The organism is Acinetobacter sp. FY731 (genome assembly GCF_059515905.1).
In genome coordinates this window covers 1-43076 of sequence record NZ_JCAKNB010000012.1, presented here as the reverse complement: position 1 = coordinate 43076, position 43076 = coordinate 1, and the positions used below count along the sequence as shown (strand labels likewise).

The 43076-nt window shown below is 38.2% G+C and carries 42 protein-coding genes, 2 tRNA genes and 3 rRNA genes; 23 read left to right on the top strand and 24 right to left on the bottom strand.

All coding sequences use genetic code 11. The annotated features are described in order from the left end of the window. Positions 1-122: 122 nt before the first annotated feature. The 5 genes from AC5YC8_RS12585 (at position 123) to rrf (ending at position 5471) form a co-directional block, all read left to right on the top strand. Positions 123-1660, top strand: a 16S ribosomal RNA gene (locus tag AC5YC8_RS12585). Between the two features lie 61 nt (positions 1661-1721). Then, positions 1722-1798: transfer RNA gene (locus AC5YC8_RS12580), tRNA-Ile, on the top strand. 60 nt (positions 1799-1858) lie between these two features. Then, a tRNA-Ala gene (locus AC5YC8_RS12575) sits at positions 1859-1934 on the top strand. Between the two features lie 336 nt (positions 1935-2270). Further along, positions 2271-5161, top strand: a 23S ribosomal RNA gene (locus AC5YC8_RS12570). Between the two features lie 195 nt (positions 5162-5356). Then, positions 5357-5471: ribosomal RNA gene (gene rrf / locus AC5YC8_RS12565) — 5S ribosomal RNA — on the top strand. The 16S, 23S and 5S rRNA genes sit together here with 2 tRNA genes alongside, the layout of an rRNA operon. A 75-nt stretch (positions 5472-5546) precedes the next feature. Here rrf and AC5YC8_RS12560 read toward each other — a convergent pair. The 9 genes from AC5YC8_RS12560 to rplM form a co-directional block, all read right to left on the bottom strand. Continuing rightward, positions 5547-5957 (bottom strand): roadblock/LC7 domain-containing protein, encoded by a 411-nt coding sequence (locus AC5YC8_RS12560; RefSeq protein ID WP_496119873.1) that lies wholly within the window; start codon positions 5955-5957, stop codon positions 5547-5549. A 13-nt stretch (positions 5958-5970) separates the two neighbouring features. Beyond that, positions 5971-6513 (bottom strand): GTP-binding protein, encoded by a 543-nt coding sequence (locus tag AC5YC8_RS12555; RefSeq protein ID WP_496164750.1) that lies wholly within the window; start codon positions 6511-6513, stop codon positions 5971-5973. A gap of 14 nt (positions 6514-6527) precedes the next feature. Then, a complete protein-coding gene (locus AC5YC8_RS12550; protein ID WP_496164749.1) occupies positions 6528-7202 on the bottom strand; it encodes a hypothetical protein in 675 nt (224 codons plus the stop codon). A 171-nt stretch (positions 7203-7373) separates the two neighbouring features. Further along, entirely contained in the window at positions 7374-7733 is a 360-nt protein-coding gene (locus AC5YC8_RS12545) for a roadblock/LC7 domain-containing protein (RefSeq protein ID WP_496119867.1), read from the bottom strand. A 325-nt stretch (positions 7734-8058) separates the two neighbouring features. Next, positions 8059-8706: a hypothetical protein gene (locus tag AC5YC8_RS12540; RefSeq protein ID WP_496164748.1), complete on the bottom strand. Its 648-nt coding sequence runs from the start codon at positions 8704-8706 to the stop codon at positions 8059-8061. Positions 8707-8721: 15 nt separating this feature from the next. Then, a complete protein-coding gene (locus AC5YC8_RS12535) occupies positions 8722-9144 on the bottom strand; it encodes a ClpXP protease specificity-enhancing factor (RefSeq protein WP_496164747.1) in 423 nt (140 codons plus the stop codon). An 8-nt stretch (positions 9145-9152) separates the two neighbouring features. Next, positions 9153-9806: a glutathione S-transferase N-terminal domain-containing protein gene (locus tag AC5YC8_RS12530; RefSeq protein ID WP_496164746.1), complete on the bottom strand. Its 654-nt coding sequence runs from the start codon at positions 9804-9806 to the stop codon at positions 9153-9155. A 170-nt stretch (positions 9807-9976) separates the two neighbouring features. Beyond that, complete coding sequence (rpsI, locus tag AC5YC8_RS12525; RefSeq protein ID WP_106986570.1) at positions 9977-10363, bottom strand: 30S ribosomal protein S9; 387 nt, start codon at positions 10361-10363, stop codon at positions 9977-9979. A 12-nt stretch (positions 10364-10375) separates the two neighbouring features. Then, positions 10376-10804: a 50S ribosomal protein L13 gene (rplM, locus tag AC5YC8_RS12520; RefSeq protein WP_067763379.1), complete on the bottom strand. Its 429-nt coding sequence runs from the start codon at positions 10802-10804 to the stop codon at positions 10376-10378. A 309-nt stretch (positions 10805-11113) separates the two neighbouring features. Here rplM and pdxA point away from each other — a divergent pair, with 309 nt between their 5' ends. The 4 genes from pdxA to AC5YC8_RS12500 all read left to right on the top strand — a co-directional run bounded on the left by pdxA (position 11114) and on the right by AC5YC8_RS12500 (position 14705). Next, on the top strand, positions 11114-12082 hold the full coding sequence (gene pdxA, locus AC5YC8_RS12515; RefSeq protein WP_496164745.1) for a 4-hydroxythreonine-4-phosphate dehydrogenase PdxA: 969 nt from the start codon (positions 11114-11116) through the stop codon (positions 12080-12082). Between the two features lie 34 nt (positions 12083-12116). Then, positions 12117-12932 carry a 16S rRNA (adenine(1518)-N(6)/adenine(1519)-N(6))-dimethyltransferase RsmA gene (gene rsmA, locus AC5YC8_RS12510; RefSeq protein WP_496119858.1) on the top strand — a complete coding sequence of 272 codons (816 nt, stop codon included), beginning with the start codon at positions 12117-12119 and terminating at the stop codon, positions 12930-12932. Continuing rightward, positions 12933-13781, top strand: a complete 849-nt coding sequence (locus tag AC5YC8_RS12505) for a symmetrical bis(5'-nucleosyl)-tetraphosphatase (protein ID WP_496164744.1) — start codon at positions 12933-12935, stop codon at positions 13779-13781. Between the two features lie 84 nt (positions 13782-13865). After that, complete coding sequence (locus AC5YC8_RS12500; protein WP_496164743.1) at positions 13866-14705, top strand: hypothetical protein; 840 nt, start codon at positions 13866-13868, stop codon at positions 14703-14705. A gap of 45 nt (positions 14706-14750) precedes the next feature. Here AC5YC8_RS12500 and AC5YC8_RS12495 read toward each other — a convergent pair whose 3' ends face one another. The 6 genes from AC5YC8_RS12495 to AC5YC8_RS12470 form a co-directional block, all read right to left on the bottom strand. Then, positions 14751-15197: a DUF2147 domain-containing protein gene (locus AC5YC8_RS12495; protein WP_496164742.1), complete on the bottom strand. Its 447-nt coding sequence runs from the start codon at positions 15195-15197 to the stop codon at positions 14751-14753. Between the two features lie 183 nt (positions 15198-15380). Further along, positions 15381-15827 (bottom strand): DUF2147 domain-containing protein, encoded by a 447-nt coding sequence (locus tag AC5YC8_RS12490; RefSeq protein WP_496119850.1) that lies wholly within the window; start codon positions 15825-15827, stop codon positions 15381-15383. Between the two features lie 85 nt (positions 15828-15912). Further along, positions 15913-16587, bottom strand: coding sequence for an LrgB family protein (locus AC5YC8_RS12485; protein ID WP_496119848.1), 675 nt, complete (start codon positions 16585-16587; stop codon positions 15913-15915). Positions 16588-16597: 10 nt separating this feature from the next. Then, complete coding sequence (locus tag AC5YC8_RS12480; protein ID WP_496119846.1) at positions 16598-16969, bottom strand: hypothetical protein; 372 nt, start codon at positions 16967-16969, stop codon at positions 16598-16600. 34 nt (positions 16970-17003) lie between these two features. Then, on the bottom strand, positions 17004-18344 hold the full coding sequence (gene hflX, locus AC5YC8_RS12475; RefSeq protein WP_496164741.1) for a ribosome rescue GTPase HflX: 1341 nt from the start codon (positions 18342-18344) through the stop codon (positions 17004-17006). A gap of 70 nt (positions 18345-18414) precedes the next feature. Beyond that, on the bottom strand, positions 18415-18549 hold the full coding sequence (locus AC5YC8_RS12470; RefSeq protein ID WP_496119842.1) for a hypothetical protein: 135 nt from the start codon (positions 18547-18549) through the stop codon (positions 18415-18417). Between the two features lie 206 nt (positions 18550-18755). On the opposite strand from AC5YC8_RS12470, the gene AC5YC8_RS12465 reads away from it, so the two are divergent. Further along, positions 18756-19541: a lysophospholipid acyltransferase family protein gene (locus AC5YC8_RS12465; protein WP_496164740.1), complete on the top strand. Its 786-nt coding sequence runs from the start codon at positions 18756-18758 to the stop codon at positions 19539-19541. On the opposite strand, the gene AC5YC8_RS12460 is transcribed toward AC5YC8_RS12465, so the two are convergent. Further along, on the bottom strand, positions 19542-21152 hold the full coding sequence (locus AC5YC8_RS12460; RefSeq protein ID WP_496119838.1) for a phospholipase D family protein: 1611 nt from the start codon (positions 21150-21152) through the stop codon (positions 19542-19544). Between the two features lie 126 nt (positions 21153-21278). Between AC5YC8_RS12460 and AC5YC8_RS12455 the strand changes: the two genes are divergently transcribed. Continuing rightward, positions 21279-22289: a metallophosphoesterase gene (locus AC5YC8_RS12455; RefSeq protein WP_496119836.1), complete on the top strand. Its 1011-nt coding sequence runs from the start codon at positions 21279-21281 to the stop codon at positions 22287-22289. Positions 22290-22348: 59 nt separating this feature from the next. On the opposite strand, the gene AC5YC8_RS12450 is transcribed toward AC5YC8_RS12455, so the two are convergent. After that, positions 22349-23659, bottom strand: coding sequence for an MFS transporter (locus AC5YC8_RS12450; protein WP_496119834.1), 1311 nt, complete (start codon positions 23657-23659; stop codon positions 22349-22351). 142 nt (positions 23660-23801) lie between these two features. Continuing rightward, positions 23802-24443: a PAQR family membrane homeostasis protein TrhA gene (trhA, locus tag AC5YC8_RS12445; RefSeq protein ID WP_496164739.1), complete on the bottom strand. Its 642-nt coding sequence runs from the start codon at positions 24441-24443 to the stop codon at positions 23802-23804. A 104-nt stretch (positions 24444-24547) separates the two neighbouring features. On the opposite strand from trhA, the gene AC5YC8_RS12440 reads away from it, so the two are divergent. Both AC5YC8_RS12440 and AC5YC8_RS12435 read left to right on the top strand, forming a co-directional pair. Next, positions 24548-25765, top strand: coding sequence for a class I SAM-dependent methyltransferase (locus AC5YC8_RS12440; protein ID WP_496164738.1), 1218 nt, complete (start codon positions 24548-24550; stop codon positions 25763-25765). Positions 25766-25774: 9 nt separating this feature from the next. Further along, positions 25775-26206 (top strand): GNAT family N-acetyltransferase, encoded by a 432-nt coding sequence (locus AC5YC8_RS12435; protein WP_496164737.1) that lies wholly within the window; start codon positions 25775-25777, stop codon positions 26204-26206. A 60-nt stretch (positions 26207-26266) separates the two neighbouring features. Here AC5YC8_RS12435 and AC5YC8_RS12430 read toward each other — a convergent pair whose 3' ends face one another. The 3 genes from AC5YC8_RS12430 to AC5YC8_RS12420 all read right to left on the bottom strand — a co-directional run bounded on the left by AC5YC8_RS12430 (position 26267) and on the right by AC5YC8_RS12420 (position 29144). Continuing rightward, the gene (locus AC5YC8_RS12430; RefSeq protein ID WP_496164736.1) at positions 26267-26581 is read right to left on the bottom strand and encodes a hypothetical protein; all 315 of its coding nucleotides are present in this window, start codon (positions 26579-26581) and stop codon (positions 26267-26269) included. 302 nt (positions 26582-26883) lie between these two features. Continuing rightward, entirely contained in the window at positions 26884-27927 is a 1044-nt protein-coding gene (locus AC5YC8_RS12425) for an AraC family transcriptional regulator (RefSeq protein ID WP_496119828.1), read from the bottom strand. Positions 27928-28376: 449 nt separating this feature from the next. Continuing rightward, entirely contained in the window at positions 28377-29144 is a 768-nt protein-coding gene (locus AC5YC8_RS12420; protein ID WP_496164735.1) for a hydroxymethylpyrimidine/phosphomethylpyrimidine kinase, read from the bottom strand. A gap of 113 nt (positions 29145-29257) precedes the next feature. Here AC5YC8_RS12420 and AC5YC8_RS12415 point away from each other — a divergent pair, with 113 nt between their 5' ends. Then, positions 29258-29914, top strand: coding sequence for an HAD-IA family hydrolase (locus AC5YC8_RS12415; RefSeq protein WP_496164734.1), 657 nt, complete (start codon positions 29258-29260; stop codon positions 29912-29914). Positions 29915-29930: 16 nt separating this feature from the next. Here the strand turns inward: AC5YC8_RS12415 and AC5YC8_RS12410 are convergent, their stop codons facing one another. Continuing rightward, complete coding sequence (locus tag AC5YC8_RS12410; RefSeq protein ID WP_496119823.1) at positions 29931-30395, bottom strand: Lrp/AsnC ligand binding domain-containing protein; 465 nt, start codon at positions 30393-30395, stop codon at positions 29931-29933. A gap of 139 nt (positions 30396-30534) precedes the next feature. Between AC5YC8_RS12410 and AC5YC8_RS12405 the strand changes: the two genes are divergently transcribed. The 4 genes from AC5YC8_RS12405 to AC5YC8_RS12390 all read left to right on the top strand — a co-directional run bounded on the left by AC5YC8_RS12405 (position 30535) and on the right by AC5YC8_RS12390 (position 34893). After that, positions 30535-31791 carry a D-amino acid dehydrogenase gene (locus AC5YC8_RS12405; RefSeq protein ID WP_496164733.1) on the top strand — a complete coding sequence of 419 codons (1257 nt, stop codon included), beginning with the start codon at positions 30535-30537 and terminating at the stop codon, positions 31789-31791. A gap of 37 nt (positions 31792-31828) precedes the next feature. Continuing rightward, the gene (gene alr, locus AC5YC8_RS12400) at positions 31829-32941 is read left to right on the top strand and encodes an alanine racemase (protein ID WP_496164732.1); all 1113 of its coding nucleotides are present in this window, start codon (positions 31829-31831) and stop codon (positions 32939-32941) included. A 12-nt stretch (positions 32942-32953) separates the two neighbouring features. Continuing rightward, positions 32954-33313, top strand: a complete 360-nt coding sequence (locus AC5YC8_RS12395; protein WP_496119818.1) for a RidA family protein — start codon at positions 32954-32956, stop codon at positions 33311-33313. 158 nt (positions 33314-33471) lie between these two features. Next, positions 33472-34893, top strand: coding sequence for an amino acid permease (locus AC5YC8_RS12390; protein WP_496164731.1), 1422 nt, complete (start codon positions 33472-33474; stop codon positions 34891-34893). Between the two features lie 81 nt (positions 34894-34974). Here the strand turns inward: AC5YC8_RS12390 and hemJ are convergent, their stop codons facing one another. Continuing rightward, positions 34975-35427, bottom strand: a complete 453-nt coding sequence (gene hemJ / locus AC5YC8_RS12385; RefSeq protein ID WP_496164730.1) for a protoporphyrinogen oxidase HemJ — start codon at positions 35425-35427, stop codon at positions 34975-34977. A gap of 19 nt (positions 35428-35446) precedes the next feature. Further along, complete coding sequence (locus AC5YC8_RS12380; RefSeq protein ID WP_496119814.1) at positions 35447-36676, bottom strand: beta-ketoacyl synthase N-terminal-like domain-containing protein; 1230 nt, start codon at positions 36674-36676, stop codon at positions 35447-35449. Positions 36677-36954: 278 nt separating this feature from the next. On the opposite strand from AC5YC8_RS12380, the gene AC5YC8_RS12375 reads away from it, so the two are divergent. The 5 genes from AC5YC8_RS12375 (at position 36955) to tuf (ending at position 43071) form a co-directional block, all read left to right on the top strand. Beyond that, a complete protein-coding gene (locus AC5YC8_RS12375) occupies positions 36955-38337 on the top strand; it encodes an EcsC family protein (protein WP_496164729.1) in 1383 nt (460 codons plus the stop codon). 158 nt (positions 38338-38495) lie between these two features. Beyond that, the gene (gene rpsL, locus AC5YC8_RS12370) at positions 38496-38870 is read left to right on the top strand and encodes a 30S ribosomal protein S12 (RefSeq protein ID WP_495348580.1); all 375 of its coding nucleotides are present in this window, start codon (positions 38496-38498) and stop codon (positions 38868-38870) included. Between the two features lie 178 nt (positions 38871-39048). Next, positions 39049-39519, top strand: a complete 471-nt coding sequence (gene rpsG, locus AC5YC8_RS12365) for a 30S ribosomal protein S7 (RefSeq protein ID WP_005179845.1) — start codon at positions 39049-39051, stop codon at positions 39517-39519. Between the two features lie 130 nt (positions 39520-39649). Then, a complete protein-coding gene (fusA, locus tag AC5YC8_RS12360) occupies positions 39650-41788 on the top strand; it encodes an elongation factor G (protein ID WP_496119809.1) in 2139 nt (712 codons plus the stop codon). Between the two features lie 92 nt (positions 41789-41880). Continuing rightward, positions 41881-43071, top strand: coding sequence for an elongation factor Tu (tuf, locus tag AC5YC8_RS12355; RefSeq protein WP_496118052.1), 1191 nt, complete (start codon positions 41881-41883; stop codon positions 43069-43071). The last annotated feature ends 5 nt before the right edge of the window (positions 43072-43076 follow it).

Genomic DNA, 43076 nt, shown 5'->3' with positions numbered 1-43076 from the left:
TTGATCAATCGAAATTATTTTCATTGATTTAATGGTAGAAATTACTCGAAGTTTATTTGAGAAATATTTGTCAGAAAATTGATGAGCCAAGATTGGTACCCTTTAAAGGTACTACTGATTTTAAACTGAAGAGTTTGATCATGGCTCAGATTGAACGCTGGCGGCAGGCTTAACACATGCAAGTCGAGCGGGAATAGGTAGCTTGCTACTGATTTCTAGCGGCGGACGGGTGAGTAATGCTTAGGAATCTGCCTATTAGTGGGGGACAACAGTTGGAAACGGCTGCTAATACCGCATACGCCCTACGGGGGAAAGCAGGGGATCTTCGGACCTTGCGCTAATAGATGAGCCTAAGTCAGATTAGCTAGTTGGTGGGGTAAAGGCCTACCAAGGCGACGATCTGTAGCGGGTCTGAGAGGATGATCCGCCACACTGGGACTGAGACACGGCCCAGACTCCTACGGGAGGCAGCAGTGGGGAATATTGGACAATGGGGGGAACCCTGATCCAGCCATGCCGCGTGTGTGAAGAAGGCCTTTTGGTTGTAAAGCACTTTAAGCGAGGAGGAGGAGCTCTAGATTAATACTCTAGATGCTTGGACGTTACTCGCAGAATAAGCACCGGCTAACTCTGTGCCAGCAGCCGCGGTAATACAGAGGGTGCGAGCGTTAATCGGATTTACTGGGCGTAAAGCGTACGTAGGCGGCTTTTTAAGTCGGATGTGAAATCCCTGAGCTTAACTTAGGAATTGCATTCGATACTGGGAAGCTAGAGTATGGGAGAGGATGGTAGAATTCCAGGTGTAGCGGTGAAATGCGTAGAGATCTGGAGGAATACCGATGGCGAAGGCAGCCATCTGGCCTAATACTGACGCTGAGGTACGAAAGCATGGGGAGCAAACAGGATTAGATACCCTGGTAGTCCATGCCGTAAACGATGTCTACTAGCCGTTGGGGCCTTTGAGGCTTTAGTGGCGCAGCTAACGCGATAAGTAGACCGCCTGGGGAGTACGGTCGCAAGACTAAAACTCAAATGAATTGACGGGGGCCCGCACAAGCGGTGGAGCATGTGGTTTAATTCGATGCAACGCGAAGAACCTTACCTGGTCTTGACATAGTAAGAACTTTCCAGAGATGGATTGGTGCCTTCGGGAGCTTACATACAGGTGCTGCATGGCTGTCGTCAGCTCGTGTCGTGAGATGTTGGGTTAAGTCCCGCAACGAGCGCAACCCTTTTCCTTATTTGCCAGCACTTCGGGTGGGAACTTTAAGGATACTGCCAGTGACAAACTGGAGGAAGGCGGGGACGACGTCAAGTCATCATGGCCCTTACGACCAGGGCTACACACGTGCTACAATGGTCGGTACAAAGGGTTGCTACCTCGCGAGAGGATGCTAATCTCAAAAAGCCGATCGTAGTCCGGATCGCAGTCTGCAACTCGACTGCGTGAAGTCGGAATCGCTAGTAATCGCGGATCAGAATGCCGCGGTGAATACGTTCCCGGGCCTTGTACACACCGCCCGTCACACCATGGGAGTTTGTTGCACCAGAAGTAGGTAGTCTAACCGCAAGGAGGACGCTTACCACGGTGTGGCCGACGACTGGGGTGAAGTCGTAACAAGGTAGCCGTAGGGGAACCTGCGGCTGGATCACCTCCTTAACGAAAGATTGACGATTGGTAAGAATCCACAACAAGTTGTTCTTCATGAAGATGTATCTGAGGGTCTGTAGCTCAGTTGGTTAGAGCACACGCTTGATAAGCGTGGGGTCACAAGTTCAAGTCTTGTCAGACCCACCAAATCTGATTACCTAAGCAATTAGTACAGAACACAGAGACATCGAATCTATATGATAAGCTGGGGACTTAGCTTAGTTGGTAGAGCGCCTGCTTTGCACGCAGGAGGTCAGGAGTTCGACTCTCCTAGTCTCCACCATACATTAAGATAAGTTGCTAGATTATAGAATTTAGTAAAAGAGATCGAAGATCTTGTTTATTAAGTTCTGTGATTTATCACAGCGTCTAGACCTGACGAAGGCTAGATTAATCATTAACAGAATATATTTGAGTTGAAATAATTTGTTCATGCTCATTCAATCGAAAGAAAGAATGAGTACTAGCGAAATTAACTGAATCAAGCGTTTTGGTATATGAATCTAATTGAAGCTGTACGGTGCTTAAATGCACAAGACGCCAACTGTATGAGCAAGTCGTAAGACAAGCTCTGTTGCTAACCTAACTTGTAAGGGTTAACGACTGTTTGGGGTTGTATAGTCAAGTAATTAAGTGCATGTGGTGGATGCCTTGGCAGTCAGAGGCGATGAAAGACGTAATAGCCTGCGATAAGCTCCGGGGAGGCGGCAAATATCCTGTGATCCGGAGATTTCTGAATGGGGAAACCCACTTACCATAAGGTAGGTATCATAAACTGAATACATAGGTTTATGAGGCGAACGAGGGGAAGTGAAACATCTCAGTACCCTTAGGAAAAGAAATCAATTGAGATTCCCTCAGTAGCGGCGAGCGAACGGGGAACAGCCCATTAAGTCATATAAGTTCTAGTGGAATGCTCTGGGAAGTGCAACCATAGTGGGTGATAGTCCTGTACACGAAAGGGCTTATATGATGATGTCGAGTAGGGCGAGGCACGTGAAACCTTGTCTGAATATGGGGGGACCATCCTCCAAGGCTAAATACTCCTGACTGACCGATAGTGAACCAGTACCGTGAGGGAAAGGCGAAAAGAACCCCTGTGAGGGGAGTGAAATAGATCCTGAAACCGCATGCATACAAGCAGTGGGAGCCGACTTGTTCGGTGACTGCGTACCTTTTGTATAATGGGTCAGCGACTTATATTCAGTAGCGAGGTTAACCGTATAGGGGAGCCGTAGAGAAATCGAGTCTTAATAGGGCGTTTAGTTGCTGGGTATAGACCCGAAACCGGGTGATCTATCCATGAGCAGGTTGAAGGTTGGGTAACACTAACTGGAGGACCGAACCCACTGTCGTTGAAAAGCCAGGGGATGACTTGTGGATAGGGGTGAAAGGCTAATCAAACTCGGTGATAGCTGGTTCTCCCCGAAAGCTATTTAGGTAGCGCCTCGGACGAATACCATTGGGGGTAGAGCACTGTTTCGGCTAGGGGGTCATCCCGACTTACCAAACCGATGCAAACTCCGAATACCAATGAGTACTATCCGGGAGACAGACTGCGGGTGCTAACGTCCGTAGTCAAGAGGAAAACAATCCAGACCGCCAGCTAAGGCCCCAAAATTATAGTTAAGTGGGAAACGATGTGGGAAGGCATAGACAGCTAGGAGGTTGGCTTAGAAGCAGCCACCCTTTAAAGAAAGCGTAATAGCTCACTAGTCGAGTCGGCCTGCGCGGAAGATGTAACGGGGCTAAAACTATATGCCGAAGCTGCGGATTTGCAATTTATTGCAAGTGGTAGGGGAGCGTTCTGTAAGCCGATGAAGGTGTGTTGAGAAGCATGCTGGAGGTATCAGAAGTGCGAATGCTGACGTGAGTAACGACAATGCGAGTGAAAAACTCGCACGCTGAAAGACCAAGGGTTCCAGTCCAACGTTAATCGGGGCTGGGTGAGTCGACCCCTAAGGCGAGGCCGAGAGGCGTAGTCGATGGGAAATTGGTTAATATTCCAATACTTCAGTGTAATGCGATGAGAGGACGGAGAAGGTTAAGTCAGCCTGGCGTTGGTTGTCCAGGTGGAAGGAAGTAGGCATGCATCTTAGGCAAATCCGGGGTGCTCTATGCTGAGATCTGATAGCAAGCTAGTTTACTAGCGAAGTGGCTGATACCATACTTCCAGGAAAAGTCTCTAAGCTTCAGTTACACTGGAATCGTACCCGAAACCGACACAGGTGGTCAGGTCGAGTAGACCAAAGCGCTTGAGAGAACTCTGCTGAAGGAACTAGGCAAAATGGTACCGTAACTTCGGGAGAAGGTACGCTGTTGACGGTGATGGAACTTGCTTCCTGAGCTATTGACAGCCACAGAAACCAGGCCCCTGCAACTGTTTATTAAAAACATAGCACTCTGCAAACACGAAAGTGGACGTATAGGGTGTGATGCCTGCCCGGTGCTGGAAGGTTAATTGATGGGGTTAGCGTAAGCGAAGCTCTTGATCGAAGCCCCAGTAAACGGCGGCCGTAACTATAACGGTCCTAAGGTAGCGAAATTCCTTGTCGGGTAAGTTCCGACCTGCACGAATGGCATAATGATGGGGGCGCTGTCTCCAGCAGAGACTCAGTGAAATCGAATTCGCCGTGAAGATGCGGTGTACCCGCGGCTAGACGGAAAGACCCCGTGAACCTTTACTGCAGCTTGACATTGAACTTTGATCTTACTTGTGTAGGATAGGTGGGAGGCTTTGAAACCGAGACGCTAGTTTCGGTGGAGCCAATCTTGAAATACCACCCTGGTAATATTGAGGTTCTAACTCTGCTCCATAATCTGGAGCGAGGACCATGTCTGGTGGGTAGTTTGACTGGGGCGGTCTCCTCCTAAAGAGTAACGGAGGAGTACGAAGGTGCGCTCAGCGTGGTCGGAAATCACGCGTAGAGTATAAAGGCAAAAGCGCGCTTAACTGCGAGACCCACAAGTCGAGCAGGTACGAAAGTAGGTCTTAGTGATCCGGTGGTTCTGTATGGAAGGGCCATCGCTCAACGGATAAAAGGTACTCTGGGGATAACAGGCTGATACCGCCCAAGAGTTCATATCGACGGCGGTGTTTGGCACCTCGATGTCGGCTCATCTCATCCTGGGGCTGAAGCAGGTCCCAAGGGTATGGCTGTTCGCCATTTAAAGAGGTACGCGAGCTGGGTTTAGAACGTCGTGAGACAGTTCGGTCCCTATCTACCGTGGGCGTTGGAAATTTGAGAGGATCTGCTCCTAGTACGAGAGGACCAGAGTGGACGAACCTCTGGTGTACCGGTTGTGACGCCAGTCGCATCGCCGGGTAGCTATGTTCGGAAGGGATAACCGCTGAAAGCATCTAAGCGGGAAGCCTACCTCAAGATAAGATTTCCCTAGGAATTTATTCCTCTAAAGAGCCGTTGAAGACTACGACGTTGATAGGTTGGATGTGGAAGCATAGTGATATGTGAAGCTGACCAATACTAATTGCTCGTGAGGCTTGACTATACAACACCCAAACAGTTGTTGTATAAAGCTGAAATCGATTCAAAACCAAACAGTCAACACTGACTGATCTTGATTCAGAATACGCTAGAACTTATACTTTAACTCAAATAATCTGTTAATGAATTCTATTTGGTACGAAGTAAGGCATACATCATTTGATGTAAATAAGACCCGAATAAGTCCATAAACAGTTGTGCTGGCGACAATAGCAAGAGTGAACCACCTGATCCCTTCCCGAACTCAGAAGTGAAACCTCTTAGCGCTGATGGTAGTGTGGGGTTACCCATGTGAGAGTAAGTCATCGCCAGCTCATTAATTCAAAACACCCCCTTAGCTTAATGCCTAAGGGGGTGTTTTTTTATGGGTAATGGGGAGGATGAGTAGGTTATTCAAATTTTGATATGGTTAAGCTTGCTTTTTTTAATGCATGTAAAAGTTGTCCTAGTAGAATATCCTTTTCTGCTAAGACGACAATGATCATAGGATTTTGTTTACTTGGTACTGAGGTAAGAATGGCTTTTCCATTTTCAGCATCTAAAGTAATCGATTGACACTCAATAAGCTGCAATTCTGTCATAAGTGCACTGACCATTGCATGTAATGAACTACTTACCGCGGCTAATTTTGTGTGATTAAAAGAATTTTTTTTATAAAGTGTTACAAGTTCAAAGCCGTCAGTTGAACAAATCATAATGAAATTAACACCACTAACATTATGGAAGATATATTGAATTTCATTTTTTGCATTTTGAATAATATGCTCTGGAGTTTTTCTTTCTTTTTTAAGTGCAAACATGTGATCTCTCCAATTAAGCAGTAATATTGTAATTAATTTCGATTGAGGTTATTAATGCCTCCAATAATAGTTTTACATCATCTTTTTTACGTGCATCAATCATAAATAAGGGGTGGTAAAGATCATTTTTAGCAAGCCATTCTTGATACATGTATGTGGATTTATCAAGGTCTTCATCTGTATGTGTAATACCAATAGCAATATATTCTGTATATTCTTGAAAAACCTCAAGATAGTGTTCTAGCTCTTCAATAGAATTTTCTAAAGTATGATCAATAAGTATAATTGCACCAATCGCACCTTTGCATATTACAGACCAAATAAAATCGAATCGTTCTTGTCCTGGTGTACCATATAGTCCAATAACTAAACCATCATCGAGAGTTACTTCACCATAATCAATTCCAACGGTTGTTTGGAGTTTTGAATGGCTTTCTTGATCTGTATTAAAGGCTTCTGTTACAAGGATAGGGATTTCAGATAAAGATCGAATTGCTTCAGTTTTGCCAGCTCCCATAGTTCCAGCGAAAACAATTTTATATTGTTGGATAATCATACAGGCTCCTTAATTTATAAGCGTAATTTTTTTCTCAAACTACTAAAGAAGTCCTTTATAAAACCTACTTCTTCATTTTGATCATTCTGAATAGGTGGAGTGTAATGCTTGTCCCAAATATTGATTTTTTCTACATTATTGATTGTAATGTTTGCACCAATAAATCGTCTTACTAATGTTGTGGAGATATTTAATTGAGTCGCAATAGTTGATATTTTCCCACCTTGAATGAAGCATGCTGCAAGCTGGAAGATAACTTTTTTATGGATAGGATCAGTTGGTTTTGGCCAATAGTTTATTTTGAAATGTCCATCTTCAGGACATAATGCAATGGCTAGTTCTTCACTATTCCAAAATAAATTCCAAATCCAATCATTTAAAATGAATGTTTGTTTACGGTCTACTTTTGAGAGAGCATCTGTCGTTGCAATTTCACAATTAAAGTTGAAATCAGTTTTTGTGTTGATACGTGCAGGGTTTATCCAAGCTTGATTTTTTTCAAGCTGAATAACAGCTAGAGTACCCAAGCTATCGTATAGATGTAGCTTGCTATCTTTATGTGTTCTGTATAAATCATCGAAAAAATTGGAAATTCTTTCAATGTCATGTTTATGAGCTTCAAACTTTATATTATTGGGTATATCTAAACTTGAATTTAATATTGGCTTAATTTGATTTGGTGTTTGCATAGATTGTAATTTAAATAAATTAAAAAGTTTTAGATAACTTTCAGGTGTAAAAAAAATAAAGTTTAGGTCGTTGTATACTCGTAATTTCATGATTTTCCACCTTTAATAAAAAATAGTAGGGGAAAGAAAAGCCCCTTATAGATTTTTTATAAGGGGCTTTTATGTTTTAACTTAAGCAAAATCTAAGCCTTTTTCATAACTTTTAAGTTCGTGACGAGCCATTGCTAAGTTTGCTTTTGAACGGTCGAGCACTAAATAAAGAAATACATTTTCATTATTCACTAGTGGTCGAATTAAATGATATTGTTTGCCTAGGGTGATAAGGATGTCTTCGATAGAGTCATTTAAGTTTAGAGCTTGTGCTACACGTCGTTTTGATCGAACAACCTCGGTGTTACCTGCTGCAGCTAATTCTAAATCAATATCTCCCCCCCCTTGTGTTGCTAATGCAAGTCCACTTTCGCCATCTACTAGTGCAGCGGCATAAAATCCGTCGATACTTGATAGTGATTCTAATGATATTTTAGCCATGTTTTCTTCTCTCTTTTTTTAAGTAATATTGCTACTTTTAGAATTAAACTCGTTAAGTAGAATTCTATTTATAAAGAATAAGTTTGAAAGATCAATGTCTTATTTATGTTGTTCATTGAAAGGATAAAAATGGGATTGAATTTTATGATAGTTTTGGTCAATGGACTTGAGAACTAATTGGTATTTTAAATATGTTTTTGTATTTCTATCAATGAAATAATAAATAGGATGATGATATAAATACAATTGTAATTATTTGTAATTTAGTTGTTTTTATTGTATAAAAAAAGACCACAATAAAGTGGCCTTAGAGAAAAGAGTATACTTAGGCAAAGACACGACATAGTGCTTGAGCCAGAATCCAAAGAATAACAATAGCAACAACTGGTTCTAAAATTTTAGACCAAGTTGGTACTGTATTTTCTGTTGTAACTTGAACATCATCGTGGTGAGAGTGTTGTTGAACCATTTGATTAAACTCCTGTATTGATGAATCTAATGATATATCTTCTTGATGAGTAGGTTTGGAATCTTTAAGCTCTAATAGCCCATTTGTTAACCAAACCCAATTATCTGCATGACCTGAAAGGTATTCAATTTGTCCTAGGAGGAGTTCTTTTAGACCTTTTTGTCCAAAGTTACCTGTTGTTTCAAGCTGTAAAATTTCTTCAAGTTGAAACTGAAGCACTTCTATTATTGCAGTTTTAAATTCATGAGATTTAAGTTTTGATTGATTATTACGAGCAGATATTAGGTTCTCTGTAATTCCAATAATATAAGAATCATCTAATGCATTTAATTTCTTAAATTGAAGTTCATCATTTTCACGCCAAAGTGTAACGATTGAACCTAAGGTGAGTGCATTAATTTCTTGTATGTATTTGTCACGTAATTCATGATCATAGCTGTTCAAAAGCAATGGTTTTTGAAATTTTAATTGATCATTAAAGTATTGGACTAAATCGAAAGCCATTAACACACCCCATTATTAATCTAAAAGTCTTAGACTTGGTTTTTTCTTTGTTGGTTTATTTTCTTCGCTCGGGTTTGATTTTAAAGCATCTTGATTATTATTGATATGATCATATTCACTTGCATCAAAAAACAATCCTTGACCATTTTCTTTAGCATATATGCCCATTAATGCTTGAAAAGGAATATATAAGTCACGTGATACACCACCAAAACGTGCTGAGAAGCTAATTGCCTCATTACTCATGTTTAGTGCATGTACAGCATGTGGTGCTGTATTTAATACAATTTGACCATCTTGAATAAATTGTTCTGGTACAAGTGTATTAGGCTGAGTTGCATCAACGAGTAAATATGGTGTTAAGTTGTTATCACAAATCCATTCGTACATTGCACGAGTAAGATATGGGCGAGTAGGGCTTAATTCTAATTCAGACATAATATGACCTAAATATTTTTCAATAATTCACGATAATGATTTTTTTCCTGCAAAGTCAGTGACTTTATAAATGCAGGACGACTAAAAATACGTTGTATATAAAGCAAAATTGGTCTGCAATGCTGTGGTGGTAAATGAATTCCCATTGATGGTAGACGTAAGAAAATGGGAGCAAGCATGCAATCTAAAATTGAAAATGTTTCAGACATAAAATAAGGATAATGCTGAAATAATGGTGTAAGTGAAATTAGTGTATCTTTAAGTTGTTTTTGTGCTTGAAGACTTTCTTCTTTATTGAAACTATCTGGGTGACATAACATTTTATCCGCAAGCATTAACCAGTCTTGTTCAAAGCGCCAAATATATTGACGTTGCTCAGCTCGGGGCATGGGTGCATCGGCATAAAGTTTATTTTGTCTATATCGATCATCTAAATACTCAGAAATGATGTTTGTATTAAAAAGCTTTAAATCATTTTCAATGAGCATGGGAAGTTGATTATAAGGGTTTAGGCTTGCGACATCTTCGTCATCATCTTCAACAATAATGAGGTGGTGCTTAATTTGTTTTTCAGCAAGAACATAACGAATCCAATGGGAGCGAAAGTCATTTGCATGACTATATAGCGTAATTCCTTGGAGTGTTGTAGCTTCGACTGACATATTTCACAGCAATATAAAATGAATCAGATAGGATACTAAAAATAAGCTATAAAATCACGAAGCTGTTAAAAGAATTACATTTACTAAAAAGTTTGGAGTTCTGAAATATTTAAAGTAATAAAAAAAGCCTTGGAAAATCCAAGGCTTTTTTGTCCGATTCGGTAAACGAATTAACGTTTAGAGAATTGAGGACGTTTACGAGCTTTACGTAAACCAAGTTTCTTACGTTCAACTTCACGAGCATCACGAGTAACGAAACCAGCTTGACGAAGAGCAGGTTTTAAAGTTTCGTCAGAAGCGATTAACGCACGAGTAATACCGTGACGGATAGCGCCTGCTTGACCACCAATACCACCACCAGCAACAGTGATGTAAAGGTCATATTTAGTTGTAGCTTCTAAAAGCTCAAGAGGTTGGTTAACAACCATACGAGCAGTCTCACGACCGAAGTATTGTTCTAAAGAACGGTTGTTAATTACGAGTTTACCAGTACCAGCTGATAGGAAAACACGTGCAGTTGCGGTCTTACGGCGACCTGTACCATAGTTAGTAGCCATGTGCTGTATCCCTTAGATGTCCAAAACTTGTGGCTGTTGAGCAGTATGTGGATGCTCAGTACCAGCGTACACTTTCATTTTTTTGATCATTGCATAACCAAGAGGACCTTTTGGTAACATACCTTTAACAGCTTTTTCTAAAACTGCTTCAGGTTTGTGAGCGATTAACTTTTCAAAGTTAGTCTCACGGATACCACCAGGGAAACCAGTATGGCGATAGTATTTCTTATCAAGCGCTTTTTTACCAGTCACTTGAATTTCTTCAGCATTAATTACAACGATATAATCGCCTGTATCAACGTGAGGAGTATAAGAAGTTTTATGCTTACCGCGTAAACGACGAGCGATTTCAGTCGCAAGGCGACCTAAAGTTTTGCCAGAAGCATCAACAACGTACCAGTCGTGTTGAACTTCAGCTGGCTTAGCGCTGAGAGTTTTCATTAAACCACTACCTATTATAGTTGGTTTGGACTATGGAATCTGTCCAAACTAAAGGAGACGCGATTCTAAACGATTACGTGAAGAATCACAAATGAAAAATAGAATTTCAAGCGCTGTATTCTATTACTAAATATAATTTAGTGCAAAGAATAATCTTTGCTATTTTGTAATTAAGGTAAACGTCAAAAAATATTAATTTGTTTGAATTTTTTAAATTAATACTTTCAAATGGTTATAGGCTGTTTTATGTGATCTTGTTGAAGATGTATAATAATATTTATTTCCATCTTAAAAGTGAGATTAAGGTCAATGCTTCCTCTTTATGTGACGAGTGGTGAACCTGCTGGTATTGGCCCAGATATTTGCTTGAGTTTGGCAAATCGTGAAGATGAAAGACCTATAGTTATTTTAGCCGATTTAACCCTTCTTAAAGATCGTGCAAAAGAACTAAATTATTCTATTCGATTTATTGAATATGAAGGGCAAACAGAAGCGTCATCTAAAGGTCAGTTGTATGTGGAGCATGTGCCTTTAAATGAGACCGTTCATTCAGGCCAATTAAATGCAAAAAATGCGGTATATGTTCTTGAACAATTGAGGCGTTCTGCTGAATATGCAATGAATGGAAAGAGTGTAGGGGTTGCAACTGCACCTGTACAAAAATCTATTATTAATGATGCAGGTATCCACTTTAGTGGGCATACAGAGTTTTACCAAGAATATGCAGGTGTTCCGCGTGTAGTGATGATGCTTGCAACAAAGTCTTTACGTGTTGCACTTGCTACAACACATTTAGCCTTACGTGATGTTCCTGATGCCATTACAAAAGAACGATTGCATCAAGTAATTGATATTCTAATTCACGATTTAAAAACAAAATTTAAGATAGAACAGCCTAATATTTTAGTTTGTGGTTTAAATCCACATGCAGGTGAAGATGGTTATTTGGGTATGGAAGAGATCGAAGTAATTAATCCTGTACTTGAAACCTATCGTAAAAAAGGTATTCAGATGAGCTTAAGTCTGCCTGCCGATACTTTATTTACCCCAGAAAATTTAAAAGATGCAGATGCAGTTTTAGCGATGTATCACGATCAAGGTCTACCTGTGTTAAAATCTCAAGGATTTGGTGAAGCTATTAATATTACTTTAGGTTTACCATTTATTCGTACATCTGTAGATCATGGTACTGCGCTCTCCCTAGCAGGTACAGGACAAGCAAAAAGTTCAAGCTTACATGTAGCTGTAGACTTAGCACTTGATCTTGCACATCATTGATTTATTTGCTTAGTTTCACGTTGGAAAATTTTTTATGTATCAAATTAATGCCTTAAACCCAAAAGATGAAGGGCATCATACGCGGAAGCGTTTTGGGCAAAACTTCTTACATGACCAACGTGTAATTGCCAAAATTGTACGCTCGGTAAACCCGCGTGAAGGCGAGAATATTGTTGAAATTGGTCCTGGTCTTGCAGCATTAACATCACCGTTAATTGGTGAGTGCGATGCGTTGACTGTAATTGAGCTTGACCGTGATTTGGCAGCAGGCTTACCAGGTCGTGTACCACATCCTGAGCGTTTAACCATTGTTGAAACAGATGCGTTAAAGTATGACTTCACTGAATTATTTGCAGATGGTCGTCCTTTACGTGTAGTGGGTAACTTGCCGTATAATATTTCTACGCCATTATTATTTCATCTCTTAAGTTTTGGCGACAAAGTTAAAGACATGCACTTCATGCTTCAAAAAGAAGTTGTAGATCGTATTACGGCATCACCAAATACTAAAGAATATGGTCGTTTATCGGTAATGATTCAGTATTACTGTAAACCAACATTCTTGTTTGAAGTACCCCCAGGATCTTTTAATCCTCCACCAAAAGTAACATCTGCAGTATTCCGTTTAGAGCCGTATGATGAAAAACCAATTGTTGCTAGTAATGAAAAAGCTTTGGCGCGCTTGGTTTCACATGTGTTTACACAGCGACGTAAAACTTTGCGTAACAGCTTAAAAGGTATGTTGGTTGAAGATGGCTTTGAGAAAGCAGGAGTTGATCCGATGGCGCGTCCTGAAACTTTAACACTTGCTCAGTTTGTAGCACTTGCAGATCAAATGGTAGATGCATAAATGTCTCGTGCAAACGTTCGATATAATTATGTGATTGGTGATGTTCAGGGCTGCTTTGAAGCCCTGAAAGCACTGCTAAAAGAAATTCAATTCGATGTAGATCAAGATTTTCTTTGGTTTGCAGGTGATTTGGTTGCACGTGGTGAAAATTCGATTGGTGCTATTCGATTTATTAAGAAATTGGTCGATCGTGGTGTAGCGGCAACCGTTTTAGGGAATCATGATCTCAACCTGCTTGCCGTGGCACGTGGTATTAAAGAGATTAATCCTAAAGATAATATTGATGATGTTATTCATGCTTTAGAAAGTGATGACTTAATTGATTGGTTACGTAAACAGCCTTTGTGTTTATTTCCTAATAATCAAACTGTTTTGACCCATGCAGGTATTCCAAGTATTTGGACTGCTGAGCAAGCTTCAACGTTAGCAAAAGAAGTAGAAGCTGTAATTGCTCACGATGACTTAAATGTCTTAGATGATTTTTTAAAACAGATGTATGGTAAAAAACCAGATCTTTGGTCTGATGAATTAGAAGGCTATGCTCGATTACGCTGTATCACAAATTATTTAACTCGCATGCGCTTAACAGACGCAGGAGGGCGTTTAGAATTTAGCTTTAAAGAAAGCTTAGATGAAACAATGCCAAAAGGTTTTAAGCCTTGGTTTAAGTTTGAATCTAAAACTGCAAAAACACATCAAATTATTTTTGGTCATTGGGCTGCATTAGAAGCAAAAACAATCAGTGATTGTATTCAAAATATTGATGGTGGCTGTGTTTGGGGTAATCAATTGGTTGCATATCGACTAGAAGATCAAAAGAAGTTTGCTGTTAATAACCCAGTGTTTTAAAATAAGAAAAGACGCCATTTTCGGATGGTGTCATATCAAATCAAAAAAATTAAATAATAATCATTAAATAATTGGATTATAGAAATGTTAAAAGTAGAAGATTTGCAAAAAATCTATCCGTTAATTGTGACACCTAGCCATGATGGTAAATATTTTCATAATTATGTGAGTTCTTTATTAAATTTACAGGCACATGCTGCAAGAATAGGAATGCCGACTCAATATTATTTAATGCGTGGCGAAAGCTTAATTACTCGTGCGAGGAATAATGCTGTGGCCATGTTTCTAGAAAATAAGGAGTGGACGCATTTATTTTGGATTGATTCGGATATTGGTTTTGAACCAGATACAGCATTTCGCTTATTAATGTCTGATTATGATGTTGTAGCAGGGGTCTATCCTTTAAAACAAGAAGAATGGCCAAAAGATGGTTTGCCTGAGAAAATGACACAAGAATCTTTTAGAAATCACTATCAAAAATATCCAATTAATGCTTCTGTTACCCTAGGTACAAATCAAATTGATATTAATGTCAATGAACATGGTTTTATTGAAATTAGTGAAGTACCAACAGGCTTTATGGTAATTAAGCGTTCTGTATTTGAAAAAATGATGGCTGAATATCCAGAATTAGCCTATGTTAGTGACTCACATGGTTTTGAGAATAAGGGCTTACATTACAGATTTTTTGATGTGATGGTTCATCCTGAGTCTAAGCGTTATTTATCAGAAGATTATGGTTTTTGTTATTTATGGGAAAATATTGGCGGGAAAATTTATATTGATGCACGCTCAAAGTTAACTCATCAAGGTACAAAAGTGTTTGAGGGTGATTTAGCGAATTCAATTAAAAGTAACTTTTCTAATGCTGTGTCGGGACCTTTAGGTGCATATTTGTATATTACTGGCGAAGAATATTTGTAAAAATAAAAAAAAACCACGCATGAGCGTGGTTTTTTATTAGCTAAATTATTCTTGGCGTATCCACGTTTGACTACGTCCAATTGCTGATATACCAATATAACCACGTAAAGTTAAGCGCTTTCCTGTTGGGTTAAGCTTTGCTTTGGCACTATATATTTTACCTGTAAGAGGGTCGATTATTTTGCCATTGTCATAGTTATTTTCAGAGATAAACTTTAAGCCTTTTAGTACATCCATCCCTAAGATGGGTTGGTTGGTATAAGGTTCTGGGCAATTTTTACACTTTTCCTGAGGCGTATAACCAGGACGCGGTGTAACTTTTACAATTTTAGCGATATAGCTATTGTTGTTATCTTTACGAATTTCAATAATTGCTTTTGAAGTCCCCGTTTTATCATCAATTTGTAACCATTTTCCTGTGATGTCATTGGCAAAAGTATGAGCACTGAAAAACACCCCAAATGCACTTGCTAGAACGAACATAATTTTCATATCAGATTCCTTTTGATAGAAGATATTTATTGTTTTGTAGTTACAAAAATAGCGTATTGCTTATTATTTAGTCAATACATAAAACTATAATATTTAAGCGCTTAAAATTTAAAAAAACATTTTTTATTAAATGATTTGTATTATTTTTTTGGTAAAAGCCACTTTTAAAAGTGGCTTTTTAGTTTAATCAACTCTTAACCATGTTTGGCTTCGACCTAAAGCAGAAACACCAACGTATCCTCTTAATGTTAAGCGGTTACCATTGCTACTTAATTTGGCTTTAGTGCTGTAAATATTTCCAGAAAGAGGATCGATAATTTTTCCGTTTGCATATACACCCTTACCTGTATGTTGTAATCCTTTTAAAATATCCATACCTAAAATAGGTTGGTTTGTATAAGGAGCAGGACATTTAACACAGGTTTCTTTTGCGTTATAGCCAGGGCGTGGCGTAATTTTTATAATTTTTGCCGTATATGAGCCATTTTTTTCTTTACGAATATCGAGAATGGCTTTAGATGAGCCTGTTTTGTCATCAATATTTTTCCATATTCCTGAGATATCTTCAGCAAATGCAGCACTCCCAATTGTAGATAATATAAGTGAAGTCGCAAGTAGAAGTACTTTCATTTAATAATCCTTTTTCACGTGAAAGTTAATATATTTATAATATGTTTTATCTTAATATAAAACAATAGTTTAAATTAATTAAGGTTTAACTACTTTGTAAAAAAAGGATAAAGGTAGGTAGCCAGACTGCTGTAAATACTGCATTTACAGCCATACCGAATGCTGCATAACGACCAGCAATACTTCCTCGTTGCCATGCTTGAGCCGTTCCAATGGCATGCGCTGCAAGCCCTAAAGCAAGTCCAGACGCTCGTTCATCATTAATGTTACGTAAAATAAGGGGCGAAAATGCTGCGCCAATAACACCGGATAAAATAACAATAAGAATGACTAAGCTAATTGGTGCTTGTAAAAGAGTCGCGATATTAATTGCGATAGGTGTTGTGACAGCTCGTGTTGCAAAAGCCATAAGATCTGGGCTTGCTATGTGTAATAGATAAGCAAGTCCCATAGGAAGAGCAACGGCACTGAAGCTTGCAAATAGCAAAATACCTAAAATGCTTTTGAGAGGTAAATCATCGTAACGCATTGCTGCTAAAGGAATTGCAAGAGCAACAGTTACGTAACCCAGTAGGTTGTTGAAAATTGGGTTTGCATTTTTCATATATTCTTCATAGGGCAGTCCGAAAAGGAACAGTAATCCCATGATAAAGAACATACCAAAAACAATAACCGGTATTTGTGGAAGTTTTTTATTACAAGGTTTAGCAAGCATATAGGCTACAAATGTAATAATAAAAGCGTAAATAATTCCAATCATTTTTATTCTCCTATAACCAACGCTTGGCCATTTTTGCGTAAACCCATAGGGGAATTAAGGTACTTATAAATAAAATAAGTAAAAAAGCAGGAATTTTCTCACCCATGTGCATCATCATGAGTAAAGAGCCAGCACTAATAGGAAGAAATGCAAATGCGCTTTCTTTCATAATTTTATTGTTGGTATCGACCAGACGAATTGGAAGTTTTCCAAATGTACGCCATAAGAACAGCGCACTAAGTAAGCTGAGAAGACCGACCAAATTCCCGAGCTCAGGATGATTGAATTGTGTCGTAATCCAAAGTGCAGATTCACGAAATCCTACAATGAGTAATATGGTTCCAACCCATGCACTCCAATCAATACCTTTAAAAAATTCCATTTTATTTTTCTTTCAATCCGTTACTAATCAAGTTTTAATCGATTTTGTCCTGAATTTCAAACTCTTCTAACTGTCTTTGAAAAACTTTTGCTTTTTCGCCTAATATTTCATCAATTGGTAAATGTGCTTGTTTAATAAGCTGTTCAATTTTTTGTGGTGACATAATGACATGAAGATGTAAATTACCTTCATCATCATAGTGTTCAGATTGAATTACATTTAAGGAGTAAAGTTGAGTACGTAACTTTCCATAAGAAGGTTTGAGTGTTAATTCAAAACTTTGGATTTGCCCCATTAAGGCTTCATGGACTGCTTTTTTGAGTAAATTTAAACCTTTTCCACTATGTGCAGAGACATAAACTCGATCGGGTAAATGGGGTTTTGCATAAATAATTTTAGCTTCTTCTTTTGATTGGTCAATTTTGTTATATACCCGAATAATTGGAACTTCTGCGCCAATTTCTGTTAAAACTTTTTCAACAGCTTCAATTTGTTCCAACATGTCGGGGCTACTTGAGTCAATAACATGTAGTAGTAATGTTGCTTCAAGAGTTTCTTCAAGAGTTGCTTTAAATGAGTCGACCAATGAGTGAGATAGATTGCGTACAAAGCCAACTGTGTCTGCGAGTACAAGTTTACCAATACCATCCCATTCTAATGCACGTAAGGTAGGGTCTAGTGTGGCAAAAAGTTGATCTGCTGCGTAAACATCACTATTGGCTAAAATATTAAAAAGTGTAGATTTTCCTGCATTGGTATATCCAACCAAGGATACGGTTGGAATTGCTGCTTTTTGGCGTGCTAAACGACCTTGCTGACGAGTTTGTTTAACCTTTGCAATTTTGGCTTTGAGTTGCCCCATACGTAATTGCAGTAATCGGCGGTCTGTTTCTAGTAGTGTTTCCCCAGGACCACGTAAACCAATACCACCTTTTTGGCTATCTAAATCTCCTCGACTACGAATAAGCCGAGATGCAAGATGTTGAAGCTGAGCAAGTTCAACTTGTAAACGACCTTCGTAGGTGCGTGCACGCTGTGCAAAAATATCGAGAATGAGTTCGGTTCTATCTACAACTCGACACTTCATAATTTTTTCTAAATTACGTGCTTGAGCAGGGGTAAGTGCATGATCAAAAATAACCAGGTTTGCATCTAACTCTTGAACACGTTGGGCAATTTCTTCTGCTTTGCCTGAGCCAATAAAAAGTTTGGCATCTGGTTTTATGCGCTGTGCATGTATGTGTTCTAAAATTTCGGCACCCGCAGATTTTGCGAGAAGGAAAAATTCATCTGCATCAAGATCATTGAGCATTTGTACAATGACGCTTACAAGAATAACTCGTTCACCAACTTGATGTTCCGTTAAATCTATCACTCAGCCGAATCTCTAGAAAATAATAAAGTTATATTCTAGAGTATATCTGTAAGGTGTGCTTTGCTATTTATTACAGCGCTGCAACAAAAAGATGAGCAAAAGTAATGATCGTACCAAAATATAAAATACATCCACCAAGGATCATTTGTAGTGCTGTTGAGTAGCGAATGGTATTCTGTGTTTGATCATTTTCTTGAGAGTTCATAAGAATCACTTTTTGATTTAATATTTCGATTGATTTAGTTTATTTGATTTGAATATTGAATTGAAATTGGTAAAAATGATTTTTATGTTCGCTTTTTATAATCAATGCAAGTTGGCAATGAAAAGTATAAGATAATGTCAAATCATGATGACGTTTAGTGTGATCATTTTATTGCTCCTGCAACTTTAATAACTTAAATATTAAATATGAACGCGATTTCTAAATTTTTTCTTTATTCCAAAAAGCTCATTACAGGTACAGCCACGGTTCTTCAGGGGTTTTATTTGGTTTACCGCTATGGTTTATACAAAGATTCAAATAATCCTAAAAATACGCGCTATGTACAGTATTTTTGTAGAAAGTTATGTCGTGAATTTAATATTGAAGTGAAGGTTCATGGTGAAATTCCGCGTACACCTGCATTGTGGGTGAGTAATCATGTGTCATGGTTAGATATCGCCGTATTGGGTTCTGGGGCACGTGTTTTCTTTTTGGCAAAAGCTGAAATTGAAAAATGGCCCTTGCTTGGAAAACTTGCTAAAGGTGGTGGTACATTATTTATTAAGCGTGGATCAGGAGATTCTGTTCGTATCCGAGAGCAAATTGCTGAATTCTTAAAACAGGATATTCCTGTTTTGTTTTTTCCTGAAGCAACGACAACAGATGGTACGCGAATTAAAAAAGTACATGGTCGAATTTTAGGTGCTGCAATTGAAGCACAACGTCCTGTACAAGCTTGTGTAATTTGCTATGTAAATAAAAACGGCGAACAAGATATGGTTGCGCCTTTTATTGGTGATACTAGTTTTGCAGAGCATGTGAAAAAGGTGGTTGAAATGCCGAAGGTGACAGCTCACTTAATGGCTTTAGCTCCAATTTCGGTAGAAGGTCATACAGTTGATACTTTAACAGCACTTGTTCAGAAAAAAATGGTTGAAGGATTGGCGACATTACAAAAAGAAGTATTGAGATCTCCACCCTCTAATTCATAACTACATAAAACCTTCTAATGGCAGCCATGAAACAAATTTCAAGGCTGCTTTTTTATACCATTTTAACTTGGGTTCTTTACGTAAGGTTTCGATAGAGCCATCTTCTTTTTTTAGTTGCCAATTAATATTGTTTTTTGAGTCTAAAACGAGTTTATAGGCATATTTAGGTAGGTTTAAATTCATCGTTTGATGAACTGTACGTGCTAAAGTTGGACTATTGAGTAAAACACCAATTTCAGAATTTAAATAAGATGAGCGTGGGTCGAAGTTAAAAGAACCGATAAAAACTTGTTTCTCATCAATAGTCATAAGTTTGGCATGTAAACTTGAACGACTTAAGCCTTTGAGTTTTACTTTCGCTTTTTTAGAAAGCTCTTCTGTATTTGCATACAAGTTATTTTGTAATGGTGCATGTAGAAACTCATAAAGTTGAACATGATTTTCTAAAAGTTCTTGTCGATATTTTGAGTAAAATGAATGAACAACAGGGACATCATTGGCTTGAAATGAGTTTGTTAAAATTCGAACATCTACGCCAGAATTTGCCAATTCACTGAGTTTTTCAGAGCCTTGTTTTTCTGGTACAAAATAAGCAGAAATGATATCTACACTTTTTACTGGCTGATCTAAGTGTTTAAGTAGTTGGAAGTTTAAATGCTCTTCTTTTGATGCTTTAGATTTTATTTTACTTGGTGAATCACTCACAACTTCTGCACGCACCCAATCGAACTGAATATTATTATTCAACCACTCTTCAAATGCTTGAGATCGATAGGCTAAATTCAAATAATTTTGAACAGTTGCTTCCTGATAATGCTCTTCAAGTTGTTGCTTTAAACCATCATAGCGCAGGGTGTAATGTCTAGGATTGACTAGTTGGATAACGGGAAAGGCGTAGTCATCATTCCAATATTCATCGAAAGAATGGATGATGTCATCAGAAGCAGTACCTGCCAAAATGACATCTACATCAGCAAATTGGTATTTATCACTTACATTATAGTATTGATTACTCATATTACGCCCACCAATGAGCGCAAGTTGATTATCGACAATAAAGCTCTTATTGTGCATACGTCGATTAATACGTTTTAAATCTAATACCATGTCCATAGCACGGTAGTGGCGGAAGCGATATGGATTGTAAAGCTTAACGCTAATGTTAGGATGTTGATCTAATGCGAGATAAATGCCTTCCATTTTCTTTGCATTATTATCATCTACCAATAGACGCACTTTAACGCCACGATCGGCAGCTTGTATAATTGCATGTAATGCAAGGGCACCTATTTTGTCGTTATCCCAAATATAGTATTGTAAATCTAAAGTTTTTTCTGCACGTTCAATAAGATGGATACGTGCTGCAAGCGCTTCAAGTGGGTCGTATAGAATATGATAACCCGTTAAATTTGGATTTTTTTCGCGTAGCGGTTCAATAATTTGTGCAAGTGATGTTGTTGATGTATTGATATCAAATGCATGTTGAATAGGTTGTGGAATTTGTTTGGGAAGTGTTGAACATGCAGGAACACCAATCACAAGTGTACTCACAAGTAGAATTTTGGCGAGTGCGCTAGAATTCGATTGATGAATATTTTGTTGATCTTGCAAGAGAACAATCCTTGTAGTTCTAGATAAAAATAGAATAGAAAAAATTTGGTTTGAGTATAATTCCCAGCTGTGAAAAGATAAAGATAAGGACGTAATATTAACGTCAAGCAAATGTAGAGAATAAATATGTGGGATCCAAGTTCAATGATTATATATTTTTATATCGTGATGGGTCTGCTTGCGATTTGGGGCGTTTCTCAGGCATGGGTAAGTCAATCAAATACTGAAACGATTCATCCATTTAAATCGTTTGTACACTTACTTGCATTTTATTTATCTTATTTACTTATTCCTGTGTTTATTTTTAGCCTATATGCAGGCTTTTTTGAATATTATTCAATTCACGAAACGATTTTTATTGTTTTAGTGAGTGGTATTTTAATTTATGCCCGTTTTATTGAGCCATTTTTTATTAAAGTTCAAAAAACGCAATATCAAATTAATCCAGATCAGCCATTAAAGAAACCTGTAAAAATTGCACTCATTGCAGATTTGCATATTGGACTATTTTCAGGTCATGAGCGTCAGTTAAAACTGATAGTCGATAAAATTAACCATGAACAACCTGATTTAGTAGTTGTTGCAGGGGATTGGACTTATGAGCCAGAGAATAAATTGGTACAAGAGCTTGCTGTTTTAAAAGGTATTCAAGCACCTGTTTATTCTGTGAGTGGTAATCATGATGAACAGTATCCAGGACCACCAATTCAAGCCTTACTTGCGAATGCATTAGAACAAAACAATGTGTTAGATATTGAAGGTCAAATTGTAGATTTTGATGAGTTTCGATTATTGGGTGTTGGTGACTTGTGGGCAGGTAAAACGGATATGCGCTATATGCCCGACTTACCTCAAGATAAACCATGGATTATTCTGTCTCATAACCCAGATACGGTAGATATGGTACCTAAACTACCAACCCGTCCATTAATGCTTTCAGGGCATACGCATGGTGGACAAGTAGAGTTGCCGTGGTTGACCGATTATATTATGAAAAAAGTATCAATATTGGGTCATAAAAAAGGGCTTTATCATCATGAGCACGCCGATGTTTTTGTGACGGTGGGAACAGGTATGGTGGGAGTACCATTTCGTTTTAGAGTGCCACCAACGATTGATATTATTGAATTGCATTAAGTTGAATAGATAAAAAAACCAGCACATTGTGCTGGTTTTTTTAGGATGTTTTACGCTTATTAAACTTGATTGTTTACATCATCATTTTTAGTTTCACGAATCATTAAGAATGCAATAAGTGAAAGAATTGATGCTGCTGTTAAGTAATAACCTACAGCATATAAACCATAGCCAGTCGCAAGCTTAGTTGCGATGAGCGGCGCAAAAGATGCACCAAAGATACCAGCTAAGTTAAAGGTAAGTGCAGAACCTGTGTAACGTACTGAAGTTGGGAAAATTTCAGATAACACAGTCCCAATTGGACCATAGGTTAAGCCCATAATTGCAAGACCAATACATAAGAATAAGAACACAACAAATGTGTTACCAGATTCAAGTAAGTCTGCGAAGAAAATACCAAAAATAGCAGAAACAACACATACGCCAATTGATGTTGCTTTACGACCAAATTTTTCTGCAAAAACAGCAGAAAGAGGAATGAAAGCAGCAAAGCAAAGAGTTGCAACTAACTGAAGTTTTAGGAACTCTTCACGGCTATAGCCTAGTTGTGTTGTACCCCATTGTAATGCAAATACTGTTGTAAGATAGAACACAACGAATGTACAAATAGCCGCAATTGTGCCTAATACAAGCATACGAGAGTGTTTCTTAAATACTTGAACAAATGGAACGTTTACTTCTTTTTGTTTATCTAAAACTTTTTGGAAAGCAGGTGTTTCATGAAGTTTTAAACGAATCCATAAGCCAACAATTACAAGTAAAGCACTTGAAATAAATGGAATACGCCATCCCCATTGCATGAATGCTTCTTCAGTCATGAAGTGACCAAGCGTTAGAAATGAGCCTGTTGCAAGAATAAAGCCAATAGGTGCACCTAGTTGCGGGAACATACCGTACCAAGCGCGCTTACCTTCAGGTGCGTTTTCTGTTGCTAGAAGTACAGCACCAGACCATTCACCACCCAAACCTAAACCTTGTCCTAAACGGCAAAGAGCAAGTAATAATGGGGCAACAATACCAATTTGAGCATAAGTTGGTAATAAACCAATACAAACAGTTGAAATACCCATCGTTAATAGTGCAGCAACAAGTGTTGCTTTACGACCAATACGGTCACCTAAATGCCCAAATAAAGCGGCACCAATAGGACGGGCAATAAATGCAATGGCGAATGTAGCAAGAGATTGAATGGTTGCCGTCATTGGATCTGTACTTGCAGGGAAGAACAAATGTGGAAAAATAATAACAGCAGCAGTTGCGTAAATATAAAAATCGAAGAATTCGATTGTTGTACCTACTAAGCTTGCAGTAAGTACACGAAATTTTGAATTGGTTGGTTGCTGAGTAGCAGCAGTATTCGAAGACGACATTAGGAACCTTACACTTAATAAAATTAAAAAAACTTAGTTTTAAAAGCGTAATCTTTTTTCGAAAAACGTAATTTCTTAAAAAAACAACGGCAACCTTCTCAATTCGACTCGCTCAGGGTCACTGAAATGAAGAATGAGATGATTAAATCACGTAAAGATAGATAGACAGAAATTGTGATCCTGCGCCTATCAATACAAAAATATGCCAGATAGCGTGTGTGTATCTTACTCTTTTTAATGCATAAAACAATGCACCAATCGTATAAGATAATCCACCAATGATTAAAAAAGTGAGTGCATCTTTAGAGAGATACTTCTGCATATCATCTATGACCAGTACGGCAAGCCAACCCATGATTAAATATGCAATGAGTGAAATTTTCTGGAAACGATGAATGAAAACTAACTTGAATAGTGTTCCAATAAGTGCAATTACCCAAAGTGCGACTAATAAATATTTGGCTTTATCTGTGGGTATCGCAATCGCAAGATAGGGTGTATATGTTCCCGCGATTAAATAATAAATTGCGGTATGGTCTAATTTTTTATACCAAAAACGTTTCTCTGGTGTTTTTGCCAGATGGTAAAGCGTTGATCCTGTAAAAAGTAAGATCATGCTAAATCCATAAACCCACAGACCCATCCATTGACCAGTACTTAAATAACTACCTTTGTAGATCATAAGAGCTGCAGCAATACAGGCAAGTACGGCACCAATTCCATGGCTCCAGACATTAATTCTTTCTTCGGAACTATCGTAATCTTGAACAAGTGGCGCATTCATAAGCTTATGCCATATTTATAAATATACAATTGTATAGTAATTGAATTTTCATTTTTGTGTAAGAACATTTACACTTAAATCGCAATTTACTTTAGGTTTTACTCATGTCTCACTTGGCAAATCTCTCAATTCAAGAACAACAGTTTTTAGAAGCTTTACAACAAGCTCTTGAAATACAAAGTTTTGATCGACTTATTTTTAGCCAGTATAAAGGTGAGCTAGAAAATTTAGAAAAAATAAACTTAAGAGTTATTTTACTGCAAAATGAACAAATTTTAAGTTGTTTATATAAATATAAGACTCAAGATATCACTAAGAACTTTCCAATTGCACAAACAATGGATGTTGCCATGGAACTTTTGAGTGTATGTAAGCAAGCCAATTTAATGACAACAGAACAAGAACTTCAACTCAAAAAAAATAAGAAAAAAGTGATGTTAAGTGTAAGTAAAAATAAACCTTCGATTAAGGCAAATGAACAACAAGGTCATGATCGAACCAAGCATCGATTTGTTGAACAAAGCAGTCCGTTTTTAAAAGGCTTAGGCATTACAGATACAAACGCACAAGTTATTCCAAGCATGGCAAGAAAATGGAAACAAATTAATAAATTTGTAGAAATTTTTTCAGGTGCTTTAGATCAAATTAAAACAGATGATCATGCTTTGCATGTTGTAGATTTTGGTTCGGGCAAAGGTTATTTAACATTTGCATTATACGATTATATGGCGAAGCATCTTCAAACTCCGTATGTAACAGGAGTAGAACTGAATGAGAAAATGGTTCAGTTTTGCCAAAACTTAGCGATAGATGCTCAGTTTAATCAACTCGATTTTTTCCAAGGTGATGTACGTACATACGCACCAGAGCGTTTAGATGTGATGATTGCGCTTCATGCATGCGATGTTGCAACAGATTTTGCGATTCACACAGGTATTCGTTTAAATGCTCAAATGATTATGTGTGCGCCATGTTGTCATAAAGAATTAAGACCTCAGCTCAAAGCACCTCAGGTTTTACAACCGATGTTGCAGTTTGGTATTCATGCAGGGCAACAAGCAGAAATGTTAACCGATACCATTCGTGCATTAATTTTGAAAGCATACGGTTATGAAACTAAAGTATTTGAGTTTGTTGCTTTAGAACATACGAGTAAAAATAAAATGATTCTAGCGACAAAGCGTAAAGACTATGTTGAGCCTGATCAAAGTGTTTTACATCAAATCCAAGCTTTGAAAGACATGTATGGTATTAAAAAACATTCATTAGAACTTTTAATGAATGATCAATGGGATCAGCAAAATATTGGGTGTAAGTGCTAAGGTGAAAGGATGAGCCAATATAAGATAGTTTTAGGCACTTGGCAGGAATTAAAACAGTATGCAGAAGTGATTCGCCGTGCTGTTTTTATAGAAGAGCAAAATATTGCAGAAGCTGATGAGTGGGATGATCAAGATCTTATCAGTCTTCATTTTATTGTTTATGATCAAGAGAGAGCAATTGCGACAGCACGTTTATTGCAAAATGATAGCATTGGGCGTGTGGCGGTTTTAAACTCGCATAGAGGTTTGGGTATTGGTAAATTACTTATGCTTGAAATAATACAAACGGCTAAAAATCAAGGTCGCCATCACGTTCAATTGTCCGCACAAAAACATGCTATTCCTTTTTATAATAGTCTTGGTTTTCAGCAAAAAGGTGAGTTTTATTTAGATTGTGGAATTCCACATATAGATATGGATTTATCTTTATTTGAAGTCTAAATTGATATAAAAAAAGCGAGATAATAAATCTCGCTTTTTCACATTAAAAAATAACGAATATTAATGACCATGCGCACTTGAAGCATCGGACATTTGAGCATGTTCTTCAGCAGACATGTTATGCATATCGCTAGCCATTCCTTCACGTTCAGCTTTATCTGCTTGAGCTTTCTCTAAAGATTCTTGAGACATTGCAGGTGCATTTTTAAAAGCATGTTGTTGTGTATTTTCTTTAGCTTTTTGACTTGGCATATAGTCAGGTTCGTTGGTCACAGCCAAGTAGAAAAATCCTAGAAAAAGGATGCCACCAATCGTGAATAAAATAAGTGCTTTCCAGCCCCAAGGAGATTTTTCTGGAGAAGTTTGATCTGACATAATCAATACCAATTGAAATGAAAAAAAGTATGAATTGATTAATCTTATATCATAAAAGCACCAATATAGGGCTGAATATTTGTGTTCACGTCCAAGCTTGTTATTGAAACTAGAGATTAAAAACTATGTATTTGGCTTCAGTTTTTAGCCAAATCACTTTTGCATTATTTTTATTGTATTGATGATATACATTTAATATATCCGTATTTTTTTAAACCTCAATCATGAGGATTGGTTGGAAGTATAGAGCTTTACGCAAAAAAAAAAGCCCATGTTGAACATGAGCTTTTTTAGATTAAAAATTAATGATAACCGTGAAGCTGGCGGTATAGACCTGGTGTGACACCTGTCCACTTTTTAAATGCACGGTGGAATGTACTTGTTTCACTAAAACCAACTTGTTGAGCAACATCTTCAAGCGTTAATGTTGGGTTTAAGAGTAAATGAATTGCCGCATCTCGACGTAAAGCATCTTTTACACCTTGATAGCTTTTCCCTTCAGCAGCTAAACGACGTCGTAATGTTTGTGGAGATAAGTACAACATCGAAGCCACATCATTAAGCGTTGGCATTTCTTCACCAATTTGGCTCTTTAATACATCACGAATACGTGAAGTTAATGAGTTGGTGTTTTTAAATTTCACAAGAAGTTGAGCAGGAGCGGCCTTTAAGAACTCCTCAAGCGTTTCTTCTGTTTGACGAATAGGTAGATCTAAATAATCTGCTGCGAAGGTAATTTCTGTTCGCGGTGTATCAAATTGCATTACAGGTGCAAAGAATAGCGCATCGTATTCATCTGCATGATTAGGGCGCTCATAACCGAAGTGTACACGTTCTAGTGGAATACGACGGTCAATTAACCAAGATGCAAGACCATGCCAAATCATCAGCATACTTTCAGTCATGAAATGATCTGGATCACTTTCTTGAGGAATGAGAGGAACTAAACGTGCTTCGTGTTTATCACGTTCAAGATTCACGCACCAATCATCGCCGAAGAGCTTGTAGAATTGTGTTGAAAGTTCTAAAGCATCACCAAGCGTTTTTGCATGAATAATCAGCTGACACATAATGGCAAATGAGCCTAAGCGACGTGGCTGTATTGCTGTAAAGCCAATGTGCTCATCTTGAGTCACCATCCACAACATTTTTACAAAGCGTGTGTATTGTTCAGGGGAAATACGTGCTTTAGGCTGGCGTAATAATTCTGCTTCAATGCCAACGTGAGACAGCAAAGTTTCTACATCCATGCCTAAGCGTTTTACCCCAGTCAGGGCAGCATTCACAAAGTGGATACTAATTGTGTCTCTGCTAGCGTTAAATACTTCAGACTCTTTTGCGTTCACGGATATTTGACCTAAATGACATTAAAAAAATATATTTGGCAATTTACAAGATTGTTTTTGCCAATTTCATACATGGTAAATTGCCGAAACTATCAAGGTAAATGGCTGAACATGACATTGTTTTTGTCGTTTTATCTTATATGTAAAATATAAGAAATGGCAAAATTAGAGTAAAAACTCGAATTTTATTTTATTTAAGATACTGAATAATATAATTATATGTTTATTTTTATTCGCAGTTCTTACTAGTGTAATTTTGTAAATTGAATATATTGTGTTTGTGCATATTGAATCAATTTTATCAGTCGTGTTTTTAACAATAATGTCAGTGCGAGGTTAATTTGTACGTTGAGGTGGATCTTTTTTAATTTTTAGATAATTTTTCTATTTGCCGAATTGACAATAAAAAAGCCTATTAGAAATAGGCTTTTTTATTAAGGTATGGAAAATTAAAAACGTTTTGGAATTTTTTGACCGTTAAGAACAGGTGTATCTGCATTTTTTAGTACACCAAACAACCATGTTTCTGCATGATGTACTGCATCTTTTAATGTATCACCCATCGCCAAGCGTCCTGCTATAAAGCTTGCAAGTGAGCAGCCTGAACCATGGTATTCACCTTCTAAACGCGGGCATTTAGTTTCGGAAATGAGTTCACCTTGAATATATAAAGCATTACGAATGTAGTCAGGAGTATCTTCATGACCGCCTTTGACTAAAACAGCGTGAGCACCCATTTCAAATAGTTTTGCTGTTGCTTGTTCTAAATCTTCTATACCTGTTAAAGCACGAAGTTCAACTGTATTTGGCGTTAAAATAGTCGCTAAAGGAATAAGCTGTGCAAATGCTTTAACCAATGTTGCTTGATCACCCAAAGAGCCACCGCTATTTGCAACTAAAACAGGGTCTAAAACATATTGGTAATCTGCATGGATTGTTAAGAATTCAGCAAGTGCGGCAATATTGTCTGTTGTACCTAACATGCCAGATTTAACACAATGAATAGGTAAGTCACCTACAACTGCATTTGCTTGAGAAAGTAGTAACTCTTTTGATGTTGCTTCAAAACCAAAAACTTGTTGTGAGTTTTGAATGGTTAATGCTGTACAAGCAATAGCAGCATGAGCACCACTTTGACCAATAGCTTCAATATCTGCTTGTAAGCCAGCACCGCCAGATGGGTCTAATCCAGAAAAACAAAGTACTGTTGGGCGCACAGGCTCATCCTTTAATTATTCAATTTGCGTTAGTATAGGTAAAATTGATTCAACACTCGATAGCCTTTTTTATCGAATGTGTGAAACCGTAAAACTAGGAAAGAGTTTACTCCGTGATTAATACTGTACTCATAGATTTAGATGGAACTTTGACAGACCCAAAAGTGGGAATTACCACTTCGGCACGTTATGGCTTAAATAAAATTGGGCATCCTATTGCAGATGATGTGAATATCGATTGGATTATTGGACCGCCATTAAAGGCATCTTTGGCAAAAATATTAAATGTATCGGTAAATGATGATTTAGCCGAGCAAGCATTATTGGGTTATCGTGAACGTTTTTCTGTAACGGGTTTGTTTGAAAATTTAGTATATCCAACAGTTGCGGAAACACTTAAGGTTCTAAATGAACGTGGATATACCTTATATGTTGCAACAGCAAAGCCAACGATATACGCCAAACAAATTTTAGAACACTTTAATTTGGCTCAATATTTTAAAGTCATTTACGGTAGTGAGCTTACAGGTGAGCGTACCAATAAAGCAGAATTGATTGCCTATATTCTTGAACAAGAAGCATTGTTGGCAGAAAACTGTTTGATGATTGGTGATCGTGAATATGACATTTTAGGTGCGCGTAAAAATAGTATTGAAGCAATAGCAGTTGAATATGGCTATGGTTCGGATGATGAAATCACGCGTGCTGAACCTAAAGCACGTATTCAAGTATTCTCTAGCTTGCTTGAATATCTACCTACAATTAAATAAGTAGCACTCAAAAGCATTAGCTCATATCAATAAATAAGCTCTCTTTTACTTCCTCCATCACGATATAACTATGTGATGAGGCAGAGGATGGGAGCTTTTTTAATAGGTCACCCAACAAACGTCTATATGCACTCATTTCTTTTAAGCGAGCTTTTACGAGGTAATCAAATTCACCTGAAATTAAATGACATTCTAAAACTTCTGGAATTTCGACTAAATCACGTGCTACTTGATCAAATACATCACCAGACTTTGCTGAAAGTTTAATTTCTAAGAAGACCAATAAATTACGATCAATGAGTTGAGGATTCACACGTGCATGATATCCCATAATAATACCTTCACGTTCTAGGCGTTTTACACGTTCTGAACATGGTGTTGTTGATAGGTTTACTCGAGATGCCAATTCGCTGATTGCAATTCGTCCATCTTTTTGCAAAATATTTAAAATCTGTCTATCCGTTCTATCTAATGGTCGCATGAATAATTTCCTTTTATTCTCAAAAAATCAGGACAAAAATATTAAATTACCTAGATGAATGGTTCTAATTTAGTGAATTTAACTATCTAACCAAAAATATACTAGTTAAATCAACTGAAATATATTCGAGGGATTCGAAATGCGCGTTATTGTTTTGGGTAGTGGAGTAATTGGTGTGACCAGTGCGTACTATCTTGCGCAGCAAGGAGCAGAAGTTACTGTGTTGGATCGTCAAACTGGTCCTGCGGAAGAAACTAGCTTTGGTAATGCAGGGCAAATTTCTCCGGGATATTCGACGCCGTGGGCTGCACCTGGAATTCCTTTTAAAGCAGTAAAGTGGATGTTTCAACACCATGCACCACTTGCCATTAATATTGATGGAAGCATGTGGCAATTGCAATGGATGGCGCAAATGCTAAAAAACTGTAATGCAGATCGTTATGCAATTAATAAAGAACGAATGGTTCGTGTTGCAGAATATAGCCGTGATTGTTTAAAAAAATTGCGTGAAGATATTGGTATTTCTTACGAAAACCGTTCTAAAGGCACATTACAAGTTTTCCGTAATGAAGCTCAGTTAGAAGCAGTTCAACGTGATATTGAAGTATTAAAAGAAACTGGTGTTGCTTTTGAGTTGTTGGATAACGAAGGTTTAGCGCGTGTTGAACCAGCACTTGCAAATGCAAAAGATAAGTTGGTTGGTGGTTTACACTTACCAAATGATGAAACAGGCGATTGCTATATTTTTACAAATTCTTTGGCAGATCATGCTAAAGCGATAGGTGTGAAGTTCCAATTCAATTCAAACGTTGAAAAACTCATTGTTGAAGGTGATGAGATTAAAGGCGTATTGGTGAATGGTGAAGTGCTCACTGCCGATAAATACGTACTTGCTTTTGGTAGTTATTCACGTGATTTTTTAAAGCCACTCGATCTAGATTTGCCTGTGTATCCTGTTAAAGGTTATTCATTAACAGTACCAATTATCGACTCTGCTTTTGCACCACAATCGACAGTATTAGATGAAACTTACAAAATTGCGATTACACGTTTTGATGAGCGTATTCGTGTTGGTGGCATGGCAGAACTGAGTGGTTTTAATTTGGGCTTAAATGAAGATCGTCGTGGAACTTTAGAAATGGTAACACGAGATTTATTCCCAGGTGGAGATTTGGAAAACGCCAGTTTTTGGACAGGTTTACGCCCAATGACACCAGACAGTACGCCAATTATAGGGGCTACACGCTTTAAAAATTTATTCCTTAATACAGGTCATGGCACATTAGGTTGGACTATGGCATGTGGTTCAGGGAAATTGATGAGTGATTTGGTGTTAAATAAAACGCCTGAAATTAGTACTGAAGGCTTATCGTTGCAACGTTATGCCGTAGCGTAACAGTTTATTTGTTATTTGGTCGCTCAAGGAAGAGAAAATGCCACGTCCAATTACAGCAATCATTCATCATGATGCGTTGCAACATAATTTAGATATTGCACGCAAAAGTATGCCTCATAGCAAAGTATTTGCTGTTGTTAAGGCAAATGCTTATGGGCATGGTATTGAGCGTGTTTATCAGGCATTTCAAGCAGCAGATGGTTTTGCCTTTATTGATTTAGATGAGGGCAAACGATTACGTATTTTAGGCTGTACACGCCAATTGCTTTTGCTTGAAGGTGTTTTTGCTTTTGATGATTTGTATTTTTGTCAGAAATATCAAATGAGCTTCGCAGTTCACAGTGAACATCAAATTGAATGGCTTGAGCAATTTTCACAGCTTAACCTTGAAGCTAAATTTGACATTTTCTTAAAAATGAACAGTGGGATGAATCGTTTAGGATTTACTCCTGAGCAATACCCTCAAGTTTGGCAAAGACTTTCAACCCTGAATGTTGTCCAATCTATTACGCACATGACGCACTTTTCAGATGCTGATGGTGAGCGTTTTGGACAAGATGGTGTGAAATATCAACAAGACATTTTTGAATCTATTACCCAAAGGCTTGAAGGTAAAACATCAATGAGTAATAGCGCTGCTATATTAAGACATTCAAATCATCTTCGGTCGGATTATGTTCGTAGCGGTATTATGCTTTATGGAAGTTCTCCCGATTACCCAACACATCATATTCAAGATTGGAATCTTAAACCGACCATGAGTTTAAGAAGCGAAATTATTGCCATGCAAAATATAAAAGCAGGCGATAGCGTGGGCTATGGTTCAAATTTCATTGCTGAACACGACATGAAAATTGGTGTTGTTGCCTGTGGTTATGCCGATGGTTATCAGCGTATATCGGCAACAGGAACTCCCGTATTGGTAGATTCTATTCGAACAACAACAATTGGGCGGGTTAGCATGGATATGCTTGTTGTTGATCTTACTCATATAAAACAAGCAAAAATTGGAAGTGAGGTTGTGCTTTGGGGATATTCTTCTCAAGGCATTATTTTATCAATTGATGAAGTTGCAATAACTTCAGGAACAGTTGGATACGAGTTGATGTGTGCTGTGACAGCACGTGTGAACTTTGTGCAATCACAATAAAAGGAAAGAAAAATGTCTCAATTAGATATTCAAAGATTTAACACAAACGAAGTCATGAGCTCAGTTGTGGTATTTAACAAAGTTGTTTACTTGTCTGGGCAGGTACCTAAAAACACAGATAACGATGTTGCAGGTCAAACTACAGAAATTTTAAATACAATTGACCAGTTATTGGCACTAGCGAATACCGATAAAACACGTCTTTTATCCGCACAATTATTTGTCAAAAATTTAAGTGATTTTCAAACGGTAAACTCAATTTGGGTTGATTGGTTGAAAGGACACGAGACACCTTCACGTGCCACTATTCAAGCCGATTTGGTCAATCCAAACTGGTTAATTGAAATTGCAGTGACAGCAGCACAACATTAATAGGTAATTAAAAAAACGATTTAAAGTAATTGTTTAGACGTTTCATTGTGAGTTTATTCATGATTAAGCGTGAAAAATAACATAAATGTTTGGTTTTAGGATTTAAATCAAAGTATGTTATCTAGCTTTGAAAAAGACGGTTAAATGGATGTTTTATTATGAAAACAACAGGTCTTGATGATGCAAAGTCATCATCCAATGAATTACAACGCAAACTATCCAATCGACATTTACAATTAATTGCGATTGGTGGTGCGATTGGAACAGGGTTGTTTATGGGATCGGGGAAAACCATTTCTCTAGCAGGCCCATCAATTCTGTTTATTTACATGATTATTGGTTTCATGTTCTTCTTTTTAATGCGTGCTTTAGGTGAAATTCTACTTTCAAATTTACACTATAAGTCTTTTATTGATATGGCAACCGATTTAATAGGACCCAGTGCCGGTTATTATATTGGTTGGTCATATTGGTTAGGTTGGGTGTTGGTTGGTATTGCCGATTTAGCTGCAATTATTAATTATTTAAGCTTTTGGTTACCGCCTGATATGGTATTTACCCCAATGGGACAAGCCTTAATTAGTGCTGCATGCGTAATCTTTATTCTTGGTATTAACCTTGTAACCGTTAAGTTGTTTGGTGAAATTGAGTTTTGGTTTGCTTTAATTAAAATTTTAGCCATTATTGGTTTAATTGTAATTGGTGGATACATGGTATTCACTGGCTTCCAAGCACCAACAGGTTCAGTTGCAAGCTTTAGTAATATTTGGTCACATGGCGGAATGTTCCCTAAAGGTGCAATGGGCTTTTTAGCAGGTTTCCAAATAGCAATGTTCGCCTTTGTTGGTGTTGAATTGCTTGGAACAATGGCTGCAGAAACTAAAGATCCTGAGAAAAATCTACCTAAAGCGGTAAATGCAATTCCAACTCGGATCATTCTTTTTTATGTACTTTCATTACTTATGATTATGGCGGTTACACCGTGGGTTGAAATTCCTGCAGACCAAAGTCCATTTGTAAGTTTGTTCTTGCATGCAGGTATTCCAGTTTCAGCAATTATTATGAATTTGGTTGTACTTTCATCTGTAATGTCATCTATGAATAGTGGTGTATTCTCCACAAGTCGTATGTTGTTTGGTTTAGCGCGTGGAGGGCAGGCTCCTCAAAAGCTTGCAGAGCTTTCTAGACGTGCAGTGCCTGCAAAAGGTTTATATTTCTCATGTTCATTTATTATGATTGGCGCAGCTTTTCAATATTTTGTACCTAATACAATGGAAGCCTTCACACTAGCAAGTTCGCTATGTGTCATTTTATTTATTAGTATTTGGGGTTTAATTATGGTGTGTTACATCCGCTACCGTAAATTGAAACCTGAGCTACATGAAAAATCTAAATTCAAAATGCCAGGCGGTGTGGCAATGTCATACGTTGTATTGGCATTCTTGCTCTTTGCTTTGGTTATTCTTAGTCTAGAGCCTGATACCTTAAAGGCATTAATTATTAGTCCATTGTGGTTGGTTATCCTTGCGGTTACGTATCGTATTTTTTATAAGCCTCGTATTGAAAAAATGAAGTTCTAATATTTTGAATAAGTAAAGTATGAAATGTAAAAAAGCCTCCAGTTTTGGAGGCTTTTTTATAATATTGAATATCTACAAACTTTAGAAACTTGGTTTAACAACAACTAAAATAACAACCGCAACTAAAATTAGCGTTGGCATTTCATTGAAGTAACGCCAAAACTTATGTGATTTATAATGCGCATTGTTAATCAGTTTTTTACGGTAATAACCACATACTAAATGGTAAATCACCAATAACCCTACTAAACCAACTTTAAGATAAAACCACATTGCTTCATGGTAATGTCTGGTTGCATCACCCCAATCCACTAAAAAGTGAGCTGTAATGAGTGTTGCAATCATGGCAGGCCACATAATGCCACGGTATAACTTGCGCTCCATGACTTCAAAGCGTTGATGGCTTGTTACATCATCGCTCATAGCATGGTAAACAAATAAGCGTGGTAGATAGAATAAAGCTGCAAACCAACATACCACGGCAATTATATGTAATGCTTTTACCCATAAGAAAGCATCTGAAGGAGCATCCATTGAATATCCTTTTTAGGGATTATTCATCCCACTTCTTGAAAATTAGGCAAGCATTTACGCCGCCAAAGCCAAAACTGTTACTCATTACAGTATTCAATTTTGCTTCACGTTTTTCAAGTACGATGTCATAACCTTTTGTACCCTCATCAAGTTCAGTTACATTGATGTTTGGTGCAATAAAGTCATTTTGCATCATAAGAATAGAATAGATTGCTTCTTGAACGCCTGCCGCACCAAGACTATGACCTGTCATAGATTTAGTTGAGCTTAGTGGAGGAACATTACCTTCACCAAAAGCACGGCCCATTGCATTTAACTCTGTAATATCACCGGCAGGAGTAGATGTACCGTGTGTATTTACATAGTCAATTTTATCGACGCCGTGTTGTTTAGCTTCTTCTAAAGCCATAAGGATACAACGCGTTGCACCTTCACCGCTTGGTGCAACCATGTCTGCACCATCAGAGTTTGCAGCGTAACCAACAACTTCAGCAAGAATGTTTGCACCACGAGCTTGAGCATGTTCTAAAGATTCAAGAACAACAAAACCGCCGCCACCAGCAATAACGAAACCATCACGGTCAGCAGAGTAAGGACGAGATGCAGTTTCAGGGGTATCATTATATTTAGAACAAAGTGCGCCCATTGCATCAAATAATAAGCTTTGTGACCAATGATCTTCTTCACCGCCACCTGCAAGCATTAAATCTTGTTTGCCTAATTGAATTAGGTTGTATGCATAACCAATTGCATCCGCAGAAGTTGCACAAGCACTTGTAATTGTATGAGCAACACCTTGCAGTTTAAATGCAACGCCAACGTTTGCTGTAATTGTGTTGGTCATGTTACGTGGAACAAAGAATGGACCAACTTTACGAGCACCTTTAGTTTCTAAAAGTTCATTCATTTCTACAACAGAAGCAGTTGAACCACCACCTGAACCACCTGCAATACCATAACGTGGATTGCCACCAAGTTGTTCAGCAGTTAAGCCTGCATTTTCTACTGCAGCAACTGCAGCATTGTAAGCGTACATTGCACAAACGCCCATAAAACGCTTTAAACGACGGTCAATTCCATCGAAATCTTGAGCAGCAGCTGCACTGATATGACTTTTAAAGTTTAGTTCTTGGTAGACTGGATTAAGACGTGTTCCTGAAATCCCATTTTGTAAAGAGTGGTTCACTTCTTCTAATGTATTACCAATACATGAGTTAATGCCCATGCCAGTGATTACAACACGTTTCATCTACAGATCCTTTATATAGTGATAATACTGAGGTGTGGGTTTCTAAAACGTCCGTCTGCGTTAAAACTAGAAGCACTTCTCAATATACTTTCAATGTGATCATAATAGCAGAAAGAATTTTGAATTCTTATGGCAAATATTATGCCTATTATTGAGTTGTATAATGAATGTGGTTGGGTGTCTGTATTTAAGTCAAAGATACATAATAACATTGAGATAAATGTAGACTAAGCCTAGTATTTACTTAATAAACCGAATAATTGGGAGAGTGGGGAATAATGAAAGATTCTAATAATAAACGATCAAGGGGATTCCTCACTAATGCTTTTGGAGTGGCTAAAAAGCTCAGTGAGGTTGGCTTGGACGTTATTCAACAAGCAACAGCAAATGATATTTCCAAACAAAACTTGGAGATTGATAAAGCCAGTGTTGTTGAAGGAACTGCACGATCTAAAAGTATGTTTGATACAAATATATATGAAAACCCACAACAATTATTGCGTACACATGTTCCGCAAGTATCTCGACAATTATTAGGGCGACATTATGGAACAATAGATCGTGTTGCAAATTTGGTGTCTCCACATTTCTCAGATAAAGTTTCAGACTATCTTTTTGACCAACTCAATACATTTACCAACAATATAAGCTCAGTAGATGCTGTATTAGATGAGGCTGGTGTTCAAAATTTAGAGGAGCTTACTCGAGACATCAGCCGATCTCAGCGTATTAGTCAGGCTTTGGTTGAACAAAATAAATGGGTTGCTTCTGTACAAGGTGCTTTAACAGGTGCAACAGGTGTTATTGGTTCTACAATTGATGTTCCTGTTTCTATTGTGATGTCTTTACGAACGATTTATCAGGTTGGTCGCTCATATGGTTTTGAATTAAATAAAGAAACGGATCAAGATATTGTTCAGTATATCTTTAGGCAAATTGATTTAGGGCTAATTGCAGAAAAACAAGCCATTCTCATGGGTATAAAAGCAATTGCAACTACACTAGAAACACATGATGTGTATCAATTGCAGAAACTTGTTGGTTCTAGTAATGATATTGAAGCTCTGAAACGATGGCTGACCAATGAAGATGGTGATGCTAAATGGCAATGGTTGAATAATATTCCTAAATTTTCAATGCTGACAAAACTAGCTCCTGTTGCAAGTGCATCTGTTGGGGCTATATATAGTCGTAAGCTTGTTGAGGAAGTGAATATAAAAGCACAGGTGATCTTTGCTCAAGCACGCGCTTTTTTAATTGATCAAAAAGACTTAGCACTGTCCCCGTTGGAAGCTTATGAAAAATCATTGGCGTTGGTCGCTCAAGTTAAACCGAAACTTGTAGAGCACATTAAATCTCATGTAGATGTAAATGATCACACACATGCTGATTTAAATAAAACTGATAAAACGATAGAGCCGATTGTTAAACAGACATCTGTGGAAGAGCAAGTTGTAAAAAAGACTGTGCGAAAAAAGCCAGTCACGCAGAAAGAAGAAATGGTAATAACGCGAAATAAAAGGGCAGTAAAACCTAAACAACCTCCAAAAGACAGGGTTGCAACTGAAACAAGTTCAAAGGTTGAGGGGGAAGTTGTGAAAACAACATCCGCTGGGTCTGAAAATAAGGTTACAAAAAAATCAATAAATCAGCAGAAATAATATCTGCTTAAATAACAAGTTAAAATTCACGCTAATGTAGAAATAGTCGATATTTGGTATGTAGTCGAATATTGACCATTTCATTCACATGACATACAATTGCATGCCCTCAAAAAGTGGTATTTTTTGGGGCTTTTAATTAACGGGAGAATTGCCAAATGGCAACAACAAATCAGTTGATCCGTAAGGGTCGTGCAACTTTGATTGAAAAATCAAAAGTTCCTGCGTTGAAGGCTTGTCCACAACGTCGTGGTGTTTGTACACGTGTTTACACAACTACACCTAAAAAACCTAACTCAGCAATGCGTAAAGTTTGCCGTGTTCGCTTAACTTCTGGCTTTGAAGTATCAAGCTACATCGGTGGTGAAGGCCATAACTTACAAGAGCACAGTGTTGTTCTTATCCGTGGTGGTCGTGTTAAAGATTTACCAGGTGTACGTTACCATACAGTTCGTGGTTCATTAGACTGCGCTGGTGTGAAAGATCGTAACCAGTCACGTTCTAAATACGGTACTAAACGTCCTAAGAAATAATTCGTTAAGAATTAGCTTCTAAGACCGTAACACCGCAATCCTTTATCGTCTCGCTTGTCTGATTTCTGCATTAATTTTGTGAAATTCAAGCGACGTGTAGTAAGGCCAGCGAATTGTACATGACACTTTGTACTCATGCTGGATAAACCTGAAGTGTCATATTTATAGGTAGTTTAAAATGCCAAGACGTCGCGTAGTCGCTGCTCGAGAAATCCTTCCGGATCCTAAATTCAGCAGCCAAACAATCGCTAAATTCATGAACCACGTAATGCAAGATGGTAAAAAATCTATTGCTGAAAGTATCGTTTACGGTGCTTTAGACCGCGTTCAAGAAAAAAATAAAGTAGACCCAGTTGAATTTTTTGAAGCTACGCTTGAAAAAGTTCGTCCTATGGTTGAAGTAAAAGCACGCCGTGTTGGTGGTGCTACATACCAAGTTCCTATGGAAGTACGCCCATCCCGTCGTACAGCTTTAGCGATGCGTTGGTTAGTAGATGCTGCTGCTAAGCGTTCTGAAAAAACTATGGCTTTACGTCTTGCTGGTGAGTTGCTTGATGCAGCTGAAGGTAAAGGCGCAGCGGTTAAAAAACGTGAAGACGTGCATCGTATGGCTGAAGCCAACAAAGCGTTCTCTCACTACCGCTTCTAAGCAACTAAAACAGGCCTTATTCAGGAGGGTGGCATATTGGTTGTCACCAATTTGTCATCAAAGCGCTTTAAGTTGCTAGCAACTTAAAGCGTCCTGTTTTAAACAACAAAATTTAGGAATGCAAGAAATCATGGCTCGTCAAACCCCAATTTCTCGTTACCGTAACATTGGTATTTCTGCTCACATCGATGCTGGTAAAACCACAACTTCAGAACGTATTTTGTTCTACACAGGTGTATCTCACAAACTAGGTGAAGTACATGATGGTGCAGCAACTATGGACTGGATGGAACAAGAGCAAGAACGTGGTATTACAATCACTTCAGCTGCTACAACTTGTTTCTGGTCAGGCATGGGCAAACAATTTCCAGAACACCGTATCAACGTAATTGATACACCGGGACACGTTGACTTCACAATCGAAGTTGAGCGTTCTATGCGTGTTCTTGACGGTGCATGTATGGTTTACTGTGCTGTAGGTGGTGTTCAACCTCAGTCTGAAACTGTATGGCGTCAAGCTAACAAATACCAAGTGCCTCGTTTAGCATTCGTGAACAAGATGGACCGTACAGGTGCAAACTTCTTCCGTGTTGTTGAACAAATGAAAACTCGTTTAGGTGCACATCCTGTACCTGTAGTTATTCCTGTTGGCGCTGAAGATAACTTCCAAGGTGTTGTTGACCTTATCGAAATGAAAGCAATCATTTGGGATGAAGCATCTCAAGGTATGCAATTCGAATATGGCGACATTCCTGCTGACCTAGTTGATACTGCTAACGAATGGCGTACTAACATGGTTGAAGCTGCGGCTGAAGCATCTGAAGATTTGATGGATGAATACCTAAACAATGGCGATTTGACAAAAGAACAAATCGTTGCTGGTCTTCGTGCTCAAACTTTGGCTTGTGAAATTCAACCAATGCTTTGTGGTTCTGCGTTCAAAAACAAAGGTGTTCAACGTATGTTGGATGCTGTGATTGAATTCTTACCATCACCTACAGAAGTTAAAGCGATTGAAGGTGTACTTGACGATAAAGCTGAAACTAAAGCGACTCGTGAAGCATCTGACGAAGCTCCGTTCTCTGCACTTGCATTCAAAATCATGAATGACAAATTCGTAGGTAACTTAACTTTCGTACGTGTTTATTCTGGTGTTCTTAAACAAGGCGATCCAGTATACAACCCAGTTAAAGCTAAACGTGAACGTATTGGCCGTATCGTGCAAATGCACGCAAACGATCGTCAAGACGTTGAAGAAATTCGCGCTGGTGATATCGCTGCATGTGTAGGTCTTAAAGACGTTACAACTGGTGATACACTTTGTGATGAGAAAAACATCATTACTCTAGAGCGTATGGAATTCCCTGAGCCAGTAATTTCTTTAGCTGTAGAGCCTAAGACAAAAGCTGACCAAGAGAAAATGTCTATCGCTTTAGGTCGTTTGGCTAAAGAAGATCCATCGTTCCGTGTACGCACTGACGAAGAATCTGGTCAAACAATCATCGCAGGTATGGGTGAGCTTCACCTTGACATCCTTGTTGACCGTATGAAGCGTGAATTTAACGTTGAAGCGAACATTGGTAAACCAATGGTTGCTTACCGCGAAACGATTAAAAAATCTGTTGAGCAAGAAGGTAAATTCGTACGTCAAACTGGTGGTAAAGGTAAATTCGGTCACGTATATGTTCGTTTAGAACCTATGGATGTTGACGAGTCAGGTAAAGAATACGAATTCGTTGAAGAAGTTGTAGGTGGTGTTGTACCTAAAGAATTCTTCGGCGCAGTTGATAAAGGTATTCAAGAGCGTATGAAGAATGGCGTATTGGCTGGCTACCCTGTAGTTGGCATTAAAGCGACATTATTCGACGGTTCTTACCATGATGTCGATTCTGATGAATTATCGTTCAAAATGGCGGGTTCTTATGCCTTCCGTGATGGTTTCATGAAAGCGGATCCTATCCTTCTTGAACCAATCATGAAAGTTGAAGTAGAAACTCCAGAAGACTACATGGGCGATATCATGGGTGACTTAAACCGTCGTCGTGGTATGGTTCAAGGTATGGACGATTTACCTGGTGGTACTAAAGCAATCCGTGCTGAAGTTCCATTGGCAGAGATGTTTGGTTACGCGACTCAAATGCGTTCTATGTCTCAAGGTCGTGCGACTTACTCTATGGAATTTGCTAAATATGCTGAAACTCCACGTAACGTGGCTGAAGGCATCATTTCTAAATTCCAGTCTGGCGGTAAAAAAGGTGACGACGAGTAATCTTTCGATTACTATAAGCCCAAACTAATTTATAGTTAAAACCAAATGCTCATGGGTTATCCCCCCATGAGTTGTTTAAAAAGGAAGATCTCATGGCTAAGGCTAAGTTCGAACGTAATAAGCCACACGTTAACGTGGGCACAATTGGTCACGTTGACCATGGTAAAACTACTTTAACAGCTGCAATTGCAACTGTATGTGCTAAGAAATTTGGTGGCGAAGCGAAAGACTACGCTGCAATTGACTCTGCACCTGAAGAAAAAGCACGTGGTATTACAATTAATACTTCACACGTAGAATACGATTCTCCAATTCGTCACTACGCTCACGTAGACTGCCCGGGCCACGCCGATTATGTTAAAAACATGATTACTGGTGCTGCTCAAATGGATGGCGCGATCCTTGTATGTGCTGCGACTGATGGTCCAATGCCACAAACTCGTGAACACATCCTTCTTTCTCGCCAAGTAGGTGTTCCATACATCGTTGTATTCTTAAACAAATGCGACCTTGTTGATGACGAAGAATTACTTGAATTAGTAGAAATGGAAGTTCGTGAACTTCTTTCTACTTATGACTTCCCAGGTGATGACACTCCAGTTATCCGTGGTTCTGCTCTTGCTGCGCTTAATGGTGAAGCTGGTCAGTTCGGTGAAGATGCAGTTGTTGCTCTTGTTGAAGCTCTTGATACTTATATCCCAGAGCCAGAGCGTGCTATCGATCTTCCATTCCTTATGCCAATCGAAGACGTATTCTCTATCTCAGGTCGTGGTACAGTAGTAACTGGCCGTGTTGAGACTGGTATCGTACGTGTTGGTGAAGAAGTTGAAATCGTTGGTATTAAAGATACAGTTAAAACAACTGTAACTGGCGTAGAAATGTTCCGTAAACTTCTTGATGAAGGTCGTGCGGGCGAGAACTGTGGTGTTCTTCTACGTGGTACTAAGCGTGAAGACGTTCAACGTGGTCAAGTACTTGCTAAACCAGGTGCAATCAAGCCGCATACTAAATTCGACGCAGAAGTATATGTACTTTCTAAAGAAGAAGGTGGTCGTCATACTCCATTCCTTAACGGTTACCGTCCACAGTTCTACTTCCGTACAACTGACGTAACTGGCGCTATCGCTCTTCAAGACGGCGTAGAAATGGTTATGCCTGGTGACAACGTAGAAATGTCAGTAGAATTAATCCACCCAATCGCAATGGACCCAGGTCTACGTTTTGCGATCCGTGAAGGTGGTCGTACAGTTGGTGCTGGTGTAGTTGCTAAAGTAACTGCATAATCGCT

Excerpts from the sequence above, each read along its gene's own strand:
- AC5YC8_RS12410 (WP_496119823.1), bottom strand. The coding sequence starts at position 30,395 with ATGCGACCATTAGATAGAACGGATAGACAGATTTTAAATATTTTGCAA.
- AC5YC8_RS12535 (WP_496164747.1), bottom strand. The coding sequence starts at position 9,144 with ATGTCTGAATTAGAATTAAGCCCTACTCGCCCATATCTTACTCGTGCA.
- rpsI (WP_106986570.1), bottom strand. The coding sequence starts at position 10,363 with ATGGCTACTAACTATGGTACAGGTCGCCGTAAGACCGCAACTGCACGT.
- AC5YC8_RS12375 (WP_496164729.1), top strand. The coding sequence starts at position 36,955 with ATGAAAGATTCTAATAATAAACGATCAAGGGGATTCCTCACTAATGCT.
- AC5YC8_RS12455 (WP_496119836.1), top strand. The coding sequence starts at position 21,279 with ATGTGGGATCCAAGTTCAATGATTATATATTTTTATATCGTGATGGGT.
- rplM (WP_067763379.1), bottom strand. The coding sequence starts at position 10,804 with ATGAAAACTCTCAGCGCTAAGCCAGCTGAAGTTCAACACGACTGGTAC.
- tuf (WP_496118052.1), top strand. The coding sequence starts at position 41,881 with ATGGCTAAGGCTAAGTTCGAACGTAATAAGCCACACGTTAACGTGGGC.
- AC5YC8_RS12435 (WP_496164737.1), top strand. The coding sequence starts at position 25,775 with ATGAGCCAATATAAGATAGTTTTAGGCACTTGGCAGGAATTAAAACAG.
- AC5YC8_RS12490 (WP_496119850.1), bottom strand. The coding sequence starts at position 15,827 with ATGAAAGTACTTCTACTTGCGACTTCACTTATATTATCTACAATTGGG.
- rpsG (WP_005179845.1), top strand. The coding sequence starts at position 39,049 with ATGCCAAGACGTCGCGTAGTCGCTGCTCGAGAAATCCTTCCGGATCCT.
- alr (WP_496164732.1), top strand. The coding sequence starts at position 31,829 with ATGCCACGTCCAATTACAGCAATCATTCATCATGATGCGTTGCAACAT.
- AC5YC8_RS12495 (WP_496164742.1), bottom strand. The coding sequence starts at position 15,197 with ATGAAAATTATGTTCGTTCTAGCAAGTGCATTTGGGGTGTTTTTCAGT.
- AC5YC8_RS12505 (WP_496164744.1), top strand. The coding sequence starts at position 12,933 with ATGTCTCGTGCAAACGTTCGATATAATTATGTGATTGGTGATGTTCAG.
- AC5YC8_RS12550 (WP_496164749.1), bottom strand. The coding sequence starts at position 7,202 with ATGCAAACACCAAATCAAATTAAGCCAATATTAAATTCAAGTTTAGAT.
- pdxA (WP_496164745.1), top strand. The coding sequence starts at position 11,114 with ATGCTTCCTCTTTATGTGACGAGTGGTGAACCTGCTGGTATTGGCCCA.
- AC5YC8_RS12395 (WP_496119818.1), top strand. The coding sequence starts at position 32,954 with ATGTCTCAATTAGATATTCAAAGATTTAACACAAACGAAGTCATGAGC.
- AC5YC8_RS12555 (WP_496164750.1), bottom strand. The coding sequence starts at position 6,513 with ATGATTATCCAACAATATAAAATTGTTTTCGCTGGAACTATGGGAGCT.
- rpsL (WP_495348580.1), top strand. The coding sequence starts at position 38,496 with ATGGCAACAACAAATCAGTTGATCCGTAAGGGTCGTGCAACTTTGATT.
- AC5YC8_RS12540 (WP_496164748.1), bottom strand. The coding sequence starts at position 8,706 with ATGGCTTTCGATTTAGTCCAATACTTTAATGATCAATTAAAATTTCAA.
- AC5YC8_RS12430 (WP_496164736.1), bottom strand. The coding sequence starts at position 26,581 with ATGTCAGATCAAACTTCTCCAGAAAAATCTCCTTGGGGCTGGAAAGCA.
- fusA (WP_496119809.1), top strand. The coding sequence starts at position 39,650 with ATGGCTCGTCAAACCCCAATTTCTCGTTACCGTAACATTGGTATTTCT.
- AC5YC8_RS12440 (WP_496164738.1), top strand. The coding sequence starts at position 24,548 with ATGTCTCACTTGGCAAATCTCTCAATTCAAGAACAACAGTTTTTAGAA.
- AC5YC8_RS12470 (WP_496119842.1), bottom strand. The coding sequence starts at position 18,549 with ATGAACTCTCAAGAAAATGATCAAACACAGAATACCATTCGCTACTCA.
- trhA (WP_496164739.1), bottom strand. The coding sequence starts at position 24,443 with ATGAATGCGCCACTTGTTCAAGATTACGATAGTTCCGAAGAAAGAATT.
- rsmA (WP_496119858.1), top strand. The coding sequence starts at position 12,117 with ATGTATCAAATTAATGCCTTAAACCCAAAAGATGAAGGGCATCATACG.
- AC5YC8_RS12480 (WP_496119846.1), bottom strand. The coding sequence starts at position 16,969 with ATGGAATTTTTTAAAGGTATTGATTGGAGTGCATGGGTTGGAACCATA.
- AC5YC8_RS12560 (WP_496119873.1), bottom strand. The coding sequence starts at position 5,957 with ATGTTTGCACTTAAAAAAGAAAGAAAAACTCCAGAGCATATTATTCAA.
- AC5YC8_RS12530 (WP_496164746.1), bottom strand. The coding sequence starts at position 9,806 with ATGTCAGTCGAAGCTACAACACTCCAAGGAATTACGCTATATAGTCAT.
- AC5YC8_RS12500 (WP_496164743.1), top strand. The coding sequence starts at position 13,866 with ATGTTAAAAGTAGAAGATTTGCAAAAAATCTATCCGTTAATTGTGACA.
- AC5YC8_RS12390 (WP_496164731.1), top strand. The coding sequence starts at position 33,472 with ATGAAAACAACAGGTCTTGATGATGCAAAGTCATCATCCAATGAATTA.
- AC5YC8_RS12405 (WP_496164733.1), top strand. The coding sequence starts at position 30,535 with ATGCGCGTTATTGTTTTGGGTAGTGGAGTAATTGGTGTGACCAGTGCG.
- AC5YC8_RS12545 (WP_496119867.1), bottom strand. The coding sequence starts at position 7,733 with ATGGCTAAAATATCATTAGAATCACTATCAAGTATCGACGGATTTTAT.
- AC5YC8_RS12485 (WP_496119848.1), bottom strand. The coding sequence starts at position 16,587 with ATGATTGGAATTATTTACGCTTTTATTATTACATTTGTAGCCTATATG.
- AC5YC8_RS12465 (WP_496164740.1), top strand. The coding sequence starts at position 18,756 with ATGAACGCGATTTCTAAATTTTTTCTTTATTCCAAAAAGCTCATTACA.
- AC5YC8_RS12380 (WP_496119814.1), bottom strand. The coding sequence starts at position 36,676 with ATGAAACGTGTTGTAATCACTGGCATGGGCATTAACTCATGTATTGGT.
- AC5YC8_RS12450 (WP_496119834.1), bottom strand. The coding sequence starts at position 23,659 with ATGTCGTCTTCGAATACTGCTGCTACTCAGCAACCAACCAATTCAAAA.
- hemJ (WP_496164730.1), bottom strand. The coding sequence starts at position 35,427 with ATGGATGCTCCTTCAGATGCTTTCTTATGGGTAAAAGCATTACATATA.